The 56812-nt window shown below is 72.1% G+C and carries 49 protein-coding genes, 1 tRNA gene and 1 pseudogene (2 of these 51 running past the window's edge); 24 read left to right on the top strand and 27 right to left on the bottom strand.

The annotated features are described in order from the left end of the window. From ACTMTB_RS05860 to acs, 3 genes are all read right to left on the bottom strand, one after another. On the bottom strand, positions 1 to 1175 hold the 5' portion of the coding sequence (locus ACTMTB_RS05860; RefSeq protein WP_441143026.1) for an immune inhibitor A domain-containing protein. The gene continues 1132 nt to the left of window position 1, outside the view; the window shows 1175 of its 2307 coding nt (coding positions 1-1175); its start codon is at positions 1173 to 1175; its stop codon lies off the left edge, out of view. A 371-nt stretch (positions 1176 to 1546) separates the two neighbouring features. Next, on the bottom strand, positions 1547 to 4330 hold the full coding sequence (locus tag ACTMTB_RS05855; RefSeq protein WP_441143024.1) for an immune inhibitor A domain-containing protein: 2784 nt from the start codon (positions 4328 to 4330) through the stop codon (positions 1547 to 1549). A gap of 271 nt (positions 4331 to 4601) precedes the next feature. Further along, complete coding sequence (gene acs / locus ACTMTB_RS05850) at positions 4602 to 6566, bottom strand: acetate--CoA ligase (protein WP_441143022.1); 1965 nt, start codon at positions 6564 to 6566, stop codon at positions 4602 to 4604. Between the two features lie 348 nt (positions 6567 to 6914). Here acs and ACTMTB_RS05845 point away from each other — a divergent pair, with 348 nt between their 5' ends. Then, entirely contained in the window at positions 6915 to 7661 is a 747-nt protein-coding gene (locus ACTMTB_RS05845) for an oxidoreductase (protein WP_441143020.1), read from the top strand. Positions 7662 to 7781: 120 nt separating this feature from the next. On the opposite strand, the gene ACTMTB_RS05840 is transcribed toward ACTMTB_RS05845, so the two are convergent. Beyond that, positions 7782 to 8585 (bottom strand): HAD family hydrolase, encoded by an 804-nt coding sequence (locus ACTMTB_RS05840; protein WP_441143018.1) that lies wholly within the window; start codon positions 8583 to 8585, stop codon positions 7782 to 7784. Between the two features lie 352 nt (positions 8586 to 8937). Then, positions 8938 to 10200, bottom strand: a complete 1263-nt coding sequence (locus ACTMTB_RS05835; protein ID WP_441143016.1) for a tyrosine-type recombinase/integrase — start codon at positions 10198 to 10200, stop codon at positions 8938 to 8940. 1058 nt (positions 10201 to 11258) lie between these two features. On the opposite strand from ACTMTB_RS05835, the gene ACTMTB_RS05830 reads away from it, so the two are divergent. Then, positions 11259 to 11858: a hypothetical protein gene (locus tag ACTMTB_RS05830; RefSeq protein ID WP_441143014.1), complete on the top strand. Its 600-nt coding sequence runs from the start codon at positions 11259 to 11261 to the stop codon at positions 11856 to 11858. 18 nt (positions 11859 to 11876) lie between these two features. Here the strand turns inward: ACTMTB_RS05830 and ACTMTB_RS05825 are convergent, their stop codons facing one another. Further along, positions 11877 to 13709 carry a glycoside hydrolase family 15 protein gene (locus ACTMTB_RS05825; protein WP_441143012.1) on the bottom strand — a complete coding sequence of 611 codons (1833 nt, stop codon included), beginning with the start codon at positions 13707 to 13709 and terminating at the stop codon, positions 11877 to 11879. Positions 13710 to 15462: 1753 nt separating this feature from the next. Here ACTMTB_RS05825 and ssd point away from each other — a divergent pair. The 7 genes from ssd (at position 15463) to ACTMTB_RS05790 (ending at position 20719) form a co-directional block, all read left to right on the top strand. Further along, positions 15463 to 16518, top strand: coding sequence for a septum site-determining protein Ssd (ssd, locus tag ACTMTB_RS05820; protein ID WP_441143998.1), 1056 nt, complete (start codon positions 15463 to 15465; stop codon positions 16516 to 16518). Continuing rightward, positions 16515 to 17720 (top strand): TadA family conjugal transfer-associated ATPase, encoded by a 1206-nt coding sequence (locus tag ACTMTB_RS05815; protein WP_441143010.1) that lies wholly within the window; start codon positions 16515 to 16517, stop codon positions 17718 to 17720. Before ssd ends, ACTMTB_RS05815 begins: the two co-directional genes overlap by 4 nt. Next, positions 17717 to 18997, top strand: a complete 1281-nt coding sequence (locus tag ACTMTB_RS05810; RefSeq protein WP_441143008.1) for a hypothetical protein — start codon at positions 17717 to 17719, stop codon at positions 18995 to 18997. The genes ACTMTB_RS05815 and ACTMTB_RS05810 overlap by 4 nt, the downstream gene beginning before the upstream one ends. Further along, positions 18994 to 19734 (top strand): type II secretion system F family protein, encoded by a 741-nt coding sequence (locus tag ACTMTB_RS05805; RefSeq protein ID WP_441143006.1) that lies wholly within the window; start codon positions 18994 to 18996, stop codon positions 19732 to 19734. The genes ACTMTB_RS05810 and ACTMTB_RS05805 overlap by 4 nt, the downstream gene beginning before the upstream one ends. A gap of 63 nt (positions 19735 to 19797) precedes the next feature. Further along, a complete protein-coding gene (locus tag ACTMTB_RS05800) occupies positions 19798 to 19926 on the top strand; it encodes a DUF4244 domain-containing protein (protein ID WP_208418639.1) in 129 nt (42 codons plus the stop codon). Further along, a complete protein-coding gene (locus ACTMTB_RS05795; RefSeq protein WP_441143004.1) occupies positions 19923 to 20291 on the top strand; it encodes a TadE family type IV pilus minor pilin in 369 nt (122 codons plus the stop codon). The genes ACTMTB_RS05800 and ACTMTB_RS05795 overlap by 4 nt, the downstream gene beginning before the upstream one ends. A gap of 107 nt (positions 20292 to 20398) precedes the next feature. Further along, the gene (locus ACTMTB_RS05790) at positions 20399 to 20719 is read left to right on the top strand and encodes an Rv3654c family TadE-like protein (RefSeq protein WP_441143002.1); all 321 of its coding nucleotides are present in this window, start codon (positions 20399 to 20401) and stop codon (positions 20717 to 20719) included. A gap of 71 nt (positions 20720 to 20790) precedes the next feature. On the opposite strand, the gene ACTMTB_RS05785 is transcribed toward ACTMTB_RS05790, so the two are convergent. The 3 genes from ACTMTB_RS05785 to ACTMTB_RS05775 form a co-directional block, all read right to left on the bottom strand. Next, complete coding sequence (locus tag ACTMTB_RS05785) at positions 20791 to 21369, bottom strand: hypothetical protein (protein ID WP_441143000.1); 579 nt, start codon at positions 21367 to 21369, stop codon at positions 20791 to 20793. Between the two features lie 47 nt (positions 21370 to 21416). Further along, positions 21417 to 21623, bottom strand: coding sequence for a hypothetical protein (locus ACTMTB_RS05780; protein ID WP_357995582.1), 207 nt, complete (start codon positions 21621 to 21623; stop codon positions 21417 to 21419). A gap of 145 nt (positions 21624 to 21768) precedes the next feature. Continuing rightward, complete coding sequence (locus ACTMTB_RS05775) at positions 21769 to 24282, bottom strand: DEAD/DEAH box helicase (protein ID WP_441142996.1); 2514 nt, start codon at positions 24280 to 24282, stop codon at positions 21769 to 21771. Between the two features lie 140 nt (positions 24283 to 24422). Here ACTMTB_RS05775 and ACTMTB_RS05770 point away from each other — a divergent pair, with 140 nt between their 5' ends. From ACTMTB_RS05770 to ACTMTB_RS05760, 3 genes and pseudogenes are all read left to right on the top strand, one after another. Further along, positions 24423 to 24779: an STAS domain-containing protein gene (locus tag ACTMTB_RS05770; protein ID WP_088959229.1), complete on the top strand. Its 357-nt coding sequence runs from the start codon at positions 24423 to 24425 to the stop codon at positions 24777 to 24779. Further along, complete coding sequence (locus ACTMTB_RS05765; protein WP_441142994.1) at positions 24776 to 25213, top strand: ATP-binding protein; 438 nt, start codon at positions 24776 to 24778, stop codon at positions 25211 to 25213. Before ACTMTB_RS05770 ends, ACTMTB_RS05765 begins: the two co-directional genes overlap by 4 nt. A 319-nt stretch (positions 25214 to 25532) precedes the next feature. Further along, positions 25533 to 26456 (top strand): annotated as a pseudogene (locus ACTMTB_RS05760) (sodium/proton-translocating pyrophosphatase); the annotation flags it as partial. A gap of 181 nt (positions 26457 to 26637) precedes the next feature. Here ACTMTB_RS05760 and ACTMTB_RS05755 read toward each other — a convergent pair. Both ACTMTB_RS05755 and ACTMTB_RS05750 read right to left on the bottom strand, forming a co-directional pair. Next, positions 26638 to 27309 (bottom strand): DedA family protein, encoded by a 672-nt coding sequence (locus tag ACTMTB_RS05755; protein WP_441142992.1) that lies wholly within the window; start codon positions 27307 to 27309, stop codon positions 26638 to 26640. Positions 27310 to 27523: 214 nt separating this feature from the next. Beyond that, complete coding sequence (locus tag ACTMTB_RS05750; RefSeq protein ID WP_441142990.1) at positions 27524 to 28132, bottom strand: DUF1349 domain-containing protein; 609 nt, start codon at positions 28130 to 28132, stop codon at positions 27524 to 27526. Positions 28133 to 28227: 95 nt separating this feature from the next. Here ACTMTB_RS05750 and ACTMTB_RS05745 point away from each other — a divergent pair, with 95 nt between their 5' ends. Together ACTMTB_RS05745 and fabG are read left to right on the top strand one after the other, a co-directional pair. Beyond that, entirely contained in the window at positions 28228 to 29880 is a 1653-nt protein-coding gene (locus ACTMTB_RS05745) for an alpha-amylase family protein (RefSeq protein WP_441142988.1), read from the top strand. Between the two features lie 157 nt (positions 29881 to 30037). After that, a complete protein-coding gene (gene fabG, locus ACTMTB_RS05740; protein ID WP_154942235.1) occupies positions 30038 to 30796 on the top strand; it encodes a 3-oxoacyl-ACP reductase FabG in 759 nt (252 codons plus the stop codon). A gap of 116 nt (positions 30797 to 30912) precedes the next feature. Here fabG and ACTMTB_RS05735 read toward each other — a convergent pair whose 3' ends face one another. Continuing rightward, positions 30913 to 31329: a hypothetical protein gene (locus ACTMTB_RS05735; RefSeq protein ID WP_441142986.1), complete on the bottom strand. Its 417-nt coding sequence runs from the start codon at positions 31327 to 31329 to the stop codon at positions 30913 to 30915. Next, positions 31322 to 31717 (bottom strand): hypothetical protein, encoded by a 396-nt coding sequence (locus ACTMTB_RS05730; protein ID WP_441142984.1) that lies wholly within the window; start codon positions 31715 to 31717, stop codon positions 31322 to 31324. Before ACTMTB_RS05730 ends, ACTMTB_RS05735 begins: the two co-directional genes overlap by 8 nt. Positions 31718 to 31886: 169 nt before the next feature. Here ACTMTB_RS05730 and ACTMTB_RS05725 point away from each other — a divergent pair, with 169 nt between their 5' ends. The 3 genes from ACTMTB_RS05725 to erm all read left to right on the top strand — a co-directional run bounded on the left by ACTMTB_RS05725 (position 31887) and on the right by erm (position 34321). After that, positions 31887 to 32786, top strand: a complete 900-nt coding sequence (locus ACTMTB_RS05725) for a Gfo/Idh/MocA family protein (protein ID WP_441143996.1) — start codon at positions 31887 to 31889, stop codon at positions 32784 to 32786. A gap of 327 nt (positions 32787 to 33113) precedes the next feature. Then, positions 33114 to 33236, top strand: a complete 123-nt coding sequence (locus ACTMTB_RS05720) for a hypothetical protein (protein WP_255540576.1) — start codon at positions 33114 to 33116, stop codon at positions 33234 to 33236. Positions 33237 to 33466: 230 nt separating this feature from the next. Continuing rightward, entirely contained in the window at positions 33467 to 34321 is an 855-nt protein-coding gene (erm, locus tag ACTMTB_RS05715; RefSeq protein ID WP_441142981.1) for an ErmE/ErmH/ErmO/ErmR family 23S rRNA (adenine(2058)-N(6))-methyltransferase, read from the top strand. Here erm and ACTMTB_RS05710 read toward each other — a convergent pair. Then, on the bottom strand, positions 34275 to 34466 hold the full coding sequence (locus ACTMTB_RS05710) for a DUF2795 domain-containing protein (RefSeq protein ID WP_210778133.1): 192 nt from the start codon (positions 34464 to 34466) through the stop codon (positions 34275 to 34277). The genes erm and ACTMTB_RS05710 overlap by 47 nt on opposite strands. 140 nt (positions 34467 to 34606) lie before the next feature. Between ACTMTB_RS05710 and ACTMTB_RS05705 the strand changes: the two genes are divergently transcribed. Then, positions 34607 to 35863, top strand: a complete 1257-nt coding sequence (locus tag ACTMTB_RS05705) for an erythromycin esterase family protein (protein ID WP_441142979.1) — start codon at positions 34607 to 34609, stop codon at positions 35861 to 35863. 23 nt (positions 35864 to 35886) lie between these two features. Here the strand turns inward: ACTMTB_RS05705 and ACTMTB_RS05700 are convergent, their stop codons facing one another. From ACTMTB_RS05700 to ACTMTB_RS05690, 3 genes are all read right to left on the bottom strand, one after another. Beyond that, positions 35887 to 38070 (bottom strand): MMPL family transporter, encoded by a 2184-nt coding sequence (locus ACTMTB_RS05700; protein ID WP_441142977.1) that lies wholly within the window; start codon positions 38068 to 38070, stop codon positions 35887 to 35889. Between the two features lie 13 nt (positions 38071 to 38083). Further along, positions 38084 to 38644 carry a TetR/AcrR family transcriptional regulator gene (locus ACTMTB_RS05695; RefSeq protein WP_441142975.1) on the bottom strand — a complete coding sequence of 187 codons (561 nt, stop codon included), beginning with the start codon at positions 38642 to 38644 and terminating at the stop codon, positions 38084 to 38086. A 77-nt stretch (positions 38645 to 38721) separates the two neighbouring features. Next, the gene (locus ACTMTB_RS05690; RefSeq protein ID WP_441142973.1) at positions 38722 to 39333 is read right to left on the bottom strand and encodes a PadR family transcriptional regulator; all 612 of its coding nucleotides are present in this window, start codon (positions 39331 to 39333) and stop codon (positions 38722 to 38724) included. Between the two features lie 57 nt (positions 39334 to 39390). Here ACTMTB_RS05690 and ACTMTB_RS05685 point away from each other — a divergent pair, with 57 nt between their 5' ends. After that, positions 39391 to 40638, top strand: a complete 1248-nt coding sequence (locus ACTMTB_RS05685; RefSeq protein ID WP_441142971.1) for an FAD-dependent oxidoreductase — start codon at positions 39391 to 39393, stop codon at positions 40636 to 40638. Here the strand turns inward: ACTMTB_RS05685 and ACTMTB_RS05680 are convergent. Further along, positions 40592 to 40960 (bottom strand): winged helix-turn-helix transcriptional regulator, encoded by a 369-nt coding sequence (locus ACTMTB_RS05680; protein WP_179801629.1) that lies wholly within the window; start codon positions 40958 to 40960, stop codon positions 40592 to 40594. The genes ACTMTB_RS05685 and ACTMTB_RS05680 overlap by 47 nt on opposite strands. Before the next feature lie 99 nt (positions 40961 to 41059). On the opposite strand from ACTMTB_RS05680, the gene ACTMTB_RS05675 reads away from it, so the two are divergent. After that, a complete protein-coding gene (locus ACTMTB_RS05675) occupies positions 41060 to 42502 on the top strand; it encodes an MFS transporter (RefSeq protein ID WP_441142968.1) in 1443 nt (480 codons plus the stop codon). On the opposite strand, the gene pdxR is transcribed toward ACTMTB_RS05675, so the two are convergent. Then, positions 42442 to 43848, bottom strand: coding sequence for a MocR-like pyridoxine biosynthesis transcription factor PdxR (pdxR, locus tag ACTMTB_RS05670; RefSeq protein WP_441143994.1), 1407 nt, complete (start codon positions 43846 to 43848; stop codon positions 42442 to 42444). The two genes, ACTMTB_RS05675 and pdxR, sit on opposite strands and share 61 nt — an antisense overlap. A gap of 53 nt (positions 43849 to 43901) precedes the next feature. Here pdxR and ACTMTB_RS05665 point away from each other — a divergent pair, with 53 nt between their 5' ends. After that, on the top strand, positions 43902 to 44663 hold the full coding sequence (locus tag ACTMTB_RS05665; RefSeq protein ID WP_441142966.1) for an isocitrate lyase/PEP mutase family protein: 762 nt from the start codon (positions 43902 to 43904) through the stop codon (positions 44661 to 44663). 48 nt (positions 44664 to 44711) lie between these two features. Next, a complete protein-coding gene (gene ligD, locus ACTMTB_RS05660) occupies positions 44712 to 45671 on the top strand; it encodes a non-homologous end-joining DNA ligase (protein WP_441142964.1) in 960 nt (319 codons plus the stop codon). Between the two features lie 138 nt (positions 45672 to 45809). Here ligD and ACTMTB_RS05655 read toward each other — a convergent pair whose 3' ends face one another. From ACTMTB_RS05655 to ACTMTB_RS05620, 8 genes are all read right to left on the bottom strand, one after another. Continuing rightward, complete coding sequence (locus ACTMTB_RS05655; protein WP_441143992.1) at positions 45810 to 47036, bottom strand: ROK family protein; 1227 nt, start codon at positions 47034 to 47036, stop codon at positions 45810 to 45812. A 116-nt stretch (positions 47037 to 47152) separates the two neighbouring features. Further along, on the bottom strand, positions 47153 to 48253 hold the full coding sequence (locus ACTMTB_RS05650; protein ID WP_280835974.1) for a substrate-binding domain-containing protein: 1101 nt from the start codon (positions 48251 to 48253) through the stop codon (positions 47153 to 47155). A 50-nt stretch (positions 48254 to 48303) separates the two neighbouring features. Then, complete coding sequence (gene mmsB / locus ACTMTB_RS05645) at positions 48304 to 49602, bottom strand: multiple monosaccharide ABC transporter permease (RefSeq protein WP_441142962.1); 1299 nt, start codon at positions 49600 to 49602, stop codon at positions 48304 to 48306. After that, positions 49599 to 51146: a multiple monosaccharide ABC transporter ATP-binding protein gene (mmsA, locus tag ACTMTB_RS05640; RefSeq protein WP_441142961.1), complete on the bottom strand. Its 1548-nt coding sequence runs from the start codon at positions 51144 to 51146 to the stop codon at positions 49599 to 49601. The genes mmsB and mmsA overlap by 4 nt, the downstream gene beginning before the upstream one ends. 379 nt (positions 51147 to 51525) lie before the next feature. After that, positions 51526 to 51597 (bottom strand) — tRNA-Arg (locus tag ACTMTB_RS05635). A gap of 161 nt (positions 51598 to 51758) precedes the next feature. Continuing rightward, complete coding sequence (locus ACTMTB_RS05630; RefSeq protein WP_357914918.1) at positions 51759 to 52454, bottom strand: winged helix-turn-helix domain-containing protein; 696 nt, start codon at positions 52452 to 52454, stop codon at positions 51759 to 51761. Positions 52455 to 52644: 190 nt separating this feature from the next. Next, positions 52645 to 53313 (bottom strand): DUF305 domain-containing protein, encoded by a 669-nt coding sequence (locus ACTMTB_RS05625; protein ID WP_441142959.1) that lies wholly within the window; start codon positions 53311 to 53313, stop codon positions 52645 to 52647. Between the two features lie 8 nt (positions 53314 to 53321). Continuing rightward, on the bottom strand, positions 53322 to 54119 hold the full coding sequence (locus ACTMTB_RS05620) for a DUF3105 domain-containing protein (RefSeq protein WP_441142957.1): 798 nt from the start codon (positions 54117 to 54119) through the stop codon (positions 53322 to 53324). A gap of 97 nt (positions 54120 to 54216) precedes the next feature. On the opposite strand from ACTMTB_RS05620, the gene argS reads away from it, so the two are divergent. Further along, positions 54217 to 55881 carry an arginine--tRNA ligase gene (gene argS / locus ACTMTB_RS05615; protein ID WP_441142955.1) on the top strand — a complete coding sequence of 555 codons (1665 nt, stop codon included), beginning with the start codon at positions 54217 to 54219 and terminating at the stop codon, positions 55879 to 55881. Between the two features lie 6 nt (positions 55882 to 55887). After that, positions 55888 to 56812, top strand: the 5' portion of a protein-coding gene (gene lysA / locus ACTMTB_RS05610) for a diaminopimelate decarboxylase (protein WP_441142953.1). The gene runs 461 nt beyond the window's last position; 925 of the gene's 1386 nt are visible here — the first part of the coding sequence; it begins with the start codon at positions 55888 to 55890; its stop codon lies beyond the right edge, outside the window.

The following is a 56812-nucleotide window of genomic DNA, read 5'->3' as shown; positions in this document are numbered from 1 at the left end:
AGGAACAGCTTGGAGTACGGGTCCATGTAGCCCGGCGTCGAACCGATGTCCTCGGTGCCGTGGCCCAGCCACGAACCCGAGGCCATCAGGCTCCAGAAACCGACGCCGTTGTCGCCGCCGGCGGTGTCGTAGTAGTCCGGCAGACCGAGGTCGTGGCCGTATTCGTGGGCGAACACGCCCAGACCGCCGTTCTCCGGCTCCGTGGTGTAGTCACGGATCCAGAGGCCGGTGTCACCGATCTGCACGCCACCGGACAGGTTGCCCGCCGGACCCGCGGAGCCCGCGAGGTTCGGGAAGGCGGCCCAGCGGTGCGACCAGATGGCGTCCTCGCCCTCGGCGCCGCCGCCGGCCTCTTCGCCCTCACCGGCGTGCACCGCCTGGAAGTGGTCGATGTAGCCGTCGGCCTCGTTGAAGTTGCCGTCGCCGTCGAAGTCGTACCGGTCCCAGATGTCGAACTGGGCCAGGTACTCCTTGATCTGGGCCTGGGTCTTGCCCGCCGCCACCTGGGCGTTGTACCAGGAGGTGGCGCTGTCCTTGACGAAGTTCCAGTACCCGTCGGCCTCGGAGATGGCGTTGCTGCCGTACCGCGCCTCGTTGTAGGGAACCTTGACCCAGTCGCTCACGTCACCGTTGACGGTGTAGCGCCCGCCGGACTGCTGGAAGTAGAAGTCCCGCATCGACTCGCCAGGACCGAACATCATGTCCTGGAAGTGGGCCCGGTTGAAGTCGGACCGCCACAGCGTGCTGTTGTCGTCGGTGGCGCCACCGTCCCAGTTGCGGTCCGGCTGGGGGATCTGGTTACGGACCGGGCCGGCAGCTCCACCGGTCCGGGGATCCGTCTTGTCGCCGAACTCGACCAGCATCGTGAAGATCGGGTCCGTCTTCGGCGCCTGCTGGTACTCGACGAACAGGTCTTCCTTGACCTGGATGACCTTCGAGCCGTTGCGCGTCTGAAGCTTGGCCTTGCCGGAGAGCAGGTCGGCGATGGCCTGCTTCTTGAGCTCCCGCTGCTGATCCGCCTTCGGATCCGGGAGGTTGTCCTTGCCGTGCTTCGCCTTGTCGGCGCCGGGGGTGGGCTCCGCCGCCGGGGCGGCGGACGCCGGGGCCGTAACGACGCCGGCCGCCAGCAGCGCGGCCGCGGCCGAGGCCAGACCGGCTGTGACTCGTCTCCTCAAAGGTCCTCCTCCTTTGTGGAACTGTTACATGACGGGGACAACCAGAGCCGTCTCTGTCATGTCATGCGTCACTCACCATGACAGAGGTTCAAACAGTTGTCACGGGTCAATTACACCGAGGAGCGCCCATCATTCCGGGTCGAATCGGCACCAACCAGCCCGCAAATCAACCGTCAACTTTCGTTACGGTTCGGCCACGATCACTTAGGGTGACGGCGGTTATGGAGTCCCCAACATGGAGCGCTTGCGGCCGCGAAAATGTCACACCGATTGCCGGGAGATGTAGGAGGGCGTAAGAGAGCGGGGCCCGTCCGGAGCAGTGTGCTCCGGACGGGCCCCGCCGTGTGTCCCGTCGGACGAATCGGGACGGATCAGTTCGCCGGGGTCACGTGGACCGTGGCGTACGAGTTGTCCTTCGCCGTCTGCGTGATGGTGATGGTGACGCCGTAGGCGGCACCCTGGTCACCCGGGTTGCCCGAGCCCAGCACGGTGAACCCGAGGTTCGTGCCGTACAGACCCGTGGCCGGGCTGCCGTCCGGGTTGGTGACCCGGGTGGTGTAGGGCACGTTGCCCTTCGACGGGATCACCACCGAGGCGTCGTTGTCCCGGCTGAAGAGCGAGCCGCCCCGCACCTCGATGCCCGGGTACCAGCCCTTGGCGTCGGTGAAGCCCGGCACCGCCGGCTGGGCGCCGAACGTGGTGCAGTACTCGCTGTACGGCTCGTTCGCCGCCTCCAGGCACTCCTTGAAGCCGTACGTGGGCTTGAGCGAGAAGGCCGCGTTGGCGGACTGCGGCCGGCTGGGCAGGTTGTCCAGCGTCGACGGGTCCTTGACGGCCGCCTCACCCTGGCGGCGGTACGGGTCGAAGTGCGAGTCGACGATCAGCAGGCCGCCCTTGGCGCCGTAGCTGGGCAGCGCGGTCATCTGCGCGGTGACGTGGTTGACGTTGCCCAGCGCGGTGTCCCGGTACCAGACCAGCATGCCCGGCGCGTTGTAGGAGAGCTTGTCGACCTTCCAGGCGTCGCGCGAGTACACCGTGTCGTACGCGTACTTCAGGCCGTTGTCGAAGCCGTCGAAGTTGCGCCACTCGGCCAGGTAGTAGTGCGCCTGGTTGGTGGTGCCGCCGTCGATCCGCCAGCCCGGGCCGGTGGTGTCGACGAAGGTGCCGCCGGTCTGGGTCCAGCCGTTGGCTCCGCCCTCGACGTTGTCGCTCCAGGTGGTGGCGCCACCGCCGGTCACCGAAAAGTCGTCGGCGAACCAGCCGCGCTCCAGGAACGCCTCGTCGGTCGCCTGGCGCAGCCGCAGCTGCACCGTCTGCCCGGCGTACGCCGACAGGTCGACGTAGTCGTGCCGCCAGCCGTGGGTGTCACCGGTCAGGCCGTACTTCTTGTTGCCGAAGTCGACCATCCGGCCGTTCCGGTCGGCGTAGCCGTCGTCCGTGGAGACCAGCTTGCCGGTCGAGTCGTAGACCTTCTGCTCAGCCCAGGTGGCACCGCCGTCGGTCGAGACCTCGACGAAGCCGAAATCCCAGTCCTCCTCGATGACGTAGTTGTTCCACATCCAGAACTTCGCGTCGGCCGCCGCCGGCACCGCCACCGAACGGGTCAGCTTGACGTCGGCCCAGTCCTGGTCGGCGCCGGTGTACCACATGTTCGCGCCGCTGTGCGGCGTGGCCAGCGTGATCACCTTGTTCGGCAGGTTGACCTTGATGCCGTCCTTGGTGCCGACCGGGGTCCGCGAGGTCTGGCCCAGCTGCACGTCACGCGGTGTGGCACCCGGGTTGACGTTCAGCGGGTCCGCCCAGCCGAGCACCCACTTGTCCCAGAGGCCCATGTGCGTCGGCAGCGCCTGGAAGATCTCACCGGAGTGCGAGCCGGAGGCCATCAGGTCCCAGAAGTCGACGTCCGAGTCGGCGTTGCCGGAGGTGTCGTAGAGGTCCGGCAGGCCCAGGTCGTGACCGAACTCGTGGGCGAAGACGCCGACGCCGGCGTCCTCGGGCTGCACGATGTAGTTCGAGACCTGCAGGTCGGTGCCCGGAATCCGGTAGCCGCCCGGAACCGACGAGGAGTGCGCCCAGACGGCGTACACGCCCTCGGCGCCGCCGCCGCGGGACTTGCCCTGGCCGGCGTGCACCAGCACCAGGTGGTCGATCACGCCGTCCGGCTCGAAGACGTTGCCGTCACCGTCGCGGTCGCCCTGGTCCTCGATGTCGTAGTCGGCCCACGGGAAGTTCGGGTCCATCTTCGCGAGCGTGTCGACCGCGTCGGTGGCGAGCCGGCCCGCGCCCTGCGGGTTCTCCGGGTGGCCGTTCATCGACTGCTGGCGCCCGGCGACCCAGTTGCCGTTCTCGTCCTGGAAGCAGCGCGAGGCCGCGTACCAGCCCTCGGAGTGCGGCACGGTGATCCACGGGCTGGCCTGCCCGTCCACCGTGTACGCGCCCTTGGACATCTCCAGGTACATGTTGTGCATGGTGCGCCCGGCGATGTCGACGCCCGGCTTGCCGTCCGGCCCGGTCAGGTCCTTGCGGACCCGCTCGGTGATGCCCTCCTTGGTGTAGAGCATCTTGTCGAAGTGCTCAGGGGAGAAGTCCGGCACCCACATCGAGTTGTTGTCCTCGTGCGGCAGGCTGCCCGGGTCCGGGATGTTGTTGTGCTTCGGCCCGTTCTGCACGGTGCCGAGGACACAGCTCCGGTCCTCGAAGACCGTCTTGGGGACCATCACGTCGGTGAAGTCGTCGTTCGCCTGGTCGTTGAACTCCACCAGCAGGGTCAACAGCTTGGCGGTCTGGGTGCCCTTGGCCTGCTTGATCTGCCGCGGGTTCTTGCCCGTCTTGATCGCCTCGGCCTCGGTCTTCGCCAGCTGCCGCGCCGTGACCGGGTTACCGCGAGCGAACTTGCGGTCGTAGGTCCGCGCCTGCTCGACCGCCGGGGCGTGGATGCCACCCTTGCCCTTGACCTCGCGGCCGTCGCTGTCCGGCTGGACGGCCGGCTCGGCGTAGTTGATGTAGAACTCGTCCGCCCCGATGGTGGCCCTGGCGGGGCTGGACGTCTGGGCCGCCGCACTGCTCGTCACGGTCAGTGACGTGGCCGCGAGGGCGATGGCGGGCAGCGCGACGAGTAGGCGTCGACGCGACCCGGATTGCGGAGATGTGTTCATGCCGCTCCAATTCTCGGGCATGGGGAGGGAGGAGTCGGCCGGCGCACTGTATCGATGTGATGTCCATCGAACCGACCTGACCTGCGTGAAACTAAATCAGAAAGACAATGAACGACAGGGGTGAACGTCTCCTGTGGCCGTTCAGCTTCTCCCGCCTCATCCGACCGACCGATGTGACGTCGACGGCACGCGCCGCGCCGTACCCGTCAGAAAACGACGGTGGGTGACGGTCCGCGCGGACCGTCACCCACCGATCGGGGTACGCCTGCCGTCAGTCCTCGTCGGACTTGCCGCCGCCCATCCCCGAGGAGATCAGCTCCATCACCGAGGAGTCCTGGAGCGTGGTGACGTCGCCCAGCGAACGGTGCTCCGCCACGTCCCGCAGCAGCCGGCGCATGATCTTGCCGGAGCGGGTCTTCGGCAGCTCCGGCACCAGCATGATCTGCCGGGGCTTGGCGATCGGCCCGAGCGTCTTCGCCACGTGGTTGCGCAGCTCGGTGATGAGCTTCTCGCCCGCCTCGCCGGCGGTGTCCGTCGCGCCGCGCGGGATGGCGAACGCGACGATCGCCTGGCCGGTGGTCGCGTCGGTGGCGCCGACGACCGCCGCCTCGGCGACCGACGGGTGCGATACCAGCGCCGACTCCACCTCGGTGGTGGAGATGTTGTGCCCGGACACCAGCATCACGTCGTCGACCCGGCCGAGCAGCCAGATGTGTCCGTCGTCGTCTTTCTTCGCCCCGTCACCGGCGAAGTACATGCCCGCGAACCGGCTCCAGTACGTCTCGATGAACCGGTTGTCGTCGCCCCAGATGGTGCGCAGCATCGACGGCCACGGCTCGCGCAGCACCAGGTAGCCGCCGCCGCCGTTCGGCACCGACCTGCCCTGGTCGTCCACCACGTCGGCGCTGATGCCCGGCAGCGGGGTCATCGCCGAGCCCGGCTTGGCCGCGGTGACGCCGGGCAACGGCGAGATCATGATCGCGCCGGTCTCGGTCTGCCACCAGGTGTCCACGATGGGCAGCTCGCCCCGGCCGACGTGCTGCCTGTACCACATCCAGGCCTCGGGGTTGATCGGCTCGCCGACGCTGCCGAGCAGGCGCAGCGAGGACAGCTCGAAGCCGGCCGGGATGTCCTCGCCCCACTTCATCATGGTGCGGATCAGCGTCGGCGCGGTGTAGAGGATGGTGACCCGGTACTTGTCGACGATCTCCCAGAACCGGCCCTTGTGCGGGGTGTCCGGGGTGCCCTCGTACATCACCTGGGTGGCGCCGTTGGCCAGCGGCCCGTACACGATGTAGGAGTGCCCGGTGACCCAGCCGATGTCGGCGGTGCACCAGTAGACGTCCGTCTCCGGCTTCAGGTCGAACACCGCGTGCGCCGTCCAGGCCGTCTGGGTCAGGTAGCCGCCGGTGGTGTGCAGGATGCCCTTCGGTCGGGCCGTGGTGCCGCTGGTGTAGAGGATGAACAGCGGGTGCTCGGCGTCGAACGCCTCCGCCGTGTGCTCCGCCGGCGCGGTCTCCACCGTCTCGTGCCACCAGTGGTCCTTCGCCGACCAGGCGACGTCCTCGCCGGTGCGGCGCACCACCAGCACGTGCTCGATCGACGGGCAGTTCGCCACCGCCTCGTCCACCGTCGGCTTCAGCGCCGACGGCTTGCCCCGCCGGTAGCCACCGTCGGCGGTGATCACCACCTTGGCGCTGGCGTCCTGGATCCGGTTGGTCAGCGCGTCGGCGGAGAAGCCGCCGAAGACCACGCTGTGCGTCGCGCCGATCCGGGCGCAGGCCAGCATCGCGACCGCGGCCTCCGGGATCATCGGCATGTAGATCGCCACCCGGTCGCCGGCGGTCACGCCCAGCTCGGTCAGCGCGTTCGCCGCCTGGCAGGTCAGCTTGTGCAGGTCCGCGTAGGTGAGGGTGCGGGTGTCACCCGGCTCGCCCTCCCAGTGGATCGCCACCTTGTCGCCCCGACCGGCCTCCACGTGCCGGTCCAGGCAGTTGTACGCCACGTTGAGCCGGCCGCCGACGAACCACTTCGCGAACGGCGGGTTCGACCAGTCGAGCACCTGGTCCCACTGCTTCGCCCAGGCCAGCCGCCCGGCCTGGCGCTCCCAGAAGGCCAGCCGGTCCTCGGCGGCCTCCGCGTACGCGTCGGCGGTGACGTTGGCCTCCGCGGCGAGTGCGGCCGGCGGCGGGAACTGGCGCGTCTCGTTCAGCAGGTTGGCCAATGCCTCGCTCATGCGGTGACTCCTTCGTCGGGTGACCTGCGTCTCCTACCCGGCTGAGGGTAGTCGTGGGCCCGGAAGGCCGCGACAACTCGTCCGGCCGGTACGCGCCGAGCGGCCCGCACCGCGCGCCCGGCGGCTTCCGCCGCCCGGAGCGCACCCTTTCCCGCCCTCGCGGCCTGCCCTGCCGCCGCGCCGTTTGCGGCGTGTCGCGGTGTCCGCAGCGCTCGTGGCCCCGACATGCCGCCAAGCCGCGTCGATCGGGGGTGCGGTCGCGCAGTCGCCCGGCGCGGGGCGGTGGCGCGGGTCGCGTTCCCGGCGGGTGGCGGCCGGTGGGGGCCGCCGGGTCGCTAGCGTGGCGGGGTGACCATGGACCCGCTCGCCCCCCTGCTCGCGCTCGCCGACATCGCCCCCGCCGTCGAGCGGGCCCGCGAGCGGGTCGACGAGGCGATGCGGCACCGCGCGCTGCGCCGGCACGGCGGCCAGGTCGCGGCCGAGGTCAGCCTCCGGTCCGCGGTGGCCAGCGCCGCCCTCGAGGGGTACGCCCACGAGCGCGAGACGGTCCGCGCCGGCACGGTCACCGAGCCGGTGCTCCAGGGGGCGCTGCGGGTGGCCGGGGCGCTGCCCGGACTGACCGAGCTCTGGCCCAAGGCCCCCCGGCAGGCGCTGGCCAAGCTGCACGTGCTCGCCGCCCGCAACGTGGTGACCGAGGGCGAACTGGGCCGTCCGGTGGCCGACCCGGTGGTCGGCGCACGGCTGGACGGCCTCGCCGGGCTGGTCGCCGGGGGCACCAAGGTCCCCCCGCTGGTGCTGGCCGCCGTCGTGCACGGCGAGCTGCTGAACCTGCGCCCGTTCGCCGGCCCGTCCGGCGTGGTGGCCCGCGCCGCCGCCCGGCTGGTGCTGATGTCCCGCGGCTTCGACCCGCGCGGGCTGGTCGCCGTCGACGTCGGGCACCGGGAGCGGGAGCCGGAGTACGTCGGCGCGGCCGGCGCCTTCGCCACCGGCACCCCGGACGGGCTGCGCTCCTGGCTGCGGCACTACATGTCGGCCGTCGAGGTGGGCGCCGACCAGCTCACCGTCATCGGCGACGAGATCCTCGCCGCCGCCTGATCCGTTCCGGACTGGGTGACCGCGCTTCTGTCGCCCCTGCGGGGCGTCCTCGCCGCCTTCCTGCCCGCTCCGATCGGCGGTCCCTGCCGCCTCCCTGACCGAGTGCGCCGGCGGGTGTGCTCAGGCGATGGGGGTGACCTTGGCGCGGCGGTGCCGGCCGTACCAGGCGATGCCGATGGCCACTCCCACGCCGACGCCGAGCGCCGCTGCGGCCACCGGCACGCCCGGGCGCTCCCGCAGCCGCCGGCCCAGCGGGATCGGGTGCCGGAACTCCAGCACCGGCCAGGCGTTCTCCACCGCGAGCTTGCGCAGCGCCCGGTCGGGATTGACCACGGTGGGGTGGCCGACGCACTCCAGCAACGGCCGGTCGCTGTACGAGTCGGAGTAGGCGTACGAGTCGGCCAGGTCGTAGCCCCGGGCGGTGGCCAGCTCGCTGACCGCGTCGACCTTGCTCGGGCCGGCGGCGTAGAACTCCACCTCGCCGCTGTAGCGGCCGTCCTCGACCGCCATCCGGGTGGCGATCACGTCGGTCACGCCCAGCAGCTCACCGATGGGGCGGACCATCTCCTCGCCGGAGGCGGAGACCAGCACGACGTCCCGGCCGGCGGCCTGGTGCTCCTCGATGAGCGCTGCGGCCTCGGCGTACACGTAGGGGTTGATCAGCTCGTGCAGCGTCTCCGCGACGATCTGGCGGACCTGTTCGACCGGCCAGCCCTTACAGAGCGTGGCGAGATAGTCCCTGGTCCGGGCCATGGTCTGCTCGTCGGTGCCGCCCAGCCGGAACATCAGCTGCGCGTACGCCGACTTGACGACGTCACGCCGAGTGATCAGCCCGTCCCGGTAGAACGGCCGACCGAACGCCAGGGCGCTCGACTTGGCGATGACGGTCTTGTCCAGATCGAAGAAAGCGGCACTTCGGCCCACGGCGCGAAAGTCTAGCCCGATGGTCTAAGGTCGGCGGGTGCCCGGGGTCACCAGCCCCTCCGACCTGCGGGCCAGCCGTTGCAACCCCTGCTCTACGTGACGGCTATCACACGCTGTGGTCACATTTTCGCCCTGAGTGGGGTCGACACCACTCGACGTGAACACTCTGCTCGGGCATGCTTGTCCTCACGACGAGTATTCATATCTCGGACAACTCGCAGGCCCTCGGCGGTTGCACCCCCCGTGACCGCTGAGTGGTTCGGCTCAACCCCCCCGGAGCCGAACCTCCCGACGACCCCCGTCTCCCCCCGACGGGGGTCGTCCCTATTCCGGCTAAGCGCTCCACCCCAGCTCACAGACCCTCCTCGCCCTCATCCAAGGCGCTCTCAGAGGGCGTTTCCCCGGCCGGAGGCAGCAGAAAGGCAGCAGAACCGTCGGACGCCTCCAGGACTCGGGCCGCGTAGTCGTCCGGGGTGTGCGTGTACCGGTTGAGCGTCGTGGACGCCTGCTCGTGGCCCATGACCCGCTGCACCAGGTTGATCGGCACCCCGTCAGTGACCAGCCAAGTGGCGTAGGCGTGCCGCAGGTCGTGGAACCGCATCCCGCCAGCCGCCTTGGACGCCACACAGGCAACGGCCTCCCGCTCAGTCGTGAACTCCGCCGACCACTCGATGCCCTCCCGGTCCGGCCAGCTCGCACGGTACCGGTGTGGGCCAGCGCTGAGAACCTGGCCGAGCAGCCCGGTCCGAACCAGCGACGGCAGCCAGACCCGGCGGCGGAAGTTCGACCGCCGCAGTGGGCGACCGGCCCGGTCGCGAAAGACGAGCGCGCGCGGGGCCGGATCGTCGGCGGCGGCGTGCAGCTCGCGGAGCACGGCCAGGAGGAAGCCGGGCAGCGGCACGGTTCGGACCCCGGCGCGACTCTTCGGGTACGGGCGCAGGACGATTCCGCCGTGGGTCTCCTCGGCCACCTGGACCACGCGCAGCGATGCCCGGTGGAGGTCGACCGAGGACCACGTCAGTCCGGCGCATTCACCCCAGCGGAGCCCCGCCCCGGCGGCGGCGGAGACGATGCCCCGGTGTCGAGGTGGGACGGCGGGTAGCAACCGGCCGAAGAAGTCCTCCCGGCTGATCGTGACCGGCTTGACGTCGCGGGACCGGTCACGGGGCAGCTTCACCCCTTCGGCGGGGTTGGTGGCGATCAGTCGGGCCTGAACTGCCGTCCGGAGGATCATCGACAGCAGTTGGTAGCACTTAGCCACCGTGGTAGGGGCAAGCTCCCGGCCGAGACCGGTCACCCACTCCTGCACCGACATGAAGTCGACCTTCCCGAGCGGCCAGTCACCCCACTTCGGCAGGACGTGTGTGCGAAGCATCGAGACGGTCCGCTCGGTGGTACGGGCCTCGACGGCCCGTGTGGCGAGCCACTGCTGAGTGAAGTCGCCGAAGCGGGTACGGCCGGCGTGCGGATTGACGTAAGTGCCCCGGTTCAGGCTGCCTTCCACCTCGGCTAGGAAGGCATTGGCCTCCCGCTTCGTGCGGAAGCTCCTGGACTTCTGCCCACCAGCAGGGTCGCGCCAGCAGGCGCGGAAGGTGCCGGCCGAGGTCTTCATCATCCGTTCGACCATCGAGCGGGCAGAGGGTTCGTCCGGGAAGTCGTACGAGACTTCCTGCCCTCCGTCACCGCCGAGGCGGCCTCGCACTCGCCAGAGCCGACCGTCGGAGAGCAGCCAGATGTCCCGCCGGGGCCATGCGACCCCACGACCCGTTCCACCAGCGCCCCCGTACCTCCACCGGGCAACAATCTAGTCGAACAGACGTACGATCCGGCTGGCTGCCGGCAAGGTTGTTCAGAGTTTCTGTACGTCTTCAAGGCGGCCCGCAACGGGCCGCACGCGCCGCCGCCTGGGCGCGCGCCGGCCGCTGCCGCTGTCGCTCTGCGGCCGTCACGCCGGACGCCCGTCGGCTGGCGCGGAAAGCGGGAAGCCCGGAGGGCCGCCGCAGAACGACAGGATCGTTGACCGGGTGGGGGTGGGCCGGCAGCCGGCCGGGCCGCGCGGCCACGAGCCCGCGCGGCGTAGGGGAACGCACGCCGGCCGCACCGGCGAGCTGCCGGCGGTCGCGGGGTGCGGTTACTGCGCCTCCGGCGGGGGCGCTCGGGCTCCGAGATGGCTGCAAACCCGTCGGCGCGTTGCGGTCCGTGGGTGGTTGCGCGGGCCATCCCGCCAGCCGACGACCCGGGCAAGCCGAGCAGCGGTGACGCGCGGTACAAGGTCACGGACCCCGAGAGGCACCCACCCTCGTTGTACTGGCCCGGACGCAAGACCACAACCAAGCGGCACGCGCCACGCGACACCGTCCCGGACTAGGTTGCCTGCTTGTCTTGCGGCGAACGTGGGCAGCAGGACGCGGGGCACAGTGGGGGCACAAGACACCGTGAAATGTCGTCAAACGCGCGCGCACAGCGTGGAATCGCGACAGCCTCACATGCCCTGTGAGCAGGTGCCAATGGCCGCTGCCCCTGGTCACGAGTTTGCCGCTCTAAGTTCCGCTTCAACGTCTGACACTTGGGTTGGATGACCAGCTGGGCGACCGAAGACGCGAGCAGCGGCCCAGACGTCCGTGGACGGCGATAGACCCCGTTTTGATGGCTCCCGTGCGGGAAGCAAACGGCGTGGCAGAGTCGAAGCGACGTCGGCTGGCAGAAGACGACCTGTTGAAGGGTTTCGACCAGACAGGCCCGAGCCGGGGAAGGCTCGGCGGCTTCTTCGCCATCACCATCGGTGCATCCCTGTACGCCTGGCACGTCGCTTTCGCCTTCGGCGCGTACCACACGCTCCTCTACCAATTTCGACAGCAACTGCTCGTCGTGTCGCTGGTCGTGCTGCTGGGCGGGCTGATCATGCGCTCTCGGATGCAGATCCACCCCTGGCTGCTGGCCCTGTTCGCGCCTCCGCTCCTGCTCACCCTGGTGCGGCTTGTCCTTCCGGCCAGTGAGTCAGGTGCCGCTTCACGTGTCGTGGACCGTATCCTGCTCGTCGCCACCGTAGCGGTGGTGCCGATCATTGCCTGGGTCGTTGCGCGGTTGCTCGCACCGAACTACTTCACCCTGCCCGACCGCCGAAGCAAGATCGCTGTCGTAGCTGTTGTCACCGCTGTGACACTCACCGGCTTCTTCGTCGGCCGGTTCAACGATCGTTTTCTCACCTGCGGAGACTTCCGAGTCGCCGGCGATTACCAGCCAAAGAACTGCGCCCACGTACCCCGTCGCTGACCGGTGGATACGCCGGGCTCACTTTCTCTGGCCGTCGAGGAGTTCGTCGAGGGCGACTGCGGTGTTGATGAGGGCAAGGTGGCTGAACGCCTGGGGGAAGTTGCCGGTCTGCTCGCCGCTCGGGGCGATCTCTTCGGCGTAGAGACCCAGGTGGCTGCTGAAGGTGAGCATCTTCTCGAAGGCGAGGCGGGCTTCGTCGAGGCGTCCGGCGTAGGCGAGGGCTTCCACGTACCAGAAGGTGCACATGTTGAAGGTGCCTTCGTCGCCGGGTAGCCCGTCGGGGGAGGCGGCGGGGTCGTATCGGTAGACGAGGCTGTCGGAGACGAGTTCGTCGTCGATGGCGCGGAGGGTGGACTGCCACATGGGGTCGGTGGATGTCACGAAGCCGACGGACGGCATGGTGAGTAGCGCGGCGTCGAGAACCGCCTCGCCGTAGCTCTGGACGAAGGAGCGGCGGCCGGCGTGGTAGCCGCGTTCCATGATCTGGTGGTAGATGGTGTCTCGCTGCTGGGCCCAACGGCGCGTGTCGCCGGGGCGGCCGTGGCGTGCGGCGAGGCGGATGGCGCGGTCGAGGGCGACCCAGGACATCAGCCGGCCGTAGGTGTAGTTGCGGGGGTGGCTTCGGCTTTCCCAGATGCCCGCGTCGGGCTGGTCCCAGTTGTCGCAGAGCCAGTCGACGAGTTTGACGGTGCTGCGCCAGACCTGGTGTGAGGCGCGGATGCCTTGTTCGTCGGCCAGGTGCATCGCGTACAGCGCCTCGCCGTGGATGTCGAGCTGCAGCTGGTCGGCCGCGCCGTTGCCGATCCGCACCGGACCGGAGCCGCGGTAGCCCTCGAAGTGGTCGAGCACCTCTTCGTGCAGATCCGACGAGCCGTCGATGCGGTACATGATTTTCAGCGGGTTGCCGCTGTCGCCGGCTTCGCGGACGCGCTCGTCGAGCCAGTCCACGTACCGGGTCGCCTCCTCGGTGAAGCCGAGCCCCAGAAGAGCGTGGACGGAGAATGAGGTGTCGCGGATCCAGGTGTAGCGGTAGTCCCAGTTCCGGGTGCCGCCGACCTGTTCCGGTAGTGCGGCGGTCGGGGCGGCGATCATGGCACCGGTGGGTGCGTAGGTCATGAGTTTGAGGGTGATCGCGGAGCGTTCGACCATCTCCCGCCACCGTCCGGTGTAGCGGGATCGGTCGAGCCAGCGGCGCCAGTAGTCGCGGGTCTGCTCGAACATCGCCTGGACCTCGTCAGCGGGAATGACGCGGGGGTCGTGGGTGGAGGCGGTCTCCACCACCATTCCGCCGGTGTCGCCCTGGCGGAACGTGGCGAACATGAGCAGGTCCCCGCCGCTGGCGTGGACGTCGGCCTCGTGTACCAGCCGCCCGACTGGGCGGACCGGATTGACGGTGAGTGTCATCGAGGAGCTGTGGAAGGCAACGCCATCGGATTGCAGCTCCAGATCGTGGCGGTCGCGGCCGTAGTTGAAACGGGGCCGACATTCGATGCGGAACCGCATGCTGCCCCGAACCATGTTGACCATCCGCACGAGCCGGTGCTGATCGGTGACCTGCTCGCCGGTGACCGGCATGAAGTCGATGATCTCGCCGACGCCGTCCGCGCTGATGAATCGGGTGATCAGAATAGGCGTGCCGGGCAGATACAGCTGCTTGCTCAGATAGTCGACGCCGTCGGGCGAAATACGGAGGTACCCGCCACGTTGACGGTCGAGCAAGCCCGCGAAGATGCTGGGGGAGTCGAAACGCGGAGCGCAGAACCAGTCGACCGTGCCATCGCGAGCGACCAACGCGGCGGTCTGCAGATCGCCGATGAGCCCATGGTCCTCAAGGGCCAGGTACTCCTCCACACGACCTCCCACCCTGCCTACGGTCCCTACGCAAGGTAGAGGTACATGCCCCACCGGGTGTGAGATTGAAAAGAGGACCACTCTCAGGAGGTACCGCTACAGCGGATGTGGAGATTGCGACACATCGCGAGCTCCGAGGCGTCGCACGGTGTGTCGGGCGTCAGCGAGGCAGCGAGAAGGCAGCGCGAACCTCGATGCGGGTCGGCCGCGAACGTCAAGCTTTGAGGTCCGACACCTGCTCGTCGATGCGGGACGCCGCCAGCTGGCACCAGCCGACAGCTTGAATCCGCATCCCCCGACGGGGGTCGTCCCTATTCCGGGCAAGTGCTCCGGAGCAGATCACAGGGTGTCTCCCATGCTCTCGCCGGCGGCTCGGTCGTTAGAGCCAGCAAATCGTCAGCAGGCAGCGTGAAGGCCCCAAGATGCGCGCGGCGTAGTCGTCCGGGGTGTGGGTGGAGCGGCGAGAGCATTTGTCGACACCAATGGTGACAGCAACAAGGCCAGACGGGAGAGGGGTCGAGCCGGACGGCGGCGGACCACCAGCCGAGGTCAGGAACACGCCTGAACCGGCCCGGATGGAGCGCCCAGAACTTGCAAGCGAGAGATCCAACCACGCTCCGGCCCGCCCTCCGCGTGGCTGCTGGAAGGCGCTGGCGAGGTGAAGTGACGTTGAATCGTTTGCTCGCCTCACGCTAGCCTGGTGCTACTACTCGAGGTTGCGCCCGGCCGTCCGCCGGGATGCAAGTCACTCGAGAGACATGGGCTGGAAAGGGCTGGAGCGCCCCCGAATCACTTAGAGGCCAGCCACTCCGGGATGTCAGTCGTTAGGGAAACGCTAGACCAAAAGGCGTCAAGCTCGCTGTTCAGAACGGGCGGAGGTGATGGTTCCTCCCGCCGTCCCAGGGACACCACCACCTGCTGCGAGCCCGCCTGGACAGTCCGTATCTCGACATCGTTTGACATCTTCAGGCAGTTGTCTGAGGTCCCAACACAAACCGTCACAACGGGAGCATTCTCGCTGTAGAAGCTCACACTCGTCGTGGCCTCGTTGGACTGGACCCAAGCGTCGATCAGGGCCGGAGGTAGTTCCTTCGGCAGCGCCACAGCGCTATGTCCGCGGACGTTCCGGACGTCTTCGCGGAAGCGGTTAATAGGGCTGGGCTCGGAACTGCAGCCGGAGGCGAGAGCGGTTGTTGCCATCAGAACACCAACAAACCGTGAGCGGGAAAAGCTCTTGTCACGCGACGCCGACTTCGGCCTTACCAGAATTGCCTTCGCCACAGTCGCCTCTTCCCCCGTCAATGCTGATCATTACGATCAAAGAGAGAGCGACAGGCGGATCGGCAACCGTCAAGAGGTGATCTTTCGGCACGCGCACCTAATCGGACCTGTCCGACTTTGTGTGGAACTTTGCTTGTTCGGCGACGCTGAGGCGATGGACGGCCGTTCGGCCAGGTGTATGCCACGCCGCCGCGTTGGTTTGACACGTGCCCGCTGTGCGGCGCTGCTTGCGGCCAGTCAGGGTGCAGCCGAACATCCATGGTCGACGAAGCCGACTGAACCCTTAGCAGATCGACCGGCGGTCCAGGGGGTTGTCCACAGGGCCTGCGGTTGTCCACAGGCGGCGGTGCGAGGCCGGCGGGCGGGGTGGTGCGGGGAGCAGGGTCTGGGCCAGCACCCCCGAGCCGGACTGCTGGAGGCCGCGATGCCACCCCGTACCTCACTGCCGCCGCACCGGCGGCTGCCGCTCCTGGTGACCTCGGACGGTGACCTCCTCGACGAACTGCTCCGGCTCGCCGCCGCAGGCGGTACGGAGGTCGAGCTGGCCGCCGATCCCGCCGCCGCCCGCGCCCGGTGGCTGCCGGCACCGCTGGTGCTGGTCGGCCGGGATCAGGCGCAGGCGTGCCTGCGGGCGCGGCTGCCCCGGCGGCCCCGCACGGTCCTGGTCGGCCGCACCGGGGTGCTCGACCCGGCATGGGACGTCGCCGAGCTGCTCGGCGCGGAGCACGTGGCCACCCTCCCGGCGGCCGAGCCCTGGCTGGTCGACCGGTTCACCGAGTGCGGGTCCGACCGCCCGTTCGGCGGGCCGGCGCGGACCGTCGCGGTGCTCGGCGGGCGAGGCGGCGCGGGGGCCAGCGTGTTCGCCGGCGCTCTCGCGGTCACCGCCGCCCGGGCCCGCCTGCGCACCCTGCTGGTGGACGCCGACCCGCTCGGCGGCGGCCTCGACCTCGTCCTCGGCTGGGAGGAGCTGGACGGCCTCCGCTGGCCGGCGCTCACCGACGCCGACGGCCGGGTGGACGCGCCGGCGTTGGTCCGCGCCCTGCCCAGCCGGGGTGACCTGGTGGTGCTCTCCTGGGACCGGGGAGACCTGCTGGCCCTGCCCGCCCAGGCGATGGCCGCCACGGTCGACGCCGCCCGCCGTGGCCGGGACTTCGTGGTGGTCGACGTGCCCCGCCAGCTCGACGATGCGGCGGTGGTCGCGTTGCAGTCGGCCGACCAGGCGTACCTGGTGGTGCCGGCCGAGCTGCGGGCGACCGCGGCGGCGGCCCGGGTGGTCGCCGCGGCCGCCCCGCACTGTGCCGCGCTCGGCGTGATCGTGCGCGGGCCGGCACCCGGCCGGTTGAAGGCGGCTGAGGTGGCGCGGGCCCTCGGCCTGCCGCTCGCCGGCACGCTGCGGCCGGAGCCGGCGCTGTGCCGGGGACTGGAACGCGGCGAGGCGCCGGCCGGGGCCGGGCGGGGCCCGCTCGCCGCGCTCTGCCGGCGGATCGTCACCGAGCTGACCGGCCTGCCCGTGCCGGGTGCGGCATGACCGGCCACCCCGACGACCTGTCGGCCCGGGTACGGCAGCGGATGGCCGGCAGTGCCACCCCGGTCACCCCGGCCGCGATCGTCTCCGCCGTACGGGCCGAACCCACCGCCGCCGTCCTCGGTGACACCGCCGTGCTGCGGATGGCCGACCGGGTCCACGATGATTTGGTCGGCGCCGGGCCGCTCGTCCCGCTGCTCGCCGATCCGCAGGTCACCGACGTGCTGGTCAACGGGACCAGGGTCTGGGTGGACAGGGGCGAGGGCCTGCGGCAGGTGGCGGTGCCGCTCGGCTCTCTCGACGACGTACGGCGGTTGGCGCAGCGGCTCACCGCGGCCGCCGGCCGCCGGCTCGACGACGGCTCCCCGTACGCGGACGCGCGGCTGCCCGACGGCACCCGGTTGCACGCCGTGCTGCCTCCGGTGGCGACCGACGGCCCCTACCTGTCCCTGCGTACCTTCCGGCAGCGGCCGTTCACCCTCGACGACCTGGTACGCCAGGGCACCGTCCCACGACCGGTCGCACCGGTGCTGGCGGCCGTGGTCGCCGCCCGGCTGGCGTACCTGGTCACCGGCGGCACCGGCTCGGGCAAGACCACCCTGCTGAACACGCTGCTCGGGCTGGTGCCCTCGACCGAGCGGATCGTGCTGGTGGAGGACGCCGCGGAGCTGCACCCGGTGCACCCGCACGTGGTGGGGCTCCAGGCCCGTACGGCCAACGTGGAGGGGGCCGGCGCGGTCGGGCTCAGCGAGCTGGTCCGGCAGGCACTGCGGATGCGCCCCGACCGGCTGGTGGTCGGGGAGTGCCGGGGCGGGGAGGTGGTCGACCTGCTCGGCGCTCTCAACACCGGCCACGACGGCGGTGCCGGGACGCTGCACGCGAACACCCCGGCCGACGTGCCGGCCCGGTTGGAGGCGCTCGGACTGCTCGGCGGGCTGCCCAGGGCCGCGCTGCACGCCCAGGTGACCGCCGCGCTCCAGGTGGTGCTCCAGGTACGCCGCGGCCCGCGCGGCCGGGTGCTGGAGTCGATCTGCCTCCTGCTGCCGGAGGGGCCCGACCGCCTGGTCACCGTCGTGCCCGCCTGGGTACGTGGACGGGGGCTGGGACTGGCCGGTCGGGCCCTCGGCACGCTGTTGCGGGACCGCGGCGTGCCGGTGCCACCGATCCTCTGCGAGCCGTGGCCGGCATCGGCGGGGCCGGCATGAGTCTTCCGATCTGGCTGGTGGCGGCGCTGCTGGTGGGCGCGGCGGCGGTGGTGGGCTGGCCGGTTCGCAGCAGCCGCCGGCGACGCCGCGCCCTGCTCGGTGCTGGCGCACCCGGTCAACCCGCACTCACACCGCACGACGGCGAGTCGTTCCGCACCGCCCCGGCCGCCTTCCTCGCTTCCGGGCCCGCCACCGGAGTGTCGGAGACACCGCCACCGGTTGTCGCCGCCCCGGCCGCCCTTCTCGCGTCCGGGCCCGCCACCGAAGTGCCGGAGAGACCGCCACTGGTTGGCACCGCCCCGGCCGCGGTCGTACCGCCCGGCCCGCGCCGGTCCGTCGGGACGAGATCGAGCCGGCCCACGCCGGCTCCCGACCGCCCGTGCACCGTGGCGGTGGCCGTCGCAGGCCCGACGCCTGCTCCCATGGCCGGCGGCCGGCTCGCCCGTCCGGCGGGAGCCCTGACCAGGCCGCCGTCGTTCCGGCCGCCCGGTCGGCGCGACTCCCGCCGACCGGTGGAGCCGCTGCGGCTCGGCGCTGGCGAGATCCGCCGCCTCCATCGAGCCGCCGGTTCGGACGGCGTCCGGACCGCCGACACCGCCGGTCGGTGGTCGGGCGCGTTGACCACTGGCCGGCCGCCGATGCGGGTGCAGGCCGTGCAGCGGTTCAGCAGGCTCCTCGCGCCGCTGGTGGGTCGCCCACGCCGGACGTTGCTCCTGGTCGGGCTCGTGGCGGCGGCGCTCGGCGCGCTCGCCGCCGGGCCGGTCGCCGGGGTCCTTCTCGGCGGGTACGGCGTGCTGGGCGCCCGGGCCGTGCTCCGGCGGCGGGCGGCGCGGCACGCGGTCGGGGAACGCCGCCGCAGGTTGGACCAGCTCTGCGGACTCGCCGCCGACCTGCGGGCTGGCCTGCCCGTCCCGACGCCGGACGACGACGGTGACCGCCTCGGGAACCTGACCCGGGCCGCGGTGCGGCTCGCCGACCGGACCGGTGCGCCGTTGGCCGAACTCCTCGAACGCGTCGAAGCCGACGCCCGGGCACTGGACCGGGGGCTGGCCGCCGCCTCGGCCCAGGCCGCCGGCGCCCGGGCGACCGCGCTGCTGCTCGCTGCCCTGCCGCTCGGCGGGATCGGCCTGGGCTACGGCATCGGCGCCGATCCGGTGGCGGTGCTGCTGCACACCCCGGTCGGGGCGGTCAGTGCGGTGACCGCCATGGGGTTGCAGATCGGTGGTCTGTTCTGGGCGGAGCGGTTGGGCGGAACGCCGGACGGGAGCGCCCGATGAACCGGCAGGAGTGGACAGCCAGCGCTCTCGTCGTCGCGGCGGCCCTGGTGGTGGCGCTCCGGGCGCCGGGCGTCCGCCCCTCCCGACGGTTGCGGGGACTGGGTCCCCAGGTCCGGCCGGCGGCAGACCGGCGCCCGCCGTGGTGGCCGGACGGCGTACGGCTCGGTGCCGGGCTGGCCGGAGTGGCGGTGGCCGTCCTGCTCGGCGGGGTGTCGGGTTGCCTCGTCGGGGCGGTGGCCGCCCTGGTGGCGGACCGGCTGCTCCGGCGGATCGAGTCCCCGGCCGCCCGGGACCGCCGGCTGCGCGAGGCCGCCGACCTTCCGCTGGCCGCCGACCTGCTCGCGGCGACGTTACGCGCCGGCGCACCGGTCGACCGCTCGGTACTCGAGGTCGCCGACGCCCTCGGCGGGCCGCTGGCCGAGCGGCTCCACCGGATCGGCCGGACGCTGCTGCTCGGCGGCGCACCCGACGAGGCCTGGGCGCACCTCGGCGCGGTACCGGGGGCCGACCGGCTGGTCGCCGCCGCGTTGCGTACCTCGCGCAGTGGAGCCGCGCTCGCCGGGGCGCTGACCCGGGTCGCCGACGACCTGCGGGCGGACCGGTCCATCGCCGCCGAGGCGTCGGCCCGGCGGGCAGGGGTGCTCATCGTGCTGCCACTGGGGCTCTGCTTCCTGCCGGCCTTCATTCTCGCCGGCCTGGTGCCGGTGATCGTCGCCGTCCTCGGCGACGTGCTCTGAGAACCATCGAGAAGGGACACACCAGTGCGCAAACTCCTCGCCCGGCTCCGGGGGGACGCCGGGATGAACACCGCCGAGTACGCCGTCGGCACGCTCGCCGCGGTCGCCTTCGCGGGCATCCTGCTCAAGGTGCTCACGTCCGGCAACGTGCAGTCCGCCCTGACCGCGGTCATCGACCGGGCGCTGAAGTGAGCCGGCGCCGGCCGGCCGGCCGTGACCGGGGTTCGTTCACCGCCGAGTTGGCGGCCGGCCTGCCGGCGCTGCTCCTGCTCCTGCTCGCCGGTCTCACCGCGGTCGACGCGGTCACCACGAAGGCCGCCTGCCTGGACGCGGCCCGGGAGGCGGCACTCGCCGCCTCCCGGGGCGAGAGCGGCGCGGCGGCCGGGGTGCGGATCGCGCCACCGGGAGCGGACGTCTCGGTGACGGTGGATGGCGACCGGGTCACCGTGACGGTGCGGGCGCCGGTCCGGACGCTCGGCGCCCGCCTGCCCCGGATCACCGTGGCGGCCACCACGGTCGCCGCCGTCGAGCCGGGCTCCCCGGCGGCGCACCCGTGACGCCCGCGCGATCCGGCCCTGTGGTGACGCGGGGGCGGTCCGGGCTTCCCGGCGGCGCAGCCGTGCCCCCGAGGCGACCCGGTGCGTCCGACCGGGGTGGGGCGACGGTGTGCCTGCTCGTCGTCGGCCTGGTGTTCGTCCTGGTCGGGGTCTTCGGCGCGGCGATCGGCACCGCCCGGACGGCTCGGCACCAGGCCCGGGTCGGTGCCGACTTCGCGGCGCTCGCCGGGGCGGGGCGAGCGCTGGACGGTGACGGGGTGGCGTGCGCGGCGGCGGCCGAGTTCGCCCGGGCCAACGGCGTAATCCTGGCCGGTTGCCAGTTGGACGGCCTCGACGTGCTGGTGAACGTGGAGGTGCCGGTCACCCCGCTTCCCGGCTTCCACCGGGTGGCCACGGCCACCTCCCGCGCCGGCCCAAGCCGGGACTGACCGAGCCCGGCCGTGTGGCGGCAAGCCGGCCGGGCGCGCGCCCGCAGGACGCGCCCCGGCCGGTCAACTGGTCAGCGGCCCTGGAGCGCGTCCAGCCCGATCGCCATCGCGATCACCAGGCGGCGGTCCACCTGCGGGTTCTGCACCTCGACGACGTACTTGTCGCGCAGGCCCCACTTCTTGACCACAGTGAAGACCGGCTGGCCCTCGGCGACGAAGTCGAAGTGGTACGGCAGCCAGGAGAGCGAGTCCACGAACCGGCGCAGCAGCGCCACCGGCATGCTCCGCTCCTGACCGGTGATCTGCGGCAGGCCGGGCTGCTCGACGTGCCAGGTCGAGCGCAGCAGCGACTGGGCGAAGTCCTTGCGGAACAGCCCGACCGAGTTGCCGGCCGCGTCGGTCACGTCGTACGTGGCGCCGAGGTCGAGCCGCTGCCGCGCCTTGAAGCCGAGCAGGGGCTGCTGCTTCGAGTCGTCGGTGTAGATCGTGACCTGCTCCTTGAAGGCGAGCCGCTTCTGCTGCGCGAAAGCCAGCAGCTCTCCCTCGGTGCCGTCCGGGGCCACGGCGCGGACCTCGTACTGGTTGACCATCATCCGGATCCGCTGCCGGACGTGGAACTGGTGCTGCGTCTGCAAGTTGTCGAGCTGCATTGAGGTCTCCTCCGAAGTGTGCGCCGGAGTCTCGCACAACCAGCGGCTCAGCGTCCGCCCTCGACCGTCGCCTTCAGCGCCCAGGCGTTGAGCACCTGGTGGATCCCGCGCAGCCGCTCGTTGATCTGTTCGAGGCGTTCCGCCTGCGCCAGGCTGGCCAGCGCGGCGCCGAGGGCGATCTGCTGGTCGGGGGTGAGTTTCTCCTGGTCGATCGTATAGAGCAGGTCGACGGTCTCGGCGATGGTATCGGCCACGGCTCCTCCTCCGGTGCGGAAACGACGGGTCGGCTGGTGTGCTGAGCGCCGCCGGAGGATGGGGCAGCCACCCATGGAAGCGCTCCCATACATCAATGCCCACCTGTCGTGCGGGTCATGCGTGCATCCCGGAAAGCGGAAGGCCTCAGCTCGGGGGAGCGACGTCGGCGTCCGCGCCGGCCCGGTCGTCCTGGCGCGGCAGGAGCGGTGCGGCCGAGGCGTGAGCGGCCGAGGCGGCCGGCAGGTCCGCCGCCACAGGCGCACCCGACGCGGCCGGAACGAGGCCATCGGGCAGGGCCAGCGCCGGCTCGGCGTCGCGGGGCAGGTTGGCGAGCACCACGTCGAGCACCCGGACGGCGTCCGGCTTGGAGAGCGGGTTGTTGCCGTTGCCGCACTTCGGCGACTGCACGCAGGACGGGCAGCCCGCCTCGCAGCCGCACTCGGCGATCGCGTCCCGGGTGGCGCCCAGCCAGGCCGCCGCCGTCCCGTACGCCCGCTCGGCGAAGCCCGCCCCGCCCGGGTGGCCGTCGTAGACGAAGACGGTCGGGGCCTCGGTGTCCGGGTGCACGGCGGTGGAGAGCCCGCCGATGTCCCATCGGTCGCAGGTGGCCATCAGGGGCAGCAGTCCGATGGCGGCGTGCTCGGCGGCGTGCAGCGCCCCCGGGACGTCGGCCGCCTCCACCCCGGCGAGAGCCAGCGACTGCGGGGAGAGGGTGAACCAGACCGCGACGGTACGCAGTTCCCGGGCCGGCAGGTCCAGCGGTCGGGTGTCAATCACTTCCCCGGAGGCGATCCGCCGCCGCTGGTACGACACCACCTGGCTGGTCACGTCCACCTCGCCGAGGAAGAGCCCGACCGGCCCGGCATCCACGTAGGAGCGCACCGACACCACCGACAGCGAGGTGACGTCGCGGGCGTGGGTGGACCAGTCCGGCTCCTCGGCGTGCACCAGCGCGCACCCGTCGGCCAGGTCCAGCGAGTCGACCACGTACGAGACGCCCTGGTGCAGGTAGACCGCGCCGGGGTGGATGAGGAAGTGCGAGGAGCCGCCGTCGACGGTGCCGAGCAGCCGCCCGGTCGAGGCCTCCACCACGCAGACCGGCGCGCCGCCCTCGCCGCGCAGGTCCACCTCGGGCCGCTCCCGGTGTCGCCAGTACCAGCCGGTCGGCCGCTGCCGCAGCGCCCCCGCCACGACCAGTTCCTCCACGGCCTCCTTCGCCCCCTCGCCGAAGAGGTCCAGGTCGGCCGGGGTGAGCGGGGCCTCCGCCGCCGCGCAGGCGAGCTGCGGGGCGAGCACGTACGGGTTGGCCGGGTCGAGCACGGTGGCCTCGACCGGCCGCCCGAACAGCGCCTCCGGGTGGTGCACCAGATAGGTGTCGAGCGGGTCGTCCCGGGCCACCAGCACCGCCAGCGCCTCGTCGCCGGAGCGGCCGGCCCGGCCGGCCTGCTGCCAGAGCGACGCCCGGGTGCCCGGCCAGCCGCAGATCAGCACCGCGTCCAGGCCGACCAGGTCGACGCCGAGTTCCAGCGCGTTGGTGGAGGCGAGGCCGAGCAGGTCGCCGTGGAGCAGGGCGCGTTCCAGTTCGCGCCGCTCCTCGCGCAGGTAGCCGGCCCGGTAGGCGGCCACCCGGTCGCCGAGCCCGGGCACCGCCTCGTCGAGCGCTCGCCGCGCGTTCGCCGCCACCACCTCGGCGCCCTTGCGGGAGCGGACGAAGGCCAGCGTGCGTACCCCCTCGGCGACGGTGTCGGCGAGCAGGTCCGCGGTCTCCCGCAGCGCCGACCGGCGGACCGGCGCGAGGTCCGCGACCTCTCCCGAGGAATCGGGGAGCAGCGGCGGCTCCCAGAGCGCGAAGGTCACCCCGCCGCGCGGCGAGGTGTCCTCGGTGACGGCCGCCACCGGCAGGCCGGTGAGCCGCCCGGCCGCCGTCGCCGGGTCGCCCGACGTCGCCGAGGCCAGCACGAAGACGGGGGTACGGCCGTACTTCGCGCACTGGCGGCGCAGGCGGCGCAGCACGTGCGCGACGTGCGAGCCGAACACGCCCCGGTAGGTGTGGCACTCGTCGATCACCACGTACGCCAGCCGGCGCAGGAAGCCCGACCAGTGCGCGTGCCCGGGGAGGATGCCGTGGTGCAGCATGTCCGGGTTGGTCAGGACGAAGCGGGAGTGCCGGCGGATCCACTCCCGCTCGGCGCGCGGGGTGTCCCCGTCGTAGGTGGCGGGGCGTACCCCGTCGAGTTCCAGGCCGGCGACGGCGCGGAGCTGGTCGGCGGCGAGCGCCTTGGTCGGGGCCAGGTAGAGCACGGTGGCCCTGGGGTCGGCGAGCAGGTTGGCCAGCGCGGGCAGCTGGTAGGCCAGCGACTTGCCGGACGCCGTGCCGGTGGCCACCACCACGTGCTGCCCCGCGTACGCCAGCTCGGCGGCCTCGGCCTGGTGCCGCCAGGGCGCGACCACGCCGCGTCGGGCGAACGCCGCCCGCAGGTCCTCGGGAGCCCACTGCGGCCAGGGGGCCGGCTCGCCGGGTCGGGCCGGGACCCGCTCGACGTGGGTGACCGGATCGTCGCCGTGCCGGGCGCGCAGCCGGCGCAGCAGGTCGCCCGGCGCCGCCGTCGGCGGTCGCCCGGGGCCGGGACCTGCGGATACGGTGGCTGCGGGATTCACGTCCTGCACTCTCGCACTGGTGTTCGGAGGTGAACAACTCCGGGCGTGGGTAAGAGGAAGCCTCCGCCGGTGACCAGAGGCCGTCGTGGCGGGGATGGTTAGATGCCCAGGAGAGTTTACGGCTCTCGGAGGAGGGACTGATGGAGCTGTCGCTGGCGACCCGCACCGTGGGGGAGCACACGGTGCTCGAGGTCGGCGGTGAGGTGGACGTCTATACCGCCCCCCGCCTGCGCGAACGGCTTCTCGAGCTGATCGACGGTGGCTCCCGGCGGGTGGTCGTGGACCTCGGCCGGGTGGACTTCCTCGACTCGACCGGTCTCGGCGTGCTGGTCGGCGCCCTCAAGCGGCTCCGCTCGGCCGGTGGCTCCTTCGCCCTGGTCTGCGACAAGGAGCCGCTGCTCAAGATCTTCCGGATCACCGCCCTGGACCAGGTGTTCCCGCTGCACCCCACGGTCGAGGCGGCGATCGCGGCGGACCCCACCGGCGCCGGCGCGTGATGGCGACGGTCCGACTCTCCTTCTCGCCGGCTCCGGTGCACGTGCGCACCGCCCGTCTGGTCGGCGTCGCGGTGGCCCGCCGGGCCGGGGTGCGCGAGAACCTGCTCGACGAGGTGCGGCTGGCCATCGGTGAGGCGTGCACCCGCGCGGTCGCGTTGCACCGGCAGTACGGGCTGCCCGACCCGGTGCTGGTGGAGATGTCCGACTCCGGGGCGTACTCGGTGCGGGTGGTGGACCGGGCGCCGATCGAGGCCGGCATCGGGCTGGCCGCGTTGAACGCCGACGACCTGGCCAACGAGGCGCTGACCGACGAGGCGCTGACCACCGGCGTCGGCTTCGCCCTGCTTGCCGGTTTCGTGGAGGACCTCCAGGTTCGTCCGGTCGACGAGGGCGTCGGCACCGAGGTCCGGATGGTGTGGCCGGTCGGCCGCTGACCTGCGCACTCTGCGTCTACGAGGCCGCGACCCTTCGGGGTCGCGGCCTCGACGTGCTGATGGCCTCCTATATCAGATTTTTCCTCATAACACAGTTACGAAGATCATCCGGACACGGTGTCCCCCGGATGTGACCTCCAACACTGCGCGGGGCTACAGTACCGGGGTTGTCAGCAAGTGCTCCTTCCCGCAACCAGCGGGTATGTGCGTTCATCGCTGGTCCGGTGGGGTGGGTTGGCGCGCCTGCGCAACCGCATCCAGGCGTCGGGTCAGTGCGTCCGCTGGCCGGCGCGACAGTGTTCGGTACAGGAGGACATAGATGTCCGGGACCTTGGCCGCCGAAGGCGGCGCGCTGTCCCTTTCCGGAGGAAACCTGACGTACGTCGTCATCGCCGCGGTGATCGCGCTGGTGGCACTCGTCTTCGCCGCCGCCTTGACCAAGGCCGTGCTGGCAGCCGGTAAGGGCACCACCAACATGCAGGAGATCTCCGGAGCGGTACAGGAGGGCGCCTCCGCCTACCTGCTCCGGCAGTTCAGGACGCTGGCGATCTTCGTCGTCGTCGCCGTCGTGCTCCTCTTCCTGCTCCCGGTGCACGACACCGACGGCAGCGAGCTGGCGGTGAAGCTCGGCCGGTCGGCGTTCTTCGTGGTCGGTGCCCTGTTCAGCGCGTCCATCGGTGGCGCCGGCATGTGGCTGGCCACCCGCGCCAACCTGCGGGTCGCCGCGGCGGCCCGCGAGGCGCAGGGCGGGCGCGAGGCCGCCATGAAGATCGCCTTCCGCACCGGCGGTGTGGTCGGCTTCCTCACCGTCGGGCTCGGCCTCTTCGGCGCCGCGATGGTCGTCCTGCTCTTCAAGGGCGACGCGCCGACGGTGCTGGAGGGCTTCGGCTTCGGCGCCGCCCTGCTGGCCATGTTCATGCGGGTCGGCGGCGGCATCTTCACCAAGGCCGCCGACGTCGGCGCCGACCTGGTCGGCAAGGTCGAGCAGGGGATCCCCGAGGACGACCCGCGCAACGCGGCCACCATCGCGGACAACGTGGGCGACAACGTCGGCGACTGCGCCGGCATGGCCGCCGACCTGTTCGAGTCGTACGCGGTGACCCTGGTCGCGGCGCTGATCCTGGGTCGCGCCGCGTTCGGCGAGGACGGCCTGGTCTTCCCGCTGATCATCTCCACCATCGGTGTCCTCGTCGCGATCGTCGGCGTCTTCATCACCCGGCTGCGCGTCTCGGACCTCTCCGGCCACCTGGACGCAGATCCGGGACTGGGCCAAGGCCCGCGGCCTGTCCCGCTTCACCTTCTGGTCGGTCAACCGGGACCGCCCCTGCCCGGGCGGGGGAGTGGTCTCCAACTGCTCCGGCATCGCCCAGAACACCTGGGAGTTCACCTCGATCACCGCGAAGTACTGAGCGACGGCGTCGCGGTCAGCGACCGGCGGTCACCGACTGCCGGTCGCGCCGCGCCCGCCGCTTGCGGACCTTCTTCACCACCCAGCTCGCGATCATGACGGTGAAGACGGCGAAGATCGCGTAGTTGAACCAACTGCTGTACCGGTCGACGTCCTCCCAGCGCGACCCGAGCGCGTAGCCCAGCCCCACGATCAGCGTGTTCCACACCCCGCTGCCCAGCGTGGTCAACAGGACGAACTCACCCAGCGGCATCCGGTTCGCCCCGGCCGGGACCGACACCAGGCTGCGGACCACCGGCACCACCCGGCCGATCAGCACCGCCCACCGGCCGTACCGCTCGAACCAGCGGTCGGCCTTCTCCAGGTCGTCGGAGTCCACCAGCGGGAGGTGGTCCAGCCAGCGCTTGAGCCGTTCCTCGCCGAGCGCCGCGCCGAGCCAGTAGAGCACCAGCGCGCCGAGCAGCGAGCCCACCGTCGCGGCGAGCACGATCACCACCGGGTGGAAACGGCCCGCACTGGCGAGGTAGCCGGCCATCGCCAGCACGACCTCGCTGGGGATCGGCGGGATGATGCTCTCCAGGGCCACCAGCAGCGCGACCCCGACCGCGCCCAGCGAGTCGATGACGCTCGCCACCCAGCCGGTCAGCCCGGTGAACTGGTTCGGGTCGACGTTCTGGGCTAGAGCCATGGGCGTCCTTCCGAGAGCTGCCGGGATCGGAGAGTCGTACCCGCGCATCCGACCCCCACACCTGCCGGTGACCCGCCCCACTGACCATCCGCTCAGGCCCGGTCCGCCCGCCGACCTGCCCGCCGGCCCGCCCCGTTTGCGGCGTGTGGGGGTGTCCGGCACCCGCGACACCGCGACACGCCGCAAATCGTGGGTCTGCTGGGGGCCGGGCAGGTCAGGTCGAGGGGTGCAGTTGGCGGTCGGCCGGGCCCTGGCGCCAGCCGGTGAATCGGACGGTCAGCCCGGACCGGGTCGGCGAGCAGCAGAACGGACCGGCGGACGCCGCCGCCTCCGGGGCGAGCGGGGCGAGCCGGACCAGCCGCCACGGCTCGTCGTCCACCCGGGCCCGGACGGTGAGCGCGTCGCCGTCCCGGCTGACCCGGACGGTGACCTCCCGCCCGGCCCACTCCGGCACCGGCGCGACCGACCAGTCGGAGACCTCCCGGGTGACCACCGCGCCGAGCTGCGGCTCGCCGTCGCTGACCTCCACCCCGGCCTTGACCCAGTTCCGCTCGTCCACCCGGACCAGCACCCCGGCCTGGTCGAACTGCTCGCCGTAGTCCAGCCGGAAGCTCACCTCGACGGCGCTGCCGCCGGGCAGCGGGGCGAGCAGGGCGGGCCCGTCGTCGTGCACGAACCCGTAGCCGGTGTGCCGCCAGAAGTCACTCTCCGCGCCCGGCTCCACCAGCAGGTCACCCGCGTCGGTCCGCTCGACCCGCACCGGCTCGCGCAGCCAGCGACCGTCGGCCCAGTCGACGTCCCGCAGCGTCTCGTCCTCGCCCATGCCGGCACCGTACCCGTCCGGACGGCGCCGATCCGAGGGCCGGCGGCGACGGCCTCGCGTTTGCCGGGACGGCCGATCGGAGACATAAGGTCGGCATGGGTGACAGGTGGTACTCCGAGGCCGTCGTCTACTGCCTCGACATCGACACGTACGCGGACTCCGACGGCGACGGGGTCGGTGACATCCGAGGGCTGATCGGCCGGCTGGACTACCTGGCCCGGCTCGGGGTGACCTGCCTGTGGTTGCACCCGATCCACCCGTCGCCCAACAAGGACGACGGCTACGACGCCACCGACTTCTACAACGTGGACCCCCGCTTCGGCACCCTCGGCGACTTCGCGGAGCTGCTGCACCAGGCGCAGAACCGGGGCATCCGGGTGATCATCGACCTGGTGGTCAACCACACCTCCGACGAGCACCCCTGGTTCCAGTCCGCCCGCTCCTCGCCCGACTCGCCGTACCGGGACTGGTACGTCTGGTCCGACACCGAGCCGGACGACCGGCACCAGGGCATGGTCTTCCCCGGCGAGCAGAACGAGACCTGGAGCTACGACCGCACCGCCAAGGCGTGGTACTACCACCGGTTCTACACGTTCCAGCCGGACCTCAACTTCGCCAACCCGGAGGTCCGCGCGGAGATCAAGAAGGTGATGTCGTTCTGGCTCCAGCTCGGCGTCTCCGGTTTCCGGATGGACGCGGTGCCGTTCATCATCGAGCTGACCGAGCCGGGCAACCCCAACTCGCCCAAGGACTTCGAGTTCCTCACCGAGCTGCGCCAGCACGTGCAGTGGCGGCGCGGCGACGCGGTCCTGCTGGCCGAGGCGAACGTCGAGCCGGACCAGCTGCCCACGTTCTTCGGCGACAGCGGCGGCTCCGGCAACCGGATCCACATGCTCTTCGACTTCATGCTCAACGGCCGGCTCATGCTGGCCCTGGCCCGGCAGGACCCGGAGCCGGTGATCGAGGCGCTGCGGGACACCCCGGCGCTGCCCGCCGGCGGCCAGTGGGCCACCTTCCTGCGCAACCACGACGAGATCGACCTCTCCCGGCTCACCGCCGAGCAGCGCAACCAGGTGTACGCCGAGTTCGGCCCGGACGAGGACATGCGGATCTACGACCGGGGCATCCGGCGCCGGCTGGCCCCGATGCTCGGCAACGACCGCCGCCGCATCGAGTTGGCGTACGCCCTCCAGTTCTCGCTGCGCGGCACGCCGGTGCTGCGCTATGGCGAGGAGATCGGGATGGGTGAGGACCTGTCGCTGCCCGGCCGGGAGGCCATCCGCACCCCGATGCAGTGGTCGTTCAAGCCGAACGCCGGGTTCTCCACCGCCGACCCGGAGAAGCTGGTCCGGCCGGTGATCGACAAGGGTGAGTTCAGCTACGAGAAGGTCAACGTGACCGCCCAGCGCCGTGACCCGAAGTCGCTGCTGGCCTGGTTCGAGCGGATGATCCGTACGCTGCGCGAGGCCCCCGAGATCGGCTCGGGTGCGACGACGCACATCGACGTGCCGATGCCGGCCGGGGTGCTGGCGCACCGCGCTGACGGTCCGACCGGGACGATGGTCTTCCTGCACAACCTGGGCACCGAGGACGTCGAGGTCGACCTGAGCGTGCTCGCGCCCGAGGCGGACCTGCCGAATGACGTCCTCTCCGACCGCGGGTACGGCGAGGTGGGCAAGCTGGACAACCTCAAGCTGGCCGGCTACGGCTACCGCTGGATCCGGCTCTGCCGGGGCGAGGCCGTCTGACCCTCCCGACCGACCTCCGGCCGGGCCCGGCGGTGTCCGATGTGCTCAGGAGCCGGCCCGCGTCCGGGGGCGCGGACCGCCGTTGCGGGCCGGTCCGGGTGGGCGTACCCCTGGGTTAAGCTCCTTCGATCGACCCACAAGTTACCGGGAGGTAATCATGTCGGAGGAGCCCCGCGTCGCCATCGTGACCGGAGCCGCGCGCGGCATCGGCGCGGCCACCGCCCGCCGGCTGGCCGCCGACGGCATGGCCGTCGCCGTGGTCGACATCGACGAGTCGGCGACGAAGGAGACCGTGGACGCGATCGCCGCCGACGGCGGCCGGGCACTCGGGGTCGGCGCCGACGTGTCCGACCGGGCCCAGGTCGAGGCGGCCGTCGAGCGGATCGCCGCCGAGCTGGGCGGGCCGACCGTCCTGGTCAACAACGCCGGCGTGCTTCGCGACAACCTGCTGTTCAAGATGACCGACGCCGACTGGGACACGGTGCTGGGCGTGCACCTGCGCGGCGCGTTCCTGTTCAGCCAGGCCGCCCAGAAGCACATGGTCGACCGGAAGTGGGGCCGGATCGTCAACCTCTCCAGCACCTCCGCGCTGGGCAACCGGGGCCAGGCGAACTACTCGGCGGCGAAGGCCGGCCTCCAGGGCTTCACCAAGACGCTCGCCATCGAGCTGGGCCCGTTCGGCGTGACGGTCAACGCGGTCGCGCCGGGCTTCATCGTCACCGACATGACCGCCGCGACCGCCGCCCGGATGAAGGTCGACTTCGAGGCGTTGCAGCAGCACGCCGCCGCGGAGATCCCGGTCCGCCGCTGCGGCCGCCCGGAGGACGTCGCCCACACCATCTCGTTCCTCGCCAGCGAGGGCGCGTCCTTCGTCTCCGGCCAGGTCATCTACGTAGCCGGCGGCCCCAAGGACTGACCCCTACCCCCCCCGCACCACCAAATGGCCACTCTTTCCGAGAAAGAGTGGCCATTTCGGCTTCCAAGGCCACGCTTTCTCCGAAAGTGCGGCCGCAGGCCGGGGGTCGCGCGGGGTCAGGTGGGGGTGTGGCGGGTGCGGTAGAGCCAGAGGAGGCCGAGGATGGGCAGGACGAGCGGGATGTAGCCGTAGCCGCTGCCGAATCCGGACCAGACCGTCTCGTCCGGGAAGAGTTCCTTGTCGACCAGGCTCAGCAGGCCCACCCCGACGACCCCGGCCAGCTCCACCGAGCAGCAGGCGAGCGCGACCCGGCGGCCGGCGTGACCGGCGCGGGCCAGCCCGACGGCGGCGACGATGTAGATCACCGCGGCCAGCGCGGAGAGCAGGTACGCCACCGGCGCCTCGTCGAACTTCGTGGCGATCTGGAGCCCGGCCCGCGAGGTCGCGGCGATCGCGAAGAGCAGGTAGACCGCGATCAGCAGCCGACCCGGACCCTTGTTCGTGGCCGGCGCGGAGGTGCGGGTCTCAACCACCGAGGACCTCCCAGGTCTGCTGGAGCCGGACCACGACCACCGGGGTGACCAGGCAGATCGCGCAGACGATCGCCGAGCCCCAGCGGGTCGGTTCCATCCTGGCCAGCACCCAGGCCAGCGGCGGCAGGCAGACCAGCGTTACCAGGTAGCCGAAGAAGGCGCCGGGCTCGCCCGGCCGCTCGCCGCCGCTCAGCGCGACCAGCGCCGCCACCGCCAGCGCGAGCAGCGCCACCTCCAGCACCGCCAGGCCGACGAACTGGAGCCGGTCCGGCGCGCGGTGGCGCAGCGTCGCCACCAGGCTCCAGAGCGCGAGTACGAGCGACAGCACGATCGTTGCCGTCGCGAGGATCCCGTCCACCGGCGAGCCGGCTGAGGCTGCGCTGGTCATCGCGGGCACACCGTCCCAGTCTCGGTCACCGGCACAGCCTACTAACCGTCGTAGTAATCGCCCTCGCCCCGGTCACTCGGCCAGGTCGGCCGGACGTGCCCGGCCGGGGACGACTAGGTTGGATCACGCCACGGCACCGCCGTGGCGGACGACGACACCGGGGGTACTCGTGCTGCGGTTCGGCTTGTTTGGCACCGGTCACTGGGCGGCGGAGACGCACGCCGCCGCGATCGACGCGCACCCGCGCGCCGAACTGGTCGGGGTCTGGGGACGCAACCCGGAGCGGGCCGCCGAGCTGGCCGACCGGCACGGCGTACCGGCGTTCGGCGACGCCGACGCGCTGCTGGACGAGTGCGACGCGGTCGCCGTGGCGCTCCCGCCCGACATCCAGGCGGACCTCGCCGTACGCGCCGCCATCGCGGGCCGGCACCTGCTGCTGGACAAGCCGCTGGCGCTCACCCTCGCCGACGCCGACCGGGTGGTCGCCGCCGCCCAGCAGTCCGGGGTGGCCTCGGTGGTCTTCTTCACCCAGCGTTACCACCCGAACGTCACCGCCTTCCTCGCCTCGACCGCCGCTGCCGGCGGCTGGCAGCACGCGCGGGCGACCATGTTCGCCTCGATCTACCAGCCCGGCAGCCCGTACGGCGACTCGCAGTGGCGAATCGAGCACGGCGCGCTCTGGGACATCGGTCCGCACGCGCTGTCGATCATCCTGCCGGTGCTCGGCCGGGTCACCCGGGTGGCCGCGATGAACGGCCCGAGCGGCCTGGTCCACCTGCTGCTCACCCACGTCGGCGGCGCCACCAGCGCGATCTCGCTCACCCTGGACGCGCCTCGTGAGGCGACGACCCGCGACTTCGTCTTCTTCGGCGAGAACGGCACCGAGACGGTGCCGCCGGGCGACGGCGACGCCATCACCGCCTTCGGCACCGCGATCGACCAGCTCCTCGAAGAGATCGACGCCGGCACCCGGGACCACCGCTGCGACGTGCGCTTCGGTCGCGAGGTGGTGGAGATCCTGTCCGCCGCCGAGGTCGCCCGCGCCGAGGGCCGCACCGTCGAAATCTGAGCCCTTCCCGGGTCCGGCCGGTCGCTGACCCCGGCCGCTGTGCCGGCCGGGCGTGTCGTCGGTCCAAGGGCATATGAGTCCTGAGCGATATACCTCTGAGGCATAAATATGCCTCAGAGGTATATCGCTCGCTGTGGAGAGTGGGGGCGGACGCTACCCTCCGTGGCCCCGGGGCCGGGCGAGCCGCCGACAGCCCGCCGGCCCGCAGCCGGCAACCTCGGTGGCGACTCGGCGAGTCGAACAGCCAGGTGACCGGTGGATGGCGACGACCCGGACGGTTCCGGAAACCCCTCGCGGCGCGACCGGCCCGCCGCTAGCCTGGCCGACATGTTCACGCACGCCCTGATCGACGTGGCCGCCGCGCCGGCCGTGCGGGGCCTCCTCCTGGTTGCCCGCCCGCGAGTCCGGCGCCCGGCCCTGGCCGGCCGGGACGCCCACCGCCGCGCCTGACCTGACCTCCGCACCGTCGCCGACCCGTCCACCGACCGGGGTCGGTGCGGTCGCGTCGCACCCGGCGCCGCCATGCCGCTGACCGCTGACACCTCGCGGTCGGCGGGCGCACCTCCGCGTCCCACGCCGAATCTCCAGGGTCGTCCGAGTCCCGATCCACTCGGACAGGCCCGCCGTGCGCGCTGCCTGTCCGTACCCGTCGCCGACCGGCGACAGACAGGACGATTCCCGTGGCGCCCCGCCGACCCCGCACCACCGCACGCGACCGGTCCCGTCGCGTACTGTCCCAGAACTTCCTGACCGATCCGGCCGCCGTCGCGCGGCTGGTCCGGGCCGCCCGGCCCGGCCCCGACGACCTGCTGCTGGAGGTCGGTGCGGGCCGGGGTCAACTGACCCGTCCGCTCGCCGTCCGCTGCGCGCGGCTGGTCGCCTACGAGGTGGACCCGGCCGCCGCCGGTGACCTGGCCGCCCTCGCCGCCCAACTGCCCCAGGTCAGCCACCGGCAGGAGGACTTCCTGGCCGCACCGCCGCCGGACGAGCCGTTCTCCGTGGTCGGCAACATCCCCTGGTCGCTGACGGCCGCGGTGGTCCGCTGGTGCCTGGCCGCCCCCGGGTTGCGGGCCGCGACGCTGCTCACCCAGCTGGAGTACGCCCGCAAGCGCACCGGCGACCACGGCCGGTGGAGCAGGCTGACCGTGCTCACCTGGCCGGAACACCACTGGCGGCTGGCCGGGCGGGTGCCCCGTGCCGCGTTCCGGCCGGTGCCCGGCGTCGACGGCGGGATCCTGCGGGTCGAGCGCCGCCCCGAGCCGCTGCTGCCCCCGGCGGCGCTGCCGGCGTACCGGAGGATGGTCGAGCTCGGGTTCGGCGGCGCCGGCGGCTCACTCGCCGCCTCGCTGCGCACGGCGCACCCGCGCGGCCGGGTGGACGGTGCGCTACGGGCCGCCCGGCTCGACCCGGCCACGCCGGTCGGGCTGGTCTGGCCGGAGCAGTGGCTGGTCCTGTTCCGTCTGCTGCATGCCCGCGACCCGCGCGATCTCAGGCGAGCGTGGCCAGCGCCTCGTGCAGCTCGGCGGGGTCGTTGAACTGTTCGACGGGCAACGCCCGCAACATCTGCAACAGCTCGGTGCTGGCCCCGTTCTCCTGACCCCAGCGGACCAGGTCCTCACGGGAGACCGGGTAGTCGAGCCCGGCCAGGTAGTCCTGCAACTGCGCCCCGGTGACGGTCATGCCGCCCGGCTACCCGTCCTGCGCGCCGGCACACCGCAATCGGCGGAAGTGACCGGTTCCAGGGGTGAGACCGGGACGCCCGTCGACGCCCGCGGCCACGGGCGGCGGTTTGGTCGCCGGCCCGCCGGGTAGCCGCGCACATGCTGGTTCAGCGGCTCGGCGCGCCGAGCGACTTCGATCCGTTGCTGGCGCGTGTCGGGGACGCCCGGGTGGTGATGATCGGCGAGGCGACGCACGGCAACTACGACTACTACCGGCTGCGCGAGCAGCTCACCCGCCGGCTCATCGCCGAGCACGGCTTCTCCTTCGTGGCGGTGGAGGGCGACTGGCCGGACTGCGACCGGGTGAACCGGTCGGTGACCGGCGCGCCCGGCGGCGCCGCCGACCCGCGGCTCGCGCTGGAATGCTTCGAACGCTGGCCCACCTGGATGTGGGCGAACGCCGAGGTGAACCGGTTCTGCCGCTGGTTGCGGGCCTGGAACATGGAACGCCCGGCGGGGGAGCGGGCCGGCTTCCACGGGTTGGACGTCTACAGCCTGTGGGAGTCGATGCAGGCCATCTTCGACTACCTCGGCGAGGAGGACCCGCAGTCGCTGGAGGCGGCGCAGGAGGCCTACCGCTGCTTCGAGCCGTACGGCAAGCAGGTCGAGGAGTACGGCGCGGCCAGCCGGTTCGTCTCCGCGCGCTGCGAGGAGGAGGTGGTACGCCTGCTGGCGCGTACCCGGGCACACGCCGCGGCGGACGGCCCGGACGCCTTCGCGGCCTGGCAGAACGCGGAGGTGGTGGCCGGCGCGGAGCGCTACTACCGGGCGATGGTGCGCGGCGGCCCGGAGTCGTGGAACGTGCGGGACATCCACATGACGGACACCCTGGACCGCCTGCTGGAGCACTACGGCCCCCAGTCGCGGGGGATCGTCTGGGCGCACAACACGCACGTGGGAGATGCCCGGGCCACCGACATGGCCGCCGACGGGCTGGTGAACATCGGCCAGTTGGGTCGGGAACGGCTGGGCCGCGACGGGGTCGTGCTGGTCGGCTTCGGCGGCTACCGGGGGACGGTCGTCGCCGCGCCGCGCTGGGGTTCGCCGGCCGAGGCGATGGTGGTGCCGCCGGCCCGGGAGGGTTCGGTGGAGCGGCGGCTGCACGAGCTGATGCCGGAGCGCGCGGTGCTGGTCTTCGGCGGTGCGGACGAGCCGGAGTGGATCACCGGCACCGCCGACCACCGGGCGATCGGGGTGGTCTACGATCCGACCTTCGAGTCCTGGGGCAACTACGTGCCGACCCGGCTGGCCGAGCGGTACGACGGGTTCATCTGGTGCGACGAGACCACCGCGCTGCATCCCTTGCCGGCGCTGAGCGCGATGGGTGAGATGGAGACCTACCCGGCCGGCGTGTAGGCCGGCCGGGCAGGCCCCGTCCGTCAGGCGTCGACCGGTTCCCGGTCGAGGTGGGCGCGCAGCCCCTCACCCTCGATGTCCACGTTGGGCAGTGTCCGGTTCAGCCAGCGGGGCAGCCACCAGGCCGTCCGGTCGAGCAGCGACATCACCGCCGGCACGATAGTCATCCGCACCACGAAGGCGTCGATGGCGACGCCGATCGCGAGCGCGAAGCCCATCGACTTGATCACCGGGTCGTCGAGGAAGACGAAGCCGCCGAAGACCGAGATCATGATCAGCGCGGCGGCGGTGACCACCCGGGCGCCGTGGCCCATCCCGTTGATGGTGGCCTGGCGCGGGGTGTCGCCGTGCACAAAGTCCTCCCGCATCCGGGAGACCAGGAAGACCTCGTAGTCCATGGCGAGTCCGAACAGGATGCCGATCAGCAGGATCGGCAGGAAGCTGATCAGCGGGCCGGGGGTGTCCAGCCCGACCAGGTCGGCCAGGTGCCCCTGCTGGAACACCGCGACGGTGATGCCGAAGGTGGCGGCCACGGTGAGCAGGAAGCCCAGCGCCGCCTTGACCGGCACCAGGATCGAGCGGAACACCAGCATCAGCAGCAGGATCGACAGCCCGACGACGAGCAGCAGGTAGACCGGCAGCGCGTCGGAGAGCTTCTCGGAGACGTCGATGCCGATCGCGGTGACGCCGGTGAGCAGCACCTCGGCGTTGCCGATCGAGCCGACGCCGTCGCGGATGTCGTGGACCAGCGTCTCGGTGGCCGCGTCGGTCGGCCCGGTCCTGGGGATGACGCCGAGCAGCGCCGTCCGGCCGGAGGGGTCGACCTGCGGCGGGGCCACGGCCAGCACGCCCTCGGTGCGCTGGATCAGCGCGGTGACCTGCGGTACGGCGGCCGCGGTGTCCTGCGGGGAGTCCGAGGTGACCACCACGGCGAGCCGGCCGGTGAAGCCGGGCCCGAAGCCCTCGCGGATGACGTCGCTGCTGACCCGGGCCGCGCTGCCCTCGGGCGCGGTGGCCGCGTCCGGCAGGGCCAGCCGCATGTCCTGCGCCGGCAGCGCGAGCAGCCCGAGGCCGAGCAGGCCGACCAGGATGACCGGGATCCGCAGCTTGGTGACCCAGTGCGCCCAGCGGAAGCCGAAGCCGGAGCGGTCCTCGGCGGGCGGGGTGTCGCCGGCGGCCGGCGCGGCGTCGGCCCGGCGCAGCCTGCGGGGGAGCACCTTGCGGCCGGCGAAGCCGAGCAGCGCCGGCTGGAGGGTGATCGCGACGAGCACCGCCACGGTGACGGTGCCGGCGGCGGCCAGACCCATCACGGTGAGGAAGGGGACGTTGACCACGGCCAGGCCGGCCAGCGCGATGACCACGGTGGCGCCGGCGAAGACGACGGCGGAGCCGGCCGTGCCCACCGCCCGGCCGACCGCCTCGTCCGGCTCCAGCCCGTCGAGCAGGTTCTGCCGGTGCCGGGAGGTGATGAAGAGCGAGTAGTCGATGCCGACGGCCAGGCCGAGCATCAGGGCCAGGATGGGTGCGGTGCTGGTCAGCTCGACCACGCCGCTGAGCGCGAACAGGCCGGCCATGCCGACGGCGACGCCGATCAGGGCGTTGAGCATGGTCATCCCGGCGGCGACCAGCGAGCCGAACGTGATGATCAGGACGATCGCGGCGACCAGCACGCCCAGCGCCTCGGTGGAGCCGACCTCGGGCTCGGTGTTGAGCACCTCGCCGCCGGGCGCGACCTGCCAGCCCTGCGCCTCGGCCTGCGCGCCGACCTTCTCGTACGCCTCGCGCTGGTCGTCGGTGACCTCGTCGGCGCCCGTCGCGAACTGCACCTGCACCAGGGCGTACCGGCCGTTGGGGGAGACCGCCTGGACCTGGAACGGGTCGACGGCGCCGACCACGCCGGGCAGGGTCGCGGCCTCCTGCACGACGCCCTTGACCACCGCCTGCCCCTCGGGCGTGGCGAGCCGGCCGTCGGCCGGCGCCTTGACCGCGATGGTCCCGGTGGCGCCGCTGGCCGCCGGGAACCGCTCGGCCAGCAGGTCCAGCGCCTGCTGCGACTCGGTCCCGGGCATGGTGAAGTTGCTCGCCGTCGGGCCGCGCAGGGTCGCCGCGGCGAGGCCGAGGCCGACGAGTACGACGAGCCAGACAGCGACGACGAGTCGCCGGTGGCGCAATGAGGCCCGGCCGAGCCGGTACAGCAGGGTCGCCATCAGATCCTTGTCCTCATTCGGGGTTGGGTGGGTCGAGCGGTGCGAGCGCCCGGGTGGCGATCGCCAGCAGGGCGGGGCGCAACTCGTCGTCGGGCACGTCGACGAACTCGGCGCACGCCTCCGGCACCCCGGCCAGCACGACCATCGCCGCGATCCGGCCGCCCGGGCCCTCGCAGTGCCCGGCGAGCGCGTCGAGCAGCCGTTCGGAGATGCGCTGGACATGGGCGAAGGCCGGTTGCGCCAGCAGTTCGGGGAACTCGCCGCGCAGCAGCGCGATCTCCCGCCGGAAGCGGACCGCGAGGTCCACGAAGCCCTCGGCGGCGGCGCGCTGGGCGGCGGCGCCGTCGAGGGCGGCGATCCGCTCGTCGAGCTGGCGCAGCACCTCGATCGGCCTGGCCATCAGCTCGGCGAGCAGGGCTTCCTTGTTGGCGAAGTGGTAGAGCACGGCCGCCTTGGAACAGCCCACCGCACGGGCGATGTCCTGCAACGAGGTGCCCTTGTAGCCGGTCACCGCGAACCGCCGTGCCGCCGCGGCAAGGATCTCGCCGTGGGTCTGCGGGGTCGTCCGTGCCATGCGTTCCAGCATGCCTGACCGATCGGTCAGAGCCTGACCGATCGGTCAGACGCATCGGGTGGCGTTCGCCACACCGGTCACTCCCCGGCGCCGTCCGCCCCGCCGGTCCAGCCGGCCAGCCACTCGCCGGACCAGGTCAGCGTCCCGGCGCGCAGGTCGCCGGCGAGGCCGCGGACCCAGTCCAGCTCGGTGCGCAGCAGTGCCAGCCGGTACTCGTCCTCGACCAGGAAGAGCCGCGGTAGGTCGACCCGGGCGAGGACGGCCTCGCGTTCGCGCAGCCGCGCGGCGAGGGTCTCGGCGCGTCGTTCGAGCTGCCGGGCCGCCTCGGCCGGTGGCAGCAGCGGCAGGAAGGAGAGCGCGGCGGGGAACTCGGGAAACTCGCGCGCCGGGGTGGCCAGCGCCTTGACCAGCCAGCCGTCCAGCGTCCGCCGGCCGGCGTCGGTCAGCTCGTAGACCGTGCGTTCCGGCCGCCGCTCGTCCCGGGCGGTGTGGCTGACCCGCACCAGCTCGTCGCGCCGCAGCCGCTCGATGGCCTGGTAGATGCTGTTGCGCTGCGCGACGTTGACCACGTCCTGCTTCTCGCGCTCCTGGATGAGCTGCTGCATCCGGTACGCGTGCATCGGCTGCTCGACCAGGAGGGCGAGCACCATCATCGCCAGCGGTGAGTGGCGGTGTGCGCGGGCGGCCATGGCCTCACCTTAGGTGACGGCCTTCCCCATCATAGTCATTCTATGTATAGTCATGGCATGACTAAAGCATTGATCATCGGCGGTGGCATCGCCGGCCCGGTCGCCGCCCTCGCCCTGCGCCGCGCCGGCATCGACTCGGCGATCCACGAGGCGTACGAGCGGGACGCCGTCGGCGTGGGCTCCTTCCTGACCCTCTCGGTCAACGGGATGGACGCGCTGCGGGCGATCGGCCTGGACGCGCTGGTCGCCGGGCTCGGCCACCCGACTCCCCGGATGGCGATGTTCAACCACCAGGGCCGCCGGCTGGGCGAGTTCGGCACCAGCGGCACCCGTACCCGGGGGCGGGGCAGCACCACGGTGCGTCGGTCCGACCTCTACCGGGCGCTGCGTGACGAGGCCGCCCGGCAGGGCGTACCGATCGTGCACGGCGCCCGCCTGGTGTCGGCCGAGTCGACCGGGGTGGGGGTAACGGCCCGGTTCGCCGACGGCCGGAGCGCCGAGGGTGACCTCCTGATCGGCGCGGACGGGCTGCGCTCGCGGACCCGGGAGATCATCGACCCGGCGGCGCCCGCGCCCCGCTACGTCCCGCTGCTCAACGCCAGTGGCTTCACCCGCGGCCTCGGGCTGCCCGGCGAGCCGGGCGTGATGAACATGGTCTTCGGTCGGCGGTGCTTCTTCTGCTGGATCCCCGTGGGCGACGACGAGATCTGGTGGTTCGCCAACCCGCCCCAGCCGGCGGAGCTGACCCCGGATCAGCTCGCCGCCATCGGCCCGGAGGAGTCACGCGCCCGGCTGCGCGCCCTCTTCGCGGACGACGCCGGCCCGGCCCTGCGCATCGTCGAGGCCACCGACCGGATCCGGTACGGCTGGCCCACCTACGACCTGCCGTCGCTGCCCGTCTGGCACCGCGACCGGATGATCGTCATCGGCGACGCGGCGCACACCGCCGCCCCCTCCTCCGGTCAGGGCGCGGCGATGGCGTTCGAGGACGCGGTGACGCTGGCCCGGTGCCTGCGCGACCTGCCCGACGTGCCGGCCGCCTTCACCGCGTACGAGCGGCTGCGCCGGGAGCGGGTCGAGCGGGTGGTGGCGCAGGGGCGGCGGAACAGCGGCACCAAGGCCGCCGGTCCGGTCGCCCGGCTGGTGCGGGACGTCGCCCTGCCCCTGTACGCCAGGCGGATGGCGAAGACCGGCGGCGCCTCCCTCGCCTGGCTGTACGACCACCACGTCGAGTGGGACGCGCCGGTCGCCGCCGGAGTCACTGCGCCGCGTGCTCCCGGTCGTACGCGGCCCGCGCCTCGCTGATCGCCCCGCGGTGCCGTTCGGCCCAGTCGGTGAGCGCCACCAGCGACTCGTAGAGCTCCAGGGCCATCGGGGTGGCGGTGTACTCCACCTTCGGCGGCACGGTCGGGTACACCCGCCGGTGCAGCAGGCCGTCCCGTTCCAGGTTGCGCAGGGTGAGGGTCAGCATCCGCCGGCTGATCCCCTCCACCTGCCGTTCCAGTTCGGTGAAGCGGACCGGCCCCTTGGCGGCCGCCACCAGGATGCCGATGCTCCACTTGCCACCGACCCGGTCCAGCGCCTCGCGGACGGTGCAGGCGCGGGCCTGGGCGCGTCCGATGGACACACAGCTGTTCCCCTGGGACACCAAAGTGCCTCCTTCCGCTCGGTCTGATGGTCACAGACGATGGCCTTGGTAACAAACCGTGCACCAAGGAGGACGTCGATGACGAACCGATGGGCGGCGCTGCTCGTGCTCTGCGCCGGCAGCCTGATGATCATTCTGGACGGGAGCATCGTCGCGGTGGCCCTGCCCGCCATCCAGCGCGACCTCGGCTTCGCCGCCGCCGACCTGCCCTGGGTGGTCAACGCCTACCTGGTCGCGTTCGGCGGGCTGCTGCTGCTCGCCGGGCGGCTCGGCGACCTGGCCGGCCGTCGGCGGGTGTTCCTCGCCGGGGTCGCCCTGTTCACCCTCGCCTCGGTGGCCTGCGCGCTGGCCGGCGACCCGACCACCCTGGTCGTCGCCCGGTTCCTCCAGGGCGCCGGTGGCGCGCTCACCACCGCGGTCGGCCTCGGCATGGTCGTCGGGCTCTTCCCCGCGCCCGCCGAGCGGGCCCGGGCCATCGCGGTGTTCAGCTTCACCGGCGCGGCCGGCGCCTCGCTCGGCCTGCTGGCCGGCGGGTTCCTCACCGAGCTGGCCGGTTGGCCGGCGATCTTCCTGATCAACCTGCCGATCGGCCTGCTCATCGTGGGCGGCGCCGCGCGGTGGGTGCCGGCCGACTCCGGCATCGGGCTGCGGGCCGGCCTCGACCTGCCCGGCGCGGCGCTGGTCACCGCCGGCCTGATGGCCACCGTGGTGGCGATCGTCGGCGCCGGCGAGCACGGCTGGACGTCCCCGCGCACCCTCGCCGCCGCGCTGCTGGCCGGGGCGCTGCTCGGGGCGTTCGCGCTCCGGCAGGCGGTCGCCGCCACCCCGCTGCTACCGCCCCGGGTGCTGCGCACGCCGGACCTGGTCGCCGCGAACCTGGTCCAGTTCCTCACCATCGCCGCGTTCTTCGGCTTCCAGTTCCTGCTGGCCCTGGAACTCCAGCTCGTGCTGGGCCTGGCGCCGGCCGCCACCGGGCTGGCCTTCCTCCCCACCCCGGTGGTGATCGCGGTGGTCTCGCTCGGCTTCGCCGGCCGGCTGATCGCCCGGTTCGGCGGCCGGGCGGTGCTGCTCACCGGGCTGGCGCTGGCCGTACCCGGGTTCCTGCTGCTGGCCCGGCTGCCGGTGGACGGCGACTACCCGACCGACGTGCTCCCGGCGATCCTCGTCTTCGGCCTGGCCGGCGGGCTGACCCTGCCCGCGGTCACCACCCTCGCCATGGCGGGCGCGGACCCGGCCGACGCGGGCCTCGCCTCCGGGCTGGCCAACACCACCCAGCAGGTCGGCGGCGCGCTCGGGTTGGCCGCGCTGGCCACCCTGGCCGCTCACCGCACCGACGTGCTGGGCGCCGCCGGCCGGGCCGGGACCGACGCCCTCGCCGCCGGCTACCGCGCCGCGTTCGCCGCCGCGGCCGCCCTGGTCACCGCCGCGCTGCTGGTCGCCCTGGTGGCGCTGCGCCGAGGTCAGGGCGGGATCGAGACGGTACGCAGCACCGTGGCCAGCTCGTCCAGCGCGGCCGGATAGCGGTGCGCGGGCGGGGTGGCGTACCCGACGACCAGCCCGGGCGGGCCCGCCCCGGGGCGGTGCCGGTGGGCGTCCAGCCCGGTCAGCGCCAGCCCCCGGGCGGCCGCGGCGGCCAGCACCTCCGCCTCGGTCGGCCCGCCCGGCGGCAGCGCGACGGTGGCGTGCAGCCCGGCGGCGACCCCGCCGACGGGCGTCAGCCCGGCCAGCCGGTCCAGCAGCAGGTCACGCCGCTGCCGGTAGCGGCGGCGGACGGTGCGCACCTGGCGGTCGTACCCGTGGCTGGTGATCAGGTCGGCGAGCGCGAGCTGCCCGACCACCTCGGTCTGCACGTCCAGGTGGCGCTTGGCCTCCACCACCGGCTCGACCAGCCGGGCCGGCAGCACCAGCCAGGCCAGCCGCAACGCCGGGCCGAGGGTCTTCGCCGCGGTGCCGACGTAGGCGACCTGCTCCGGGGCCATGCCCTGCACCGCGCCGACCGGCTGTCGGTCGTAGCGGAACTCGCCGTCGTAGTCGTCCTCCACCAGCAGGGCGGCGGCGTCCCGGGCCCAGCCGGTCAGCGCGTGCCGGCGGTCCGGGCGCAGCGTCACCCCGGTCGGGTACTGGTGGGCCGGGGTGACCACCACGGCCGCCACCTCGGCCAGCGCACCGGAGCCGAGCAGGTCGGTGCGGGCGCCGCCCTCGTCCACCGGCAGCGGGAGCACCCGGCCGCCCTGGCGGCGCACCACCTCGCGGTGGAAGGGCAACCCCGGGTCCTCCATCGCCACCGTCGGCGCGCCGGCGTCGGCCAGCACCGTGGTCAGCAGCACCAGCGCCTGGACGTATCCGCTGGTCACGACGATCCGCTCGGGGTCGGCCAGCACGCCGCGGGCCCGGCCCAGGTAGCCGGCGAGCGCGGCCCGCAGCTCGGCCCGCCCGCGCGGATCGCCGTAGCCGTACGCGCTCGCCGGGGCGACGGCCAGCGCCCGGCGGGTGGCCCGCAGCCAGGCGGTGACCGGGAAGGCACCCACGTCCGGGCTGCCCGGCCGCAGGTCGTACCGGGGCGCGGCGGGACCGGGCGGCGGCGTGGCGGCCGGCGGCCCGGCCTGCCGCAGCGGGCTCACCTCGGTGCCGGAGCCGACCCGGGCCACCAGCCAGCCCTCGGCGACCAGCTGGTCGTATGCGGCGCTGACGGTGCCCCGGGCCAGGCCCAGCTCGGCGGCGAGCGCCCGGGTTGCGGGCAGCCGCGTCGACGGCGGCAGCCGGCCGTCCCGGATGGCCGCGCGCAGCGCGCGTTCCAGCCCGGCCCGCCGGCCGCCGCTGGCGTCCAACTCCAGGTGCAGGTCGACGCCGAAACCGGCCCAGTCCATCGGCACGGGATTGGAGCTTAGGGGTGGGCCACCCGCCGGCCGAGAATCGACCCATGACGTCGACCCGTTCCGCCGCCGCGCTGCGTGCCCTGCACCGCCCCGGCGACCCGCTGATCCTGCCGAACGCCTGGGACGCCGGCTCCGCCCGCGCCGTCGCCGCCGCCGGCTTCCCCGCCGTCGCCACCAGCAGCGCCGCCGTGGCGGAATCGCTCGGCCACACCGACGGCGAGGCCACCCCGGTGGCCGAGATGCTCGCCGCGGTGGCCCGGGTCGTCGGAGCCGTCGAGGTGCCGGTCACCGCCGACCTGGAGCGCGGGTACGGCCTGCCGCCGGCCGAACTGGCCGAGCGGCTGCTCGCCACCGGGGCGGCCGGACTCAACCTGGAGGACTCCGAACCGGGTACCGGACGGCTGTGCGAGGTGGACGATCAGGCGGACCTGCTCGCCGCCGTCCGTGCGGCGGCCGGGCCGGACCTGGTGGTCAACGCCCGGGTGGACGTCTTCCTGCGCGCCGCCGGCGATCCGGCCCGGGCATTCGACGAGGCGGTCCGCCGGGCCGTTCGTTACCGCGCCGCCGGCGCCGACTGCGTCTACCCGATCCTGCTGGCCGACCCGGAGCTGATCGGGCGGTTCGTCGCGGCGGTCGACGGGCCGGTGAACGTGCTGCTGCGCCCCGGCACCCCCGGGGTCGGGGAGCTGGTCCGCCTCGGCGTGGCCCGGATCAGCCTCGGCTCCGGCGTGTACGCCGCGGCCCGGGCCCGGGCCGCCGGGATGCTCGACGTGCTGCGCGGCGGCGGCGACCCGTTCGCGGGCTGACCGCCGCGTCGGCTTGCGGCCGGACGGTGCAGCCGGGAAGGTGGGCTGATGAGCGGGGCGGAGGAGACCCGGGACGGGGTCGGGCTGACCAACCTGGACCAACCGCTGCTCGCCGGCGGTGACGTCACCAAGCGGGACCTGGTCGACTACCTGGACGCCGTGCGCGAGCGCATCCTGACCGGCCTGCGCGACCGGCCGCTCTCGGTGATCCGGCTGCTGCGCGGGCAGGACCCGTTCATGCAGAAGAACCTGCCCAAGTACACGCCGGACTGGGTGCGCCGCACCTCCGTCTGGGCGGAGGCGTCCCACCGGCAGGTGTCGTACGCCCTCTGCGACGACCGGCGCACCCTGCTCTGGTTCGCCAACCAGCGGGCGATCGAGTACCACCCGACGCTGAGCACGGTGGCGCACCCCGAGCACCCGACCCACCTGGTGCTGGACCTCGACCCGCCGGAGGGGGAGCCGTTCGGGCTGGTCGTCCGGGCCGCCGCGCTGGTGCGGCAGGCGCTCGACGACGTGGGCCTGGCCGGGGCGCTCAAGACCAGCGGGGCGAAGGGCGTGCACGTCTTCGTACCGGTCGACCCGGCGACCACCGCGGAGGAGGCGGCCGCCGCCACCCGCGCCCTCGCCGTGCACGCCGAACGGCTGGACCCGGCCCTGGCCACCACCGCCTTCATCCGGGAGGACCGGGGTGGCCGGGTCTTCGTCGACGCGACCCGGGCCGGCGGGGCGACGGTGGTGGCCGCGTACAGCCCGCGGGTCCGGCCCGGCCTGCCGGTCTCCTTCCCGGTGGCCTGGGACGACCTCGACCGGGTCACCCCGGCCGACTTCACGGTGCGGACGGTGCCGGCGCTGGTGGCCGACCGGGACCCGTGGGCCGACGCGCTGCCCGCGCCGCAGCGGCTCCCGGCCGACCTGGTCGCCGAGGGGCGGACCATTCCGGTCGCCCGGGTGCAGGCCATGCACGAGGGGAAGCGCCGGGCCCGGGCCCGGCGGGCGGCCGGCTGACGTTCGGTCCCGGTATACCGGGGCCGGCCGAGCGCCGGCGACGTGTCGTGCGCCCTCGGGTCCGCTGCCGCTCGCCGGGGACCGGCCAGGCGCCGGGTGCCGGCCGGCGGCGCTCGGGCGGACCGCCGGGGAAGTCGCCTAGCCGGTGGCGGCGATCTGCAGCGGGTCCGCCAGGAGCGTGTCGAAGGCCAGTTCGGCGGCGCCGATCAGGGCGGCGTCGCGGCCGAGCGCCGCCGCGCGCAGGTGCACGATCTCGCGGCAGGGCGGCAGGACCATCGTGTCCAGGCGGCGGCGGACCGTGCCCGCGCCGGCGAGGTAGAGCTCGCGCAGCGAGCCGCCGAACACCACGGTGTTCGGGTTGACCACGTTGACCAGGTTGGCCACGCCGAAGCCGAGCCAGTCGGCGACCCGCTCCACGGCCGCCACCGCCGGCTGCTCCCCGGCCGCCGCCGCGCGCAGGACGTCGGCGACCGCGTCCGGGCCGCCCGGCTCCCGGCCGGCGTGCCGCAGCAGTGCCGCCTCGCCGATCTCGGTCTCCCAGCAGCCGCGTGAGCCGCACCCGCAGGGCAGGCCGTCCGGGTTGACCACCATGTGGCCGACCTTGCCGCTGCGCCCGCGGTGGCCGAGCACCAGCCGGCCGCCACTGATGATGCCGGCGCTGACGCCCAGGTCACCGTGCAGGTAGACGACGTCGTTGACCCCCGCCGCCACGCCCCGGACGTGCTCGGCGAGAGCGGCGATGTCGGCCAGGTCGCCGGTGACGAATCGGGGTCCGGCCCCGAACTCCGCGCTGAGCGCGGCGTGCAGCGTCTCGTCGGCGCCGCCGATCCGGATCCGGCCGTCGGCGTCGCGGGTCGTGTCGACCACGGCGACCGCGCCGCCGGCCAGCAGCGCGTCACCGGGGACGGCGCGTTCCATGTCGCGGACGAAGTCGGCCAGCGGGGCGACGGCGTCGGGGGCCGCCATTCCGGACGGACGGTCGGCCTCGCGCAGGTCGAGGATGCGGCCGCCGAGGCCGACGCGGGCGGCGCGCAGCCCGTCCGCCTCGATGCTCAGCGCGTGCGCGTAGACGCGGCTGGAGCGGGGGCTGACCACCAGCGAGGGGCGGCCGGCGCGGCGGGCGGTGGTCGGCGCCTCCTCGGTCACCAGGCCGGCGGCGGCGAGGTCGGCGGCGAGTGCACCGATGGTGCTCCGGTTGAGCCGGAGCCGACTGGTCAGCTCGGCGCGGGAGGTCGGGCCGTGCACGTGGACGTAGCGCAGCACGGCGCCGAGGTTCTTCCGGCGGATCTCCTCCTGGCTGGCGCCGGGCGCCGAGGCCGGCAGGGGTTCCGGGTTGCGGCCCTGCCGGGGTGGCCCGGACCGCATGGGTGTCGCCACGGTCAGGCCGCCTCCCGGTCTGTTGTGGGTATCTGCCGGGGAGTACAACGAAGGGTCCCGGAAACGGACTTCCGGGACCCGACGTCGTGACTACCCGCTGGTGCTTACTTGGTGAGCGGCGCCAGCTTCGGGTCGTTCGCGTACGCCTCGGCCGCGTTCGCCTTGGTCACGGCGACCGGCGGGAGCAGGTACGTGTCGACGACCTTGCTGCCGTTGTTGTACGACTTGGTGTCGTTGATCTCCGGCTTGTCACCGGCCTGGAGGGACTTCACCATCGCGATGGTCTGCTTGACCAGGTTCCGGGTGTCCTTGTTGATCGTCATGTACTGCTCGCCAGCCATGATCGACTTGACCGACTCGACCTCGGAGTCCTGACCGGTCACGACCGGGATCGGCTTGCCGGCACCCTTGATCGAGGTGATGATCGCGCGGGCCAGCGTGTCGTTCGGGGAGAGGACGCCGTCCAGCTGCTTGTTGCCGTAGGCGGAGGTCAGCAGCTGGTCCATGCGGGCCTGCGCACCCTCGGCCTTCCAGCCCTGGATGGCGGTCTGCTTGACGTCGGTCTGCTTCGAGGCGACGACGAGGTTGCCCTTGTCGATCTCCGGCTTGAGCACGCTCATCGCGCCGTTGAAGAAGACACCGGCGTTGTTGTCGTCCGGAGAGCCGGAGAAGAGCTCGATGTTGTACGGGCCGTTCGGCTTCTTGGCCTTCATGCCGTCCAGCAGGGCCTGGCCCTGGAGCTGGCCGACCTTGAAGTTGTCGAAGGCGACGTAGTAGTCGAGGTCCGGGGTGTTGGTGATCAGCCGGTCGTACGCGATGACCTTCACGCCGGCCTGGTGCGCCGCGGCGACCTGGGTCGACAGCTGCGCGGCGTCGGTCGCGCCGATGACGATGACCTTGGCGCCCTTGGTCACCATGGCGGTGATCTGCGCCTGCTGGTCGGCAACGGTGGTCGACGCGCCGGCGTACTGCACGTCGCTCTTGAAGCCGGCCTCCTTCAGGCCGTTGGTGAACAGGTCACCGGCGAGGACCCAGTTCTCCGAGGTCTTCGACGGCAGGGCGACACCGATCAGGGAGTCGGCCGCGAAGCCCTTGGTCGGGGCGCCGGCACCGCCGGACTCACCGTCACGGCCGGAGCCGCAGCCGGTCAGGGCCAGCGTCGCGATGGCACCGATGGCCACCGTCTTGGCAAGGAGATTGCGCATGAGAGGGTAGTGCCCTTCTGGAGTGGTGATAGGGGAGAGGTCGGTGGCCGTCAGCCGGACACCGCGGTCTTGGCGGGCTCGCGCTCCGCTTCCGACGCAGACGAGGGCGTGCTGGGTGCGTCTCGGCGGAACGAGCGGGTGAGGCTGCCGATGATCGAGAAGCGTCCCTGCTTCTTGTTGTAGACGTCGAGCGCGACGGCCAGCAGCAGGACCAGGCCCTTGATGATCTGGACGCGGTCGGTGCCGACACCCAGCAGTTGCAGGCCGTTGTTGAGCACGGCCATGACCAGACCACCGACGATCGAGCCGCTGATGGTCCCGATGCCGCCCGAGACGGCCGCGCCGCCGATGAAGACCGCGGCGATCGCGTCCAGTTCCCAGCCGTTGCCGTCCTGCGGACCGGAGGCCGCCGAACGGGCCACGAAGATCATGCCGGCCAGGGCGGCCAGGACCGACATGTTCATCATGACGAAGAAGTTGACCCGCTTGAGCTTCACACCGGAGAGCTCCGCGGCCCGGGAGTTGCCGCCGACCGCGTAGATGTGCCGGCCGCCGGCGGTGTTGCGGGTGTAGAAGGAGTACGCGAGGACCAGCGCCACCAGGATGATGCCGGAGACCGGGAAGCTGGTGCCGACGCGGCCGCTGGCGAAGCGCAGCGAGGCGAAGACGATCAGACCGACCATGACGGCCATCCGGAGGACCGAGATCCACATCGGCGCCGGGTCGGCGTCCATCTCCCGACGGGTCTTGCGGGACTTCAACTCCCGCCACACCACGGCCACGCAGGCGGCGAGGCCGAGCAGCAGCGTCAGGTTGTTGTAGCCCGTGCTCGGCCCGACCTCAGGCAGGAAGCCCGAGCCGATCAGCCGGAAGTCCTCCGGCACCGGGATGGTGTTCGCGTTGCCGATGAACTGGTTGCCGCCGCGGAAGAGCAGGAAGCCCGCCAGGGTGACGATGAACGCCGGTACCCCGATGTAGGCGACCCAGAAGCCCTGCCAGGCGCCGATGACAGCGCCGATGGCGAGGCCGAAGAGGATGGCGACGGGCCAGGGCAGCGACCACTCCGCCATCGACTTGGCCACCAGGATGCCGGCGATGGCGGCGACCGAGCCGACCGACAGGTCGATGTGCCCGGCGACGATCACCATCAGCATGCCGATGGCCAGGATGAGGATGTACGAGTTCTGCTGGAACAGCGCGATCAGGTTGTCCGACCGCAGGGTCAGCCCGTCCGTGAGGATCTGGAACAGGACGACGATCGCCACGAGGGTGAAGATCATCCCGAACTGGCGGGCGTTGGAGGTGGTGCCTCCGAAGAGGTTCTTCTGCAGGTCCTTCAATCGGCTCATCGTGTCTGCATCTTCTTCGTAGAGGTCATCTGCTTCATGAGGGTCTCCGGGTCCGCATCCTCGCGGGCGATCTCGCCGGTGATGGTTCCTTCGAACACGGTGTAGATGCGGTCGCAGAGCCCGATCAGCTCAGGCAGTTCCGAGGAGATGACGACGACGCCCTTCCCCTGGTCGGCGAGCCGCTGGATGATTCCGTAGATCTCGTACTTGGCGCCCACGTCGATGCCGCGCGTCGGCTCGTCGAGGATCAGCAGGTCGGGGTCGGTGAACATCCACTTCGCCAGGACGACCTTCTGCTGGTTGCCGCCGGAGAGCTTGGAGACGCCCTCGTCGACCGACGGGGTCTTGGTCCGCAGCTCCCGGCGGTACGACTCGGCCGCCTTGTACTCCGCGACCTCGTCCAGGACGCCGCGCCGGGAGATCTTGGACAGCTTGGCGGCCACCGTCGACGTCTTGATGTCGTCGAGCAGGTTGAGGCCGATCGCCTTGCGGTCCTCGCTGACGTACGCGAGCCCGTGGGCGATCGCGTCCGCCACCGACTTCAGCACGATCTCCTTGCCGTCCTTGATGATCGTGCCCGACTCGTACACCCCGTAGGAGCGGCCGAAGACGCTCATCGCCAGCTCGGTGCGGCCCGCGCCCATCAGGCCGGCGAAGCCGACGATCTCGCCGCGGCGCACGACGAAGCTCTCGTTCTTGCAGACCTGGCGCTCGGCCGAGATCGGGTGCCGGACGTTCCAGTCGCGGACCTCGAAGAAGACCTCGCCGATCTTGGGCGTGTGGTCCGGGAAGCGGCTGCTCAGCTCACGACCGACCATGCCCCGCACGATCCGGTCCTCGTCGACCCCGCCCGCCTGGACGTCCAGGGTCTCCACCGTCCTGCCGTCGCGCAGGATGGTGATCTGGTCGGCGATCGCCTCGATCTCGTTCAGCTTGTGCGAGATCATGATCGAGGTGACGCCCCGCGAGCGGAAGCCGCGCAGCAGGTCCAGCAGGTGGCGCGAGTCCGCCTCGTTGAGCGCGGCGGTGGGCTCGTCCAGGATGAGCAGCTTGACGTCCTTGGCGAACGCCTTGGCGATCTCCACCAGCTGCTGCTTGCCGACGCCGATGTCCTTGATCAGGGTGTCCGGGTCCTCCTGGAGACCGACCCGGGCCATCAGGTCCAGGGCCATCCGGTTCGCGGCCTTCCAGTCGATCGCACCCCGCTTGCGCGGCTCGTTGCCGAGGAAGATGTTCTCGGTGATCGACATGTGCGGGATGAGCGCGAGCTCCTGGTGGATGATCACGATGCCGGCGGCCTCGCTCGCCCGAATGTCGGAGAAGCGGGTCTCGGCGCCCTGGTAGATGATGTCGCCGTCGTACGTGCCGTACGGGTAGACGCCGCTGAGCACCTTCATCAGCGTCGACTTGCCCGCACCGTTCTCGCCGCAGATGGCGTGGATCTCACCGGCGCGAACCACGAGGTTGACGTCGGAAAGGGCCTTGACTCCCGGGAACTCCTTGGTGATGGAGCGCATTTCCAGGAGGATGGGCGCGTCGCTCATGACTTGCTGCACCTCGCCAACATCATGGATGCCTCTCGCTGGATCGGGCCTCACGAGGTTTTGTTGCGTACCACAACTTATTCACGCGCGACGGCGATCCGCAAGTTTCCGTTGGCCGGCCGTTGTAACAATCCGGCAATATGGAGTCCGGTCCCTGCCCCGGCTGGCGGGGCTGTCTGGTTCCTCGGCGGCCGGGTGACGCGGTAGACATCGGCGGCTGTGGCGCCGGTCTCCCGCCCGGGCCGGTCCACCCCGCCGCCTGGTCGCCGGGGCCACGACCTGCGGGTGAGTGCCGATCCGGGAAACGAAAAATTCCCCGGCGTACCCGCCGGGGAATCCTCGTTCGTCTTGTCGCGGAGCCCGCTCCTGCGATGTTGTGTGCCCCCGGCAGGATTCGAACCTGCGCCCCCGCCTCCGGAGGGCGGTGCTCTATCCCCTGAGCTACGGGGGCTCAGCGACCCGAGAAGAGTACCAAACCCCGTCCCGAACACCGAATCGGTACCCGCTGCCCCCTCCGTGTCCCTCGAATCCCGCGTTGATCATGAAGTTGTTGTCCCGACACACCGTGTCCGCCGACAACAACTTCATGATCAACGCGAAAGAGCCGGGGGGTCAGGCGGCGGCGAGGGCGCGGCCGCAGCTGGGGAGGGGGTGCAGGACGATGCGGCGGGGGAGGCGTCGGGGCCACTCGTTCTTGGGCCACGAGCCGTCCACGATCAGGTGCACGGTGCGCTCCTCGGCGCCGCTGAGCCGCAGCACGAAGTCGCGGGGGAGCGGCGCGTCCACGCCGGGCGTGGTCACCATGAACCGGACCCGGCCCCGGGACGACACCGCGGAGATCACGTCCGCGGCCGGCATGGTGCCGCGCAGGCGTACGCGGCCGATCCAGTAGACCTCCGCGGAGTGCTCCTGGGCGGCCCGGGTGATCGCCGGGTACTCGCTGCGTACCCAGCGCTCGACCGCGCCGACGCAGAGCCCGCAGGCCCGCTCCCGCGGCTCCCGCGGACCCAACCCCCAGGCCCGCAGGTACGCCCCGACGGTGCCGGCGTCCATCGCCAGGTCGAACTGGCGCTGGATCAGCGTGGTCAGGCTCTGTCGCGTCCACAGCTCCTCGTCCAGCCCGAACTCGTCGGGGTGGACGCTCCGCAGGGCGTCGATCAGTTCGAGTTCCTGTTCGCGGCTGAGCGTTCCGGGCTCGCCCTGCCGGTGTCCGCGACGGACGGCTGCCACCGCTCCGTCACCGCCGATGGTGTGGCGCCGGCACCAGCTGGTGACCGAACGCCGCGCGTCTCTCAGTGCAACCCCCACGTCCTGCGCAACGAGCCCGAATCGCAACTGGTCACGATATGTGGGGAGAAAAGTCTCCAACGACCGCAATCGGTCGGAGCGGCCAAAGGTCGCTAAAAGGGAGTAAAGGGACACCCATGCGGGTCGGAACGGACGGAGGCCCGCGTCCGCCGAGGCGGTACGCGGGCCTCCGTCGAGCCGGATGCCGGGATCAGCCGCCCAGGCGCTTGAGGGCGTTCTGGAGGTTGACCAGGTCCGTCTGCTGCGTGTTCTTCATGGTCTGCGCGACCTTGAGCACGTCGTCGTCCCCGCCGTGGTCGAGGATCCCCTGGATCATGTGGATCCCACCCAGATGGTGCTTGATCATCATGCGCAGGAAGAGCACGTCGAGGTCGTGCCCCTGCGCCGCGCGCAGCTGCGCCATCTCCTGCGGCGTCGCCATGCCGGGCATCAGCCCGTCCCGGAGGCTCTCCCGGCCGTCCGGCATCCAGGCCATCGCCGGCTCGGAGCCGGTCGGGTCCAGCCCCCACGACCGCAGCCAGGTCTGCATGGTGCCGATCTCGCCCTGCTGACCGGTGGCGATGTCGCCGCCGACCTGGCGTACCTCCGGGTCGCTGCCCTTCTGGAAGGCGATCAGGCCCATCTCCACCGCCTGGGCGTGATGGCTGGTCATGTCCCGGGCGAAGCCCGCCTCGGCCGAGCTGTCACCCGGTCGGGTGAGGCTCGGCGTCAGCAGGCCGCCGGCGTACCCGAGGAGGAGACCGACCACGACGGCGGCGGTCAGCGCGAGGACGCCGTAGCGGCGCGCGGACCGCCGGCCACCGTCGTCGGTGACCGGGGCCTCGTCGGGTGCGCTGGCCGTCGTCACGGGAGCGGTCATGGCCGTCCTTACTGGGTGGGCTGCGGGTCGCGCGGGGTGGTGCCGGTGGCCGTGATGCCCTGGCCGCAGTTGGCGTTCGGGCCCTCGACCGAGGCGTTGACGCGCAGGGTCTTGATGAAGTCGTCGATCCGGCCGTCGTCGGCGTTGTCGACCTTGAGCTGGTAGCCCCAGGCCTGCAGCGAGATCGGCTTGTCCAGCCCGTCGAACGGGCTGAGCATCAGCTTCTCCTTGCCCTGGACCTTGCTCTTCAGCTTCGTCACCTGGTCGGCCGGCAGGTCGGAGCGGTACGTGATCCAGACCGCGCCGTGCTCCATGCTGTGCACCGCGTGCTCGCTGGCGATCGGGGCGTCGTAGACGTCACCCATGCAGTTCTGCCAGGCCGCGTTGTGCGGGCCCGCGACCGGCGGGTTGACGTCGTACTTGATCGGGCCCTGCTGGTGCTGGCCGCCCTGGACGAGCTTGGCGTCCTTCTTCCGGAAGTCGACGATGCCGTCGATGTCGGCGGCCCGCTTCTCCCACGGCTTGGAGCCCTGGAAGGCCGCGTACGCGCCGTACCCGATGATCGCCGCGGCGAGCACGCCGACGGCCACGAAGAGCGCGATCGGGCCCCAGGGCCGGCCCTGGCTCACCTTGACCGGCGTGATCGGCTTGCGGGGGCCCTTGCCACCCGAGGTCGGGCGGGGGGAGCCCGCCGACTTGCCGGCCCCGGGCTTGGCGCCGGACGCGGGCCGGCCAGCCGCCGGCTTCTTGCCGGTGCTGACCACGGTCGGACGGCGCTCCGGGCCGCCCGGGGTGCTGATGCTCATGGTGCCTCGTCAGGTCGGTCGGTCAGGGGATTGGCGGGCCGGGTGACGCGCAGGGTCGCCGCCGAGTGCCCGAGTCTACCCCCGATAACATGGTTCGGTGACTCCCGCAGAACTCGCCGAGGTCGTCCTCTCCGCAGCCCACGCCGTCTTCACCGAGCGGGGCCTGGACCCGGCCGCGCTCCCGGCGCGGACGGCGGTGGAGCGACCCCGTAACCCCGAGCACGGCGACTACGCCTCGACGCTGGCGCTGCAGCTCAGCAAGAAGGTGGGGGTCCCGCCGCGGGAGCTGGCCGCCGCGCTGGCCGACCAGCTCGGCCGCGCCCCCGGCGTCAAGTCCGTGGAGATCGCCGGCCCCGGCTTCCTCAACATCCGGCTCGACGCCGCCGCCGCGGGCCAGCTCGCCCGGTCGATCGTCGAGGCCGGCGCGGAGTACGGCCGCAGCGACGCCCTCGCCGGCCAGAAGATCAACCTCGAGTTCGTCTCGGCCAACCCCACCGGCCCGGTGCACATCGGCGGCGTCCGCTGGGCGGCCGTCGGCGACGCGCTGAGCCGGCTGCTCCGCGCCACGGGCGCCGACGTGGGCACCGAGTACTACTTCAACGACGCCGGGTCCCAGATCGACCGGTTCGCCCGGTCGCTGCTCGCCGCCGCGAAGGGCGAGCCGGCCCCCGAGGACGGGTACGGCGGCGCGTACATCGCCGAGATCGCCGAGCAGGTCCGCGCCGTCCGGCCGGACGTGCTGGAGCTGGACGACGCCGCCGCCCAGGAGGTCTTCCGGGTCGAGGGCGTCGCGCTGATGTTCGCCGAGATCAAGTCCTCGCTGCGCGCCTTCGGGGTGGAGTTCGACACCTACTTCAACGAGAAGGACCTGCACGACCGGGGCGAGCTGGACCTCGCCCTGGAGCGGCTGCGCGAGCAGGGCCACCTCTTCGAGGCCGGCGGTGCCACCTGGCTGCGGACCACCGACTTCGGCGACGACAAGGACCGGGTGCTGCGCAAGTCCAACGGCGAGTGGACCTACTTCGCCGCCGACTGCGCCTACTACCTGGACAAGCGCGAGCGCGGCTTCGAGCGGGTCGTGATCATGCTCGGCGCCGACCACCACGGCTACATCGGCCGGATGAAGGCGATGGCGGCCTGCTTCGGCGACGACCCGGACCGCAACCTGGAGATCCTCATCGGCCAGCTGGTCAACCTGGTCCGCGAGGGTGCCCCGGTGCGGATGAGCAAGCGGGCCGGCACCGTGGTCACCCTGGAGGACCTGGTCGACGCGATCGGCGTGGACGCCTCCCGGTACGCGCTCGCCCGCTACTCCAGCGACTCGCCGATCGACATCGACGTCGAGCTGTGGACCCGGGCCACCCGCGACAACCCGGTCTACTACGTGCAGTACGTCGCCGCCCGGACGGCCAGCGTCGGGCGCAACGCCGCCGAGGTCGGGCTGACCCGCGGTGACGCCGCCGGCTTCCGGGCCGAGCTGCTCGGGCACGAGAAGGAGAACGAGCTGCTCAAGGCGCTCGCCGAGTTCCCCGCCGTGGTGGCCACCGCCGCCGAGCTCCGGGGGCCGCACCGGGTGGCCCGCTACCTGGAGGAGCTGGCCGGGGCATACCACCGGTTCTACGACAACTGCCGGATCCTGCCGCGCGGTGACGAGGAGGTCACCGACCTGCACCGGGCCCGGCTCTGGCTCAACGACGCGACCCGGGTGGTCATCGCCAACGGCCTGCACCTGCTCGGCGTCACCGCTCCGGAGAGGATGTGAGCACCTGTGCGCGCACATGAGGCCGGTGCCATGCACGGCGACATCGGCAGCCGGGAGCCGGCGTGGCTGCGTACCCCGGTCGACGTCAACGCCCTGGTGCCGCAGCTGTGGCCGCGCAACGTGACGCGCGCCGACGACGGCGCGCTCGCCGTCGCCGGCCTGGGCATCCACGACATCGCCGCCGAGTACGGCACCCCGCTGTACGTCCTCGACGAGGACGACCTGCGGTCGCGCTGCCGCGACTTCCGCGCCGCCTTCCAGGACGTCGACGTCTACTACGCGGGCAAGGCGTTCCTCTGCCGCGCCGTGGTCCGCATGATCGCCGAGGAGGGCCTGCACCTCGACGTCTGCACCGGCGGCGAGCTGGCCACCGCGCTCTCGGCGGGGATGCCGCCGGAGAAGATCGGCTTCCACGGCAACAACAAGTCCGTGGCCGAGCTGACCCGGGCGCTGGACGCCGGGGTGGGTCGGATCATCCTCGACTCGTTCACCGAGATCGACCGGCTCACCGCGCTGGCCCGCGAGCGCGGGGTACGCCCCGGCGTGCTGATCCGGGTCACCGTCGGCGTCGAGGCGCACACCCACGAGTTCATCGCCACCGCGCACGAGGACCAGAAGTTCGGCTTCTCGCTCGCCGGCGGGGCGGCCGCGGCGGCCGCCTTCAAGGTGCTCGACGAGGGCGTGCTCGACCTGCGCGGCCTGCACTCGCACATCGGGTCGCAGATCTTCGACGCCAGCGGCTTCGAGGTCTCCGCTCGCCGGGTGCTCGCCCTGCAGGCGCAGATCCGCGACGCCCGCGGGGTGGAGCTGCCCGAGCTGGACCTCGGCGGCGGCTTCGGCATCGCGTACACCACCCAGGACGACCCGGCCTCGCCCCAGGAACTGGCCAAGCGGCTGCGCAAGATCGTGGACGGCGAGTGCGCGGCGGAGC

The sequence above is a fragment of the Micromonospora sp. L32 genome, assembly GCF_052068055.1.
GTDB classification, from domain to species: Bacteria; Actinomycetota; Actinomycetes; order Mycobacteriales; family Micromonosporaceae; genus Micromonospora; species Micromonospora purpureochromogenes.
This window is presented reverse-complemented; position numbering and strand designations above follow the sequence as displayed.

Excerpts from the sequence above, each read along its gene's own strand:
- ACTMTB_RS05690 (WP_441142973.1), bottom strand. The coding sequence starts at position 39,333 with ATGGCCGCCCGCGCACACCGCCACTCACCGCTGGCGATGATGGTGCTC.
- ACTMTB_RS05685 (WP_441142971.1), top strand. The coding sequence starts at position 39,391 with ATGACTAAAGCATTGATCATCGGCGGTGGCATCGCCGGCCCGGTCGCC.
- ACTMTB_RS05675 (WP_441142968.1), top strand. The coding sequence starts at position 41,060 with ATGACGAACCGATGGGCGGCGCTGCTCGTGCTCTGCGCCGGCAGCCTG.
- ACTMTB_RS05695 (WP_441142975.1), bottom strand. The coding sequence starts at position 38,644 with ATGGCACGGACGACCCCGCAGACCCACGGCGAGATCCTTGCCGCGGCG.
- ACTMTB_RS05620 (WP_441142957.1), bottom strand. The coding sequence starts at position 54,119 with ATGAGCATCAGCACCCCGGGCGGCCCGGAGCGCCGTCCGACCGTGGTC.
- ACTMTB_RS05745 (WP_441142988.1), top strand. The coding sequence starts at position 28,228 with ATGGGTGACAGGTGGTACTCCGAGGCCGTCGTCTACTGCCTCGACATC.
- ACTMTB_RS05625 (WP_441142959.1), bottom strand. The coding sequence starts at position 53,313 with ATGACCGCTCCCGTGACGACGGCCAGCGCACCCGACGAGGCCCCGGTC.
- mmsA (WP_441142961.1), bottom strand. The coding sequence starts at position 51,146 with ATGAGCGACGCGCCCATCCTCCTGGAAATGCGCTCCATCACCAAGGAG.
- ACTMTB_RS05815 (WP_441143010.1), top strand. The coding sequence starts at position 16,515 with ATGACCGGCCACCCCGACGACCTGTCGGCCCGGGTACGGCAGCGGATG.
- ACTMTB_RS05770 (WP_088959229.1), top strand. The coding sequence starts at position 24,423 with ATGGAGCTGTCGCTGGCGACCCGCACCGTGGGGGAGCACACGGTGCTC.
- ligD (WP_441142964.1), top strand. The coding sequence starts at position 44,712 with ATGAGCGGGGCGGAGGAGACCCGGGACGGGGTCGGGCTGACCAACCTG.
- ACTMTB_RS05650 (WP_280835974.1), bottom strand. The coding sequence starts at position 48,253 with ATGCGCAATCTCCTTGCCAAGACGGTGGCCATCGGTGCCATCGCGACG.
- ACTMTB_RS05750 (WP_441142990.1), bottom strand. The coding sequence starts at position 28,132 with ATGGGCGAGGACGAGACGCTGCGGGACGTCGACTGGGCCGACGGTCGC.
- ACTMTB_RS05665 (WP_441142966.1), top strand. The coding sequence starts at position 43,902 with ATGACGTCGACCCGTTCCGCCGCCGCGCTGCGTGCCCTGCACCGCCCC.
- ACTMTB_RS05835 (WP_441143016.1), bottom strand. The coding sequence starts at position 10,200 with ATGATGAAGACCTCGGCCGGCACCTTCCGCGCCTGCTGGCGCGACCCT.
- fabG (WP_154942235.1), top strand. The coding sequence starts at position 30,038 with ATGTCGGAGGAGCCCCGCGTCGCCATCGTGACCGGAGCCGCGCGCGGC.
- ACTMTB_RS05855 (WP_441143024.1), bottom strand. The coding sequence starts at position 4,330 with ATGAACACATCTCCGCAATCCGGGTCGCGTCGACGCCTACTCGTCGCG.
- pdxR (WP_441143994.1), bottom strand. The coding sequence starts at position 43,848 with ATGGACTGGGCCGGTTTCGGCGTCGACCTGCACCTGGAGTTGGACGCC.
- ACTMTB_RS05655 (WP_441143992.1), bottom strand. The coding sequence starts at position 47,036 with ATGCGGTCCGGGCCACCCCGGCAGGGCCGCAACCCGGAACCCCTGCCG.
- mmsB (WP_441142962.1), bottom strand. The coding sequence starts at position 49,602 with ATGAGCCGATTGAAGGACCTGCAGAAGAACCTCTTCGGAGGCACCACC.
- ACTMTB_RS05720 (WP_255540576.1), top strand. The coding sequence starts at position 33,114 with ATGTTCACGCACGCCCTGATCGACGTGGCCGCCGCGCCGGCCGTGCGG.
- ACTMTB_RS05800 (WP_208418639.1), top strand. The coding sequence starts at position 19,798 with ATGAACACCGCCGAGTACGCCGTCGGCACGCTCGCCGCGGTCGCCTTC.
- ACTMTB_RS05810 (WP_441143008.1), top strand. The coding sequence starts at position 17,717 with ATGAGTCTTCCGATCTGGCTGGTGGCGGCGCTGCTGGTGGGCGCGGCG.
- ACTMTB_RS05785 (WP_441143000.1), bottom strand. The coding sequence starts at position 21,369 with ATGCAGCTCGACAACTTGCAGACGCAGCACCAGTTCCACGTCCGGCAG.
- ACTMTB_RS05805 (WP_441143006.1), top strand. The coding sequence starts at position 18,994 with ATGAACCGGCAGGAGTGGACAGCCAGCGCTCTCGTCGTCGCGGCGGCC.
- ACTMTB_RS05710 (WP_210778133.1), bottom strand. The coding sequence starts at position 34,466 with ATGACCGTCACCGGGGCGCAGTTGCAGGACTACCTGGCCGGGCTCGAC.
- acs (WP_441143022.1), bottom strand. The coding sequence starts at position 6,566 with ATGAGCGAGGCATTGGCCAACCTGCTGAACGAGACGCGCCAGTTCCCG.
- ACTMTB_RS05755 (WP_441142992.1), bottom strand. The coding sequence starts at position 27,309 with ATGGCTCTAGCCCAGAACGTCGACCCGAACCAGTTCACCGGGCTGACC.
- ACTMTB_RS05700 (WP_441142977.1), bottom strand. The coding sequence starts at position 38,070 with ATGGCGACCCTGCTGTACCGGCTCGGCCGGGCCTCATTGCGCCACCGG.
- ACTMTB_RS05730 (WP_441142984.1), bottom strand. The coding sequence starts at position 31,717 with ATGACCAGCGCAGCCTCAGCCGGCTCGCCGGTGGACGGGATCCTCGCG.
- ACTMTB_RS05705 (WP_441142979.1), top strand. The coding sequence starts at position 34,607 with ATGCTGGTTCAGCGGCTCGGCGCGCCGAGCGACTTCGATCCGTTGCTG.